Origin of the sequence: Coleofasciculus sp. A1-SPW-01 (assembly GCF_040217205.1) — a bacterium.
In the GTDB taxonomy this organism is placed as follows: domain Bacteria; phylum Cyanobacteriota; class Cyanobacteriia; order Cyanobacteriales; family Coleofasciculaceae; genus Coleofasciculus; species Coleofasciculus chthonoplastes_A.
In genome coordinates, this window is the sequence record NZ_JAVJNP010000006.1 from 57,672 (window position 1) to 107,551 (window position 49,880).

Consider the following 49,880-nt stretch of genomic DNA (forward strand, 5'->3'; position numbering starts at 1 on the left):
TACCTTAGCTCAAGTCAATCCTTGTCCGGGAATCTACTACGAAGAACCCTATAATAGTACACGCATGGTTCCACCCGGATGTCCGCAGAATGCAGCAGCACAGAGGGGTAGAGGCGGTCAAATGCTAAATAGACAAATGACGCCTGCAACGCCTACAAGTGTGTCTCAACCCCCTCTACCTGAAGTACGCAGTGATGCAGTTGCCCGAATTACACCCACAAACGGTACGGTTGATGTGCGACTGAAAAATAACACTAATGCTGTTGTTTCTTATCAAGCTATCGGACAGACGGATCGTCGATATTTGTCAGGTGGAGAAGAAATTCTCCTGCAAAACTTGCCCACGCCGATTACGATAACCGCCGTTCGTCAGGATGATGGCTTAATTCAGATGATTCCCATGTCTGCTGATGAAACTGGGCAGTTGGAGGTTACGTTTGAAGAAGAAACAACGTTAGATAGTAATCAAGGGGTACTGAGAATTCAAGAAGATGGTCAAGTCTTTGTGAATTAGAGAGAGTCAGAGGAATTTAAGGTAGAGTCAATGAAACACGAGGAAAGAACGGGTCTTCCGGACTTAGTGGGCTAAACTATCAGCTTTAATGAACCAGGAAGCTTGCCACACAAGGACTGCCGCTTTTCACCGCCTCAAAACTCTCTTGAAATCCGGGTAAAATTGGTTAAAGCTATTGCTGTCCCATATTCCGGCAAATCAAACTAACAATTTAGCACACTAACTACGGAAGACCCGTCATTTTCAAGGAAGTTTTAACTGGGCTTGGGCGTTGAAAAATTGACGATAAATACCCCGAGTCACCAAGATTGTCGTGGTGAGGTTAGTTGTCGCAATCATAAACATGATTAAAATTTGGTAAGATGCCGCATTTAATGGGTCAATACCACTCAAAAGTTGACCTGTAATGATTCCCGGTAATGTGACAATCCCCACCACCATCATTTGATTTAGGGTAGGAATCAATCCGGCGCGGATAGCATCTTTGCGGTATCCCGCCACGGCTTGTTGCGGGGTAGCACCTAAACTCAGGTGGGTTTCAATTTCTAAGCGACTACTGGTAATTGTACTCACCAACCGTTCACCTGCGATCGCCGATCCATTCATGGCATTACCCAAAACAATACCACCCAAGGGAATTAGATACTGGGGCTGATACCAGGTGTCCGGTTGAATAATCAGTAGATTGGTATAAATTAACGTTAAGGCACTACAGAAGAAAATCGAACCGAATACAACCCAGAATAGTCGGGGAATCTTTTTGCCAATCCGGTTACGGGCGGTAATTGCTGCAATGGTTAGCATTACCAGTAAAACGGCTAAAACTGCCAAGGGGTTATCCAAGGCAAAGACAACTCCCAGAAAAAACCCCACCACCAAAAGCTGTATCACCGTTCGCCCTGTCGCGATCGCTAACGATAACTCCAATCCTAAACCCTGCCAACTAGATAAACCAATGGCGATTGCCATCATGCCCAATCCCCAAACTAAATCAATGGGGTCAAGTTGAATAAATGAGTTCACACCGAGACTCTATCTCCTGTATCACCACCGCCATCATGCACGATAACTATACCACCGCTCAAAAAGCAACCATAAAGCAATAAGTATCTGAACATAAATTCTGTTTCCTGTTCCCTGTTTCCTGTTCCCTGACAAATGACGAATGACGATCTCTACGCTAGCATTTGCAGGAAGAGTAGGAAAACCAGCGTGGATAATCACATATTCGATTTAGTCATTGGCGGGTTCGCGATCGCGATATTAGCCGGGGGTCTACTGATGCTATTTAAGGGAATCTTCGCTTTTGGAGATCAAGACAAGCAGTAAACATCGCTTATACCAAAGAAAACCCCCGCTAGTTCCGTCATCTAGCGGGGGTCAAGCAGGGGGATTAGGGTGCATTCTGATTGGGTTCATCCCCCTTAAATAATAGTATGAACGCCTGATGTTGGTTTTCATGTTGGCGTTAATGTATAACTTTACAGGAAAATGTCTTTTTTTGGCTTCACTCGCCTTAAACGCTTGTCTGTGTTCAACGTTAGCGAGAACCATCGAACTCTTTATCAAATAGCGCTTCGATAAAGGCAAAACAGCCGACTAAGTAAGCCATCAAAATCAGTAGTTCTAACATAGCCACAATCTCCTTGATTCACTAACTATAGGTTTAGGTTTTTTCCTACACTCTCATTCTCCTCTAGGATTTGGATAAATACAGTGGTATCGATCTAGAAAATCGGTGATTTGTTTGGTGAAGAATGAGTGATAGTCAGCAATGATCTATGTGATCAAAGTCCGCCTCTACTATGAGTTTGGCTTCGGTATAGTTTTGAATCGGGCGCACGTCTGTGCGCCCCTACAATATCTATCTGGGTGTAATGGTAAACAGCTAAACGTAGCCGCAAAGAGAATACACCCCAAGGGTTTGGATGGCATCACCCAGGGGCGCGATCGCGAAGATGGAATATCTCAAGTATCCACCATCAGCTTCAGACGCACAATCTGTTCGCCTGTTTCATCGAGGGGAACTTCAATCACGTCATTGGTGAGACGATCCAGACAGTTGAGGAGCGATCGCAGATGAGGGGTACTGGCTCCAGTATCGACGTATAATCGGTCGGATAGGCTACTCAGCCGTTTCCAGGTGGTGTAAAGTTTACCCACGCTTTGTTCCAACACAGATGCCTGTTTAACTAAATCAGCCGCCGTATTTAAGCAATCTAGGCGCAGGGCTTCCTGCAGTGCCAATTCCATATCCAACGACGAGTGTTGAATCGCTTGCACTTGGGCGGCGGCGTCGAGGTATTTTGCCAAGAAACGGGCGTCTGATGTGGTTTGTTTCACCGTATCCACATCAGGATTTGCCGCCACTTCCTCTTGTAGCGGTTTCAGATGGAGTTCTGGCAACTTCTCCATTTCTTTAACTAACGGTGCCAGATAACGGGCGGGCATGGTTCCGGCTGAGGCTTTTTCCTTGACTTCATCAGGGAGTAACTCTGAGGACATGGCTGTCCATTCATCGGCTAGCTGCTTCACCTCACGCCGCGTGATCCGATCGCCCTGTTGCGCCTTATCGCTAACCAGTTGTTGAACTTCAGGGGCAGATTTGGCAGTTTCCACAAATGCCCGTTTACTGAAATTGCGGATCGCATCGGGGTTAAGTTTGCCTTCGGCGAGGAGGGTATCGGCACTATTTGCCAGTTCAATCAGGGAATATGCCTGACTTTTACTAATTTCGCGACTTTTCAGCCAGTTGAGAAAGCCCGTACCGCGCCCATCACCGCCTTTTTTCTCGCGATCGCGCACCACACGCAGAATCCGCCCGCGCCAGATCTCGGTTTGTAAGTCGAAGCGATCGCACACTCGCCAAGCATTATCGACAAGTTGCTGAAAATCGTACTCCTGAATATCCTCATCCTCTGGATCAGGAAGCTGGAAATTTAAATCAACGGGTTCTTCGAGGACAGCCGCGAGTTCGGCAGTGGATTCGGGGATTTCAACCATAGGGATGCTAATCGTCGAGCGATCAAACGGGGTGATTACAGCTTCTCAAATTATAGAGGGACGCCACCACTAGAGTAATAGGGGTGAGACAGGTGCGGGGAATGCACAAGATATGCCAATCGGCAAGGATTCAGCTCACTTTTTTGGCATCAATTATGCTATGCCTATTGATATCAAATCCGGGTTGACTACCCTCTTTATAATCCAGTCCGCGCAGGCGGACTTTGTTTGTGTAGCTGCGATTTTAATCGCCTTATGTCAAAAAATCATGACTCACGCCCTTACAACTTAAGGCGATCGCAAACCAATGACAGCGCTGCACTCGGATAGGAGGCTGGCGACTGAAGATAAATAGGGGTTGATTTTTCTAGGTTGCGGTAGTATCTCTAGGAAGAGAATCATCCTCACGCGATCGCGAATAGAGTCTTGTTGTTTCCCTAATGATAAAAGCTTCAGGTTATGACTACATTAAACCCTACAATTCCCGTTGATTCCGAATACCTAAAGACTATAAGTATCTTTGAACTCATCCCTCAAGAAGTTCTTAAATGGATTAATAATTTATCCTGGGAAGAGCGACGCTATGTTTTATCACTGTGCCATTTAATCTGTACGGTTCCCTTAGAGAAACAAGCAGAATTTTTAGATAACTATACGGCAGACAGCTTAGTCTTAAAACTCCTCCAAGAGCAAGCCCCTAAAGATTGGGTAACTCGCTCGTTCAAAAAACTACATATTAATCAAAAACTAACCAATACTGTCTTAAAAGGCTATATTAAACAGTATTACGTTCATTCTGCCCAAGACTTACGCACCAAACCTGATCGCGACATCGAGTATTTAGAGTCTGTTCTCCATCTCATTAATGATCCCGAAGAACGAAATAATCTGTTTCATTACATCTTAGGTAGTGAAATTATCAAAATGCTTTTCCAAATGAGCTGGCTGCAACATGAGCGATTTTATCGTTTACAGAAAAATCAGGAATATTTTATTAACCATTATATTAAGCCCATTCAACATACCCATCGCTTGAATGGTCTGGTTGTCCCTAAAGACGAAACCCTTTTCTTTGCGAAGCGGGATTACTTTATCAAAAAGCCGGATATTAGAAACAAACAATTAACTGAATTACTAATGTTTACTTTTACGACCGCTCAAGTCAGTAACCTTGGCTTTTTTATTAGCCATAATCTTGATTTTGTTATGTTTGACTATGACTCTATTTTTAACTCAGAACCAGAATGCATTTTTCTTTGCTGATCGGACTTTTTTAAGAATTGTAATCAAAGCGAAGACGGAACAGATACAGCACTTTCCGCTCTTATGAGATACGTTTGATCCCCCTAAATCCCCCCTGCAACAAAAGCTCTCGCATCCTCTCTCCTCCCCCCGGCAACAAAAGTGAAACATCCTCTGTCCTCCCCCATGCAAAAAAAGCTCTCGCATCCTCTGTCCTCCGGGAACGAGGGGGGTAGGGGGACTTTAACGGTAGCAGGGTGTGTTAATACAGCCGTTACCCCTGTAAGCGATTAGTTGGCAGATCCGCAAAGATGCTGTTAAATTGATTATTTCCCCGACCGTGACCGCTAAAACCGTTGTTTATGATAGTTTCAACGATGCTAACCAAGAACTCGAACAGTCTAGAAGAAACTCAAGGGATTGGCGTCCTAGAGAAGATTACATTAGCTGTGAAAAAATGGGCAAATACTCTTCCCTCAGATCAGCGAAAGCATATTATGTCCCTTTGTTATTTAATGTGCGCGACGTCACCAGAAATACAAGCTGAGTTGACGGGTTTTTTAGATGATTATGTAGCTGATAGTTTGGTGGAGGAGATTTTGCAAGATCGAATCCGCCTTCAGCTAGTCACCAAGTATTTGCGAAAATTCTGTATTGAAAAAGAACTCAATCCTTTGGTGTTAAACAGCTATATCGAACAATTTTGTATTCATTCAGCACAAACCTTACAAAAAGAGCCCGAACTCTATTTAGAGTTTGTGCTGCGACTGATTAACAGTCCAGAAGAACGTCATAATCTTTTCAATTATATTTTGGGCTGTGAAGTGATCAAAATGATGTTTCAGATGAGCTGGCTACAACATGAGCGATTGTATCAGCTTCAGAAAAATCAAGAAAGTTTTATCCGAAGTTATATTAAGCCTATCCAATATTCTCATCGAATTAATGGAATTGTTGTACCGAAAAATGAAAACGTATTTTTTGCTAAGCGTGATTACTATATTAAGCAGCCCAATATTGCTGACAAGAAACTTATTGAATTAGTTTTATCTACTTTTACCCATCAAATAATCCTAAATTTAGGATTTTCAATAAGCTGTAATCTGGATTTTTTGACGTTTGACTATGACTATATCTATAGTAATGAGGAACCGGAGTGTATATTTTATGCCACTGTTTAAAAGTTTATGACTGCCAAAAATCCTTTGATGACCAGCAAGCTAAGAGTAGCGATAATGGTTACGGCTATAAGTAACCCTAGCAAAAGGCAGACCAGAAAAAACCAATCCGTCTGTTTTTCAGGTTGAGGACTATCCCAATACGTTTCCAGCAATTCGATATTTTTAGCATTTGCTTTCCAGGTTGCATCAGCAATATCGCCCACGATGGGAACAGAACCGATGACTGTATCCAAAAGAATATTAATAACCATTTGTCCTAATAGCGATCGCGGGATGCCTATCCGTGCTGCTTCGAGTACAATATAGGCAGAGAACGCTGTGCCTAAAAAGTCACCTGCCCCGGGTAACAAACCTAACACAGGATCTAGACCGAAACGCCATGATGTTCCCGGAATGGGAATGGCATTGTCGAGCAGATGGCTTAACCGACGCAGACGCCGGAGAGTAGACGTTTTGGAATTATGAGTCATTGGATTTTGGATTCGGATATCTCAGATATTGCTTTTAACTCAGGTTTCTCAATTGAGCGCTCTTTAGCCGCTTGCATTGCCTCTCCTACTGTAAGATTAAGTTGATCTCCTAATAAAACTACCAGAGATGTCATGTATAACCAAAGCTGTAAAACAATCACTGCCCCCAAAGCACCATAAATTTTGTGATAATTGCTGAAATTCGACGCCACGTAATTCCGAAACACGCCAGATACAATCGCCCATAATACGGCAGCTAAAACGGCTCCAGGTAGAATCGGGGTTCCCTGACGCCAGTGGCTGATGCCAAAGCGGTAGATAATCGCAAAGACGATCGCAACCAAGCTTAAGGCAATCAACCAACTTAAAAGCCGTAAGAGGGTCAACAAGATGACGACAATACTTTTATATTCCACCAAGTTGACCACCCAGTTACTAATAAACAAGATAAATGAGGCGATGAAGAGGAGTAAAACGCTACCTAGGGTTAACCCCATAGCAATTAACTTAGCTTTCCAAAAAGGTCGAGTTTTTTCTGAGGAAATTTGATTAATTTGGTCAAGGGCATTCATCGCCGCATTCAGCGCCCCGGAAGACACCCAAATTGCCATAATAAAGCTTAAGGAAAATAAACCGCGATTGTCTGTGAGGTTAATTCCTTCGGCAAAATTACGCATCAGTTCCATCGCCTGCTCTGGCGCGACTTCACCGAGTTGATCGGCTGGATTCGTCCAAGGGAAAAATTGTTTGAATAACTCAATCACGGTGAAAATCACCAAAATTGCGGGAAACAGGGCTAACATGGCGTTATATGCCATCTGAGACGACAAACTCAAGAGCCGATGTTTTAAGGCACGACTGACGGTGATTCTCAGGGTTGCCAGATTCAGATAACGAAAAAAATGTAAGAAACGGAGTAGACGGGGACGTAGCATAAAGAATGGGTGGGCTAGCAGTATCATTCACCCTTACTGTGCCAAATTTTTTGATCCTTAAATATAAACAGGAGTCAGTATAGGGATCTACACAACTCCCTATTTGTCCAGAAACCCCTACAGGAGCAGTCTGCGATGAGCAACGATGTCAGACAATGGTTAGCCGAAATCAAGGAACTGAAACAGCAACTCGCTGATAGTATTCGCGATCGCGATGCTGCTAATGAATCTGCGGCTAACTGGCGTCGCCTCTACAATACTGAAGCCCAGCAACGCCGCACTGAAGCCCGACTCGCCCAACAACAGATCGACGCCCTCACACTTGAAGTTCAGCAACTGCAACAGGAGAAGGCTCAATTCAAAGCTCAAGATCCCGACGCTACCTCTGCTATTGAACAGGAGGTGGCAAAACTGCAAACTTTAGAACAGGTGCAACAAAAACTGATCGAGGCGATGATGGAGCGCGATCGCCTGATCAATGCCTTAAAAATTGAGCAAGCCAATCACGCCCAAACCCGCAACAGCTTAACCGCAGTCATTGGCGATACAATTGACCAGTTGACCAAACAACGGGGTACGGCAGAAAAATGAGGGATTCATCATTCAGAATTCTCGGCTGATTCATGAAAAAGGTAACAATTTTGTAATCAGATCCCCACCTCCAGGCAGAGGCATGATTAGGTCTCTGGATAGAATAGCAAGGACTATCGAGAGAATCCCTTTCATCCTTAAGGAGTATTTTTCACCGGAACTTGCTTCTGTGAAGAAACCTTGATTTTTTAGTATAGCTCCTTAGTATAATTTACATTTCGGCTCATTTAATGAGATAATAGAATTGTGAGGTAAAGAACGGAAAAAACTTGAAAATAAAGGGGGAACTTATGAAACATAAGATTCTAGCAATGATAACCTTACTGACTCCCCTAGTGTTCGCTAGCTCCGTCAAAGCTGAAAATCCACTTCATGTGCAACAGTTATTATCCACTGGAGCCTGTGCAAACTGCGATCTATCGGGAGCCAATCTCAGAGGAGCCCATCTGATTGGCGCTGACTTAAGAGAGGCAAATCTGCAAGGTGCTAACCTGAGCCACGCAAACCTTGAAGGTGCTGATCTACGCGAGGCAAATTTGGCAGGGGCGAATTTGACAGGCGCTTTTGTCACCAATGCGGATATGAAAGAAGCGAATTTAAACCGGGTTGATTTTACAGAAGCCACGATTTACGATGCCAACGTCTATGGCGCATCAATGCAGGATATGACCATCAGTAATGCTGACATATTCTACACAGGCATCGGTGTAGGGGGTGAAGGAGCAGAAGACGTCGTTCCAGATTGGTATTAGTCAACTGACTCCTTTCCTGCTCTGAAATAGCAGAGTAAGCAAAGGTAACCCCGCAATGGTTTACCTTTGCTTTCATTTTCTCCTTAGTCCGCGTAGGCGGACTTTGTTTGTGTAGCAGCGATTTCAATCGCCTCCTCTTACTTCTCGCTGATTATGCTAAAACCTCTCCCACAGCTACCCTCATACCATTGACAAAATCCCAAGCAGACTGAGCGCGTTTACCCGCTAGCTTAACTTCGCGCAGTAGCAACAATCCTTCACCTGTTTGAATAATCGGTCCCATTCCCTTAATAATACTCACCACTTCTCCGGGATGCCCAGAGGCTTCCTTTACAGACAACCACTGTTGCTCCGAAATCTTGAAATCTGTAGGTAACTGGGGAAAGTAAGCCTCTCCCAGAGGGGCAGTTGCCAGGATTTTCAGGGATTGATCCCGAAATGAGGCGACACAATTCGGTATAAATCCTCTGATTTGATTGTGTATTTCTATGGCAGATTGTGACCAATCGACAGCATAATCCGACTTTTGAATCAAAGGTGCATAAGTAGCTTGGGAATTATCCTGGGCGATGGGTTGAACATCCCCTTGGTTTAGCTTCAGCAGCGTTTCGATTAACAAATCCGCCCCCAAATCTGACAGTCTTACAGCTAACTGATGGGCATCGTCTAATAGCCCAATGGGTGTGTGAGCCTTCAGTAACATCGGTCCCGTGTCCATTCCAGCATCCATAAGCATGGTAGTGATGCCAGTTTCAGTTTCACCCTGATACAAACACCACTGGATTGGGGCGGCTCCCCGGTATTTCGGCAACAGTGAACCATGGACATTCACACAGCCGAGTCTGGGCATATCGAGAATTTCTTGAGACAGAATCTGTCCATAAGCAACAACGACAAATACATCTGCCTCAGCTTGTTTGAGTTGGCTGAGGGTTTCTGTATGCTTTTTCACCCGTTTGGGTTGCCAGACGTGCAGTTGATGAGTTAGCGCCAAGGTTTTTATGGGTGAAGGAGATAGTTTATTTCCCCGCCCTCGACGTTTATCGGGTTGAGTTACTACACCCAGAACATTAAATTCTGAATGGTTGATTAAGCGTTCTAAAGTAGGTACAGCGAATTGAGGCGTACCGAAGAAAATAACGTTCATTTTAACTTTCAGGCAAAAACTGACGAATGACAAATGACGTAGCTTGCTTCTCGCGATAGCGAGTATGACGAATAACAATTTTACTCAACAGAAATTTCAATTCGGCGATTGCGTTGCTGATTCGCATCGGTATCATTTGCCACAAGGGGACGAATTTCACCATAACCGACAACTAACCAGCGGTAGTCATCCCCCAAAGCACGAGCGAAATATTGCTCCACAGCTTTAGCACGACGAAATGACAGTTCGCGATTGTCCTCAGGTTCACCCTGGCTATCTGTATGAGCGGCGATGCGGATGGTACTTGACGGATAGTTACGTAAATCTGCAATAATTTTGTCTAAAATCAAGCCTGCTTCTGGACGCAGTAGGCTGTTGTTGCCCTCAAATAAAACATCACTCGGTAACGTCACCTTCAAGGTTTGGCTAGAACCGAATGAGTCCGATGAAGCTGCCATTACAGTGGCATTCGGATTATTCCCATTGGATGTTGCTTCTTCAGGGGGAGGTTGAACGCCTTCAAGTTGCAGCGCGATCGCTTGCAATCGGGCTTCTAAGGATTCATTGGGGCGACTACTGCCCAGTTGGACTTCTAAGGTGGCAACTCCCTCACTCAATGATCGCAGTTGACCTTGCAGTTGGGTAAGCTGGGCTTGCACCTGTTGTCTCTGTACAGGAGTAAGTTGAGGTGGCGAACCTGTCGGTTCTGGTATCGATGTTGGGGTAGTATGGGGAGAAACGACTGGCATCTGCTCTTCAAAATGGCTTGCCATTTTGAGGAAAAAGGGTTTTTCTGGGTTGGTTCTGGGATAGAACGTGGCAAGGACAATGCCCAAAATTAGGGCTAAGCCGCCACTGACGCCCAATAATAGCACTCGGAATATAAAAACGAGAAACCAAGGGCGTTGAGACCTCACAGAGGCAGAAGTCGTTTTGTCTGCTGAATTAGCGGATTGAATCACCGATTTTCCTGAATTTTATTCAGACCTTAGAAGAATAACACCAATACATCCATTAATTCGATCATGCCACTTGCCAGAAGTTTATCACCACCTCTAACTAGACAAGGGAGACGGGGAGACGAGGGAAATGAGGGAAATGAGGGAGATGAGGGAGATGGGGGAGTTAACTCAAAACTCAAAACTTTTCCCTAATCCCTAATCTCCAGGCATAAGTGAAAACTTTCGTAAAAAGGTTGAGTTGTAGGGTTCCTTAGCTTGATATACATAGACTAAAGCACACTGCCATAGTTCCCAAAACGTTGCTCCTCACACAAGACGCACCGTTTAGCAACCTCACCTATATCGATGTTCAAAATAATAGTCCGCTTATTCAGATGGTTTTATTCACAACCATACCTGTTACTGTTCGCTCCTTGGCTACTGATGACTTCTAACGTATCTACCCAAGCTCAACAGGCTCATACGCCTGAACCCACCCATGTCCCTCTAGGAATAGATCCATCGGTGTCTTCTTCTCTAGCGAATCCCGACGTGACTGAAGAAACTGCTCCCGATATGATTGAGACCGTAGAGCAGAGTGATCCTCTCGATAGTCCTCATCCCGTCCCGTGGAATTGGGTGTTGACGACTCAAGCGGAACTAGCGGCGAGTGATACCGTTGGTTTACGCTACTACCGTAGCCAATCATTGATTTCTCCAGACGGTCAATATGCTGCCTATAGCCGCATTTCCATGCAAGGGCAACCTGAATTCTATCGTAGCCGGGTTACCAGCGTGATGTTCCTAGAAGATTTGCAGACCGGAGATTTGCAAACGCTTACGGCATCATCTCCCTTATCTGATAATCCTTTAGTCAGTAATGAAGATGCGGATATGCCAGGAACATTCGCCATTTTGCTCCCCGTGTCTTGGTCTCCGTCTAGCGATCGCCTTTTAGCAAGACAGTTTGAAGGGCTGTTCAGTACATCCTTTGCTTCGGATTATGCGGTGATTTGGGATCGCCAGAAAAATCGCACGTATACCGTCGCCCCTGAACCCATTGACTATACCCATGCTGTGTTATTGGGGTGGAGTCAAACCCATCCCGATCAGGTTCTGTTTCGCGTCGGTGAACTAGGTGAAGAGCGTTGGCCCGTGTTGTCCGTTGATTTCCAAGGTGAAACCAACCTCGCCTTTGACGACGAACCGATTGTGTACGGTCAAGTGGTTAACCAAGTTTGGACGGGACCGCAAGCACGTTGGTAAAGAGAAAAGAACGTTGGCACAAGCCATCTTAGCTGTAGGGGCAATTCATAAATTGCCTCTACTATTCTATTCAAGCGAAAGTGTCAGGGGGGGTAACCTGGGGATTGTCTATATTAGCCGTGTTACACTATCCAACCCAGTTTGCCCCATCCTAGACCAGCACGGCAGGAATTTTCAATGATGCCCATCATGTCTGGACGGGTAAGAATCAGATTATGATAACAGTTTGTAGTCAGTCATTTACCTGTTCCATAACCATCTGAATCCATGGGTCGTATTTGGTATTTTGTCCAAACGGTATTGGGGATTATTTTCCGCCATCCAGTCCTCGGTACAAGTATTATCCCTGTTTTACCTGATGGACAAATTGTACTGATTCGGCGTCGTGATAACGGAAAATGGGGATTACCTGGAGGGATGGTGGATTGGGGTCAAGACATTCCCACAACCGTGCGGCGGGAGTTGGCAGAAGAAACGGGACTAGAGTTGCTGGCAATTCGCCGATTGGTGGGAATCTACTCAGCCGCCGATCGCGATCCTAGAGTTCATTCGGTTTGTGTTGTAGTCGAAGCGGAGGTTCAGGGAACGATGCAGATACACGATGAGTGGGAAATTACGGCAGTTCAAGCCTTTAAGCGTTCAGCGATCCCGATGGGCAACCTGAGTCATGATCATGGGCGACAGTTGCAGGACTATTTTGATGGTAAAACCACTGTTGCCTAATTTTAAGTTTTGAGAGCTATACAGAGCCTGCTACTTTAAGTGTTGAGTTTGGAAACACCTGGCAACTAGGATGAATTTAACCTTACGGAATTCCCGAATTAAGCTACCTTTGGGGCAAGTCTTTTGGCGTGAAGTGGGACAAGGACCCACTCTTATATTTTTACACGGGTCTTGGAGCGATAGTAGTCAGTGGCTACCCCTAATTGAGTACCTCCATCAAGATTATCATTGCTTTGCCCTTGACTTATTAGGATTTGGTGACTCCCAAACGCCGAAACTGCACTACTCAATTCAGGTTGAGGTTGAGTGTTTGTTCAACTTCATTGAGGCGTTACACCTTCCCCAAGTTTACCTGATTGGTCATTCTTTAGGCGCTTGGATTGCCGCTAGTTATGCGTTGCGTCACCCGGAACAGGTTCAGGGATTAGTGTTATTAGCGCCTGAAGGCATTCGAGACGATGGAGACTGGAAAACTTGGCAGTGGCGGAAGTGGTTAGTCGGACGTCCTCCCCTTGCCTATACTATCCTGCGATCGCTCTTACCTCTGGCGCGGTTATTTGGGCGTCACAAAGATATTGAGAGAGCGTTAAAACAGCGACAACAATTGCTGCAATCCCCAACAGCTTGTCAATTGTTGTTCCGGCGACGGCGGGTGGAAATTCAAGGGGAATTATTACACGAACATCTACCCAAGTTAGACATCCCTACGCTGATTCTTCAAGGAAAACAAGACTCACTTGAAGTGATTGATCACGCTCAAGCTTATGCCAACCATAGCCCTAATACTAAATTACAGATGATTGACCAAGCTGGAAATGACCTAGCGGAAACCGTACCGGGAATTGTCGCTCAGCATATTGATTATTTTGTTAAATATCAGTAGAAGGGTAGGAGAGTAGGAGGCTAATACTCCCTTCCCAATAACTATGGGTATGATAGACGCACTTGCCCAGCCGGATTTGGTATCATTCATCATTTCATACAATGTCAATTGCTCCTTGGCGAGTTCCCCTATCTCGCGCCCTTCATCGCAACCGCAGCTTACCTTATGCTCGGTACTTTCAACTGGCAACTATTTGTCCAGATGGGTATCCGGCTAATCGCACGGTTGTGTTTAGGGGCTTTTTCGATAACTACTTAAAAATTATCACCGATTCGCGCAGCCAGAAAGTTAATCAAATTAATCCTAATCCTGGGGCAGAAATTTGCTGGTATTTTCCCAATACTCGCGAACAATTTCGGTTAAAAGGTCGGCTTATCCTGATAGGAGAAGATTATCCCGAAGTGACTTTAAAAAATGAGCGTCAAACAACCTGGCAAGGGCTTTCTGATGCAGCGCGTGTGCAATTTGCTTGGTCGAATCCGGGTAAACCCAGAGTAGAAGGTGATCCGGCGTTTTCCCAACCGCCACCTGATTCCGAGCAACCGTTGCCCAATTTCTGCCTCCTATTGCTCGAACCTGTAGAGGTTGATCACCTGGAATTGCGCGGTGATCCGCAAAACCGATGGCGTTATACTCAAGAGTGCGATCGCCAATGGAGTCAGCAAGCGATCAATCCCTGAATCTTTAAGCATAACCAAACCGCTTCTAGCGTCCTAACCGCCCTGGCGGTTGCTATATTTTATGGCTCTTTCAGACTAACTATGAGAAATTACTAGCAAAAATGCCGGATCGATTGTCAGGGTCAACCATTTGCAATAATAAAATACCCGTTGCAGTGACTCCCATCGATTGTCCCAAATCACCTAGCCCCCGTTCAAACCAGTAGGAAGGAATCACGCGAGGGGCGAGATAACTGTGACCACACCGCCCAAATGGATTCAGGGAAGACGCCATTGGCTAGGGGTGAATTGGGATCGGATCGCACCCAGAACCTGGGGTCCCAATACCAGCGCCACCAAACCCGCGACAATGGATTCGGGGATGTACAGCTTCTGTATCCAACGGATTTTTTGGTGAATGAACCGCCCCACTAGAATGAGGAGTGCTACCAAGATGAAGGCGAAAAAAGCATCTTTAAGGTTAAGCATGGAAAAACAAAGTATGCGTAATGTTTGATTTTATCCTGCCTTTCAGCCAGCCAATCGTTGTACTAGGTAGAATGGCACTGAAAATTTGCATTATAAGATCGCCAAAACCCTTGATATACCGTAGGGTGGGCTGAGCGAAGCCGAAGCCCACCAGCTTTAAGTCAGTGACATTCGTCTTAGGTATTCATGAAATCAGCGATTTAGTATGGGTATTGAGTTGAGTTTGTCAATGATCGCTACTCTTGGCAGGACTACCGGATCTGGTAAAATCGTCATAAAATTGAGGATTAAAAATTAACCAGTTTTTCTGTCATCTTGACCTCCCTCGCTAAAAATGCCTAGCCAAAAAGAAACAATTAAATGGGTTCAAACAATTCTTGCTCCTAGAAACCTCAGCCAGGTTGAGACAATTGTGTTAGATAGGGCGTTGTCAGGAAAATTATATCGAGAAATTGCTAAAGAAACGGGATATGACGCGGGTTACATCAAAGACATTGGCTCTCACCTTTGGCTGGCACTCTCTCAAAAATTAAATTGTAACATTAACAAGCGAAATATTGCGTTTATGTTAACGCAGTTTTCTCAAGGAAACACCGAACTCTATCAGCGAAAAACTCAACCGAATACCACAATAGCAGAATTCGACTTTCCCGGTCGCCCTCTTCCGGCTACGTCACCTTTATATATTGAGCGTCCCCCGACGGAAACCTTAGCGATTACCACCCTTCATCAAACCGGGAGTCTGATGCGCCTGAGGGCGCCACAACGGATGGGCAAAACCTCTTTAATTCATCGTCTGTTTGACATTGCTCATCAGCAGGAAATGCAAACAGTTTTAGTCAATGTCCAACAGGCAGAACCCGCCAGTCTCAATGATTTAGAGCAATTTTTGCAATGGATTTGTTGGGCGACTAGCCAACAGTTGAACTTAGAGCCAAAATTTGATGACTATTGGTTTGAAGGGGCTGGGAGTAAAATGAGTTGCACGGTTTATATGCAAGAGTATTGCCTCAATGCGGTTGACACGCCTGTAGTCATTGCCTTTGACAAGGTGCATACCCTGTTTGACTATCCCGATTTAGCCAGTCAATTCTTCTCGATGTTGCGTTATTGGTATGAACAAGCCCGCACCCCAGGAAATTGGCAAAAATTACGGTTAATTCTTGCCTATTCCATCGAATTAACCTTAGGGATTCAGCCCCACCAATCTCCCTTTAATGTCGGAATTTCGTTAAACTTGCCCCCCTTAACCCGCCCTCAAATTAGCGAATTAGCGCAGCGTTATCAACTGGAGCAAGTCGGGATAGAAACCCTAGATCCTTTAGTCGCTCTAGTCGGGGGTCATCCTTACTTACTCCAATTAGCGTTTTACTGGTTACGTTCCGGCTATTTATCACTAGAACAACTCTTAGCAGAAGCTCCTACAGCTAAAGGTATCTATGGGGAATATTTAGAGCAACTGTGGATGATATTGGCACAGGATAAACAGTTAGAGCAAGCCTTTTATCAAGTCTTATCGAGTTCCCAGCCAATTCCCCTAGATGCTGAAACAGCTCATCGTTTAGAAGGACTGGGTTTGGTGCAACTGCAAGGGCTGATGGCAAGTCCCCCCTGTGAACTCTATCGCAACTATTTTTTGAGCCATTATTCCGAGTCAAAAACTTGCCAAAACCTTTGATATAGCGTAGTGGCGTGGCACACCTTAATTGGTGGATTAGACTTGTAGGGGCGCAAGGACCTGCGCCCGGTTTAACTGACTTTAAAGTTTGTAGTAAGCGCTTTAGCGCTTCTGGCACTAAAGTGCCGACTACGAACCCAAAGTCAGCGGCATTCAGATTAACCCGGTGGACAAAGTTGTTGTTCTTTATCCGTAACTTGGGAATTCGTGCGAAGATAATCCTTAACCCAATCGCAAGCATAGTTTAACGCTTGCAGGTTTAAAATGTTGGCAATATTCCAAAACACCACCGCCTTATCATCTCCGGCTGAAGCCAACACCTGTCCATCGGGACGAAAGGCGAGGCTGCGAACCCCTGACGTATGACCGTTGAGGGTAGCTAATAATGTCCCATCCATCCTCCAGAGTTTCACCGTTTCATCAATGCTAGCCGTCGCTGCTAAAGCACCATCGGGACTAAACGCCACCCCCCAAACCGCCGCCTGATGTCCCGTTAAGGTTGTGACTAAAGTTCCATCCTTGCGCCAAATTTTCGCCGTTTTATCCCCACTCCCAGAGATCAGATAGTCCCCATCGGCACTAAATGCCACGCGCCACACGGCTGAATCATGGTTGAGTGTGTGCAGTAACTTGCCCTCTCGACTCCAGAGTTTCACCGTACCATCATTCCCAGCGGTGGCAAACTGACTGCCATCGGGACTATAGCGAATATCCCAAATCGGGGCAGAATGACCTAACCAACCTGTCAGCTTTTTACCCTGGGTATTCCAGCGATAGATATAAGCCGAGGCGGTGGCTGAGACGATTTCCTCGCCACTGGGATGCCAATCAGCCCCCATGACCACCTCATCATGATCCTGAATCGTTTGCAAAATGGTTCCATCTAGCTGGCGAATTTCGATCGTCTGATCCATTCCCGTCGATAACACCAACTCTTGGGTTGGATGCAATGACAAATTCCTGACGACTGCCTGTTGAGAATCCAGAGATTTAATGGTTAAATCAGAGGTTGAAGTTAACACTAAATTATCTTGATCCCCAGTCGTCACTAAGCGTTGTCCATCATGGCTGTAAATCGCCTTTAATGCTTTTCCCCCCGCTCCGTGTACAGTTTGATGGAACGGATGGTGAATCTGCCACAGCAGAACTGTATTATCCGCGCCAGTTGACGCCAGCATCTTGCCATCGGGACTAAAGGCGACGCCCCAAATAGCGGATTGATGCCCTTTGAATGTGTTGAGTAACGTACCGTGACGAGTCCACAACGACAGGGTTTTGTCGTGGCTACCCGCCACAAAGGTTTGCCCATCGGGATTAAAATCCATATCCAAAATGCCCGCACTATGATGAGTCAAGGTTTTCAGCAATGTACCATCCTTGCGCCACAGTTTAATCGTTTGATCTTGGCTAGCTGTTACCAATCGTTCTCCATCAGGACTAAAGGCAAGCGCATTAATTTCCGCCTGATGAGCATTGATGATCTGTTGTCGTTGTTCATCTGGATGGAAAAGGGTTACGGTACCGTCATTTCCGCCGATAGCAATTAGATTCCCCTGGGGATTGTACTTCACCGATAATCCCCCGGATGGCGTAATCTTGAGGTGTTCGATAGGAGACCCATCAATTTGCCAAAATTCCATGATACTGGGACGCCCAACCGCCACCAAGGTTTGTCCATCGGGACTAAACGCTAAATCCCAGATTGCCTTTAAATGGGTTTTAATTGTGCGTTTTAATCTGCCAGAGGGAGTCCACAGGTGAATGTAGCCATCATCTGCCCCCGTCGCCAGTAGTTCACCATCCGGGGTAAATTTGACCACTCGAATCGTCGCTTCATGTGCCTTAAATGTCGAGAGCAGCTTTCCGTCTCGATTCCACAATTTAAGCATCGTATCGACTCCCGCCGTGGCGATGGTTTGTCCATCAGGACTAATATCAACGGTGAGAACGGCTGCTTCATGTCCATCCAAACGGTTGCGCTGATGAATATTTAACACCACTCGTTCTAAAATTGCATCGGCTTGAGATTGCACGACAGGATTCACCCGTTGCCAGCCCTTGAGTTGCTGTTTGCCACGAATGGCTTGTAATAAGGCTTCAAAGGGTTGATCTGAGGCAAATAAGGCTTCAGCCGTTTGGATAATGGCTTCGGCTTCCCGCACCGATGCCCGACGATATTGATACCAAGCAAAAATTCCTAATCCAGCCGCAATCACTAAGGCACCGCTCACCCCTGCTAATAACAGGCGCTGTCGTTTCAAACTGCGTTGCTGTTCTTGGTTGCGCTGATGTTCAATAGCTAGACGGGCTTCCACTTCTTGGAGACGGGCGGCTTCCGCTTTGGCTAGGCTTTCTTGACGTTCTAAGGCTTGACTGGCGGATAGAAAACGGTAGTCTAAATCGCTGAGGCTTTGATTTTTACCCCAGATTAACATCTCTTGTAAGGCTTGTCCCCGTAATAACCAAGAGTCATCGCTACAATTTGAGGCAACCCAGCCGTTTAAGGCTTGGGAGTAGGGACGTAATTGATTAAATTGGGCTTGAATCCAGTCCCGATTAAAGATGGTTTGATAAATTGGGTTTTTGACCTGTAATTTTCCGTTTCGTTTCGCCACTAATCCCGATAGTCGTAATTCCGTTTGTTCGGGACTGTCATCACTAATAATGCCGTCTTGGTCTAAAATCTGTTGATATAAGCCTAATAAGCGTCCGGCGCGTTGTTCGTCATAGAGTAGACGATTGCGAATGGTGCGGAGATGTTCGGGATTGTCTTGGGATTCCCAATGGTCAATAATCTGGGTTTTGACGATTTCTGCAATCCATTGGTTTTCTGTACCCGGAGGAAGACTCAGATTGGATTCGGTTGCCATTGTACTCAACTCAACCACCCGTTGACAGAGTTTTTGAGTTAATAACGGTTGACCGCCACTCCAATGGAGAATCGCGTTGAGAATCTCTTTGGGATTGGGTAGATAATCCGGGAAATATCGCAGCAGGGGATAGGCTTCTTCTAAGTGAAAGTCGTTTAAATCAATTGCCTGACCAATATTAAACGGGGTACGAGTGCGATCGCGAATTAAATCTGATGGGGTGGCGACACCAAATAATGCCCAGGTTAACCATTGATAGGTGGCGTGATTCTGGCGTAATTCGTGACAATACCGAATAAAGCCAAAGAAATCATTCACTGGAAAGGATAAGCTGAGAATTGTATCAATTTCATCGACAAAGATAAACAGTCGGGTTTGGGGGAGTTGGGCAAGTATCTCATCCATTAACAGCCCCAATTGTTGCACCATCGGCAAGGTTTCCCAGTCTTGCCAGCGTTTTTTGAGGGGAATTTTACCCAAAAGCTGAAGTTCACTAACAATTGCCAACATAATGCCCCGATACCACTGCTGATGACTCACCTGTTCACTACCCAGTTGAGTCATATCTAAATAGACACAGCGATAGCCTTGTTCGTGTAACTGTTGCTGGATTCTGACTCGGAGGCTGGATTTGCCCATTTGTCGGGCATTGAAGACATAGCAGAATTCTCCCTGGAAGAGGGCATCATAGAGAATGCGATCGGCTCGACGCTCAATATAAGTAGCGTTATCTACAGTGAGACTTCCCCCCACCTGATAGGGATTATGGCTCATATTCATGGATTTAGATATATTATTTTATTACTTTAGTTATTTTAAGCTGAAGGTAATAAAATAATAGTCAAAAACGGGAATAGGGAACACCTCGAATCTGAGCAAGTTGAGAAAAATAAAATAACTATGCCCTATGCCCTATGCCCTATTCCCTATCCTCAAAAATTTTAATCTGTTTTCATTATGAATCCCTCCAAAGAAAATTTACCTTTTATCTTTCTTCGCTTGTCGCCAGTAAACTCGGCTCTCCCTCAAAATTTTATAATAACTTTCTTTAGATTTAAAGACAACATTATAGTTATCCTTTAAATACCTTTTTAATGCCGATACATTACAGTTGATTGAGCGATTTATCCACCGATAAATTTCGGCTTTTTGTGTAGGCGTTAGATAACCTTTTGACCCCTTGTATTGAAGTTTAATCCCGTCGAGTCCTCTGGCAGTGTATTGTCTTTGAGATTTAGCGATAAAACCAATAGAGACTCCTAGTTTATTGACTATTTCTTGGTAGCTGATTCCTAATAATCTCAGTTTTACTGCTTCAGCCCTTTTGCATTCTCTCACATCTTGACTTTTAAAGATAAAGTCGTTCAATTGATTGATTCTTTCTGTTTTAGTAACGTGACTCGTATATTGAAATTTCTGTTGGTGTTTTACTGGAATAGAAAAATTAAGCTTCATGACAAATTGCAAGGCTAGGTGAAATTGTTCGATAGTATTTAGTAAGCCCCTTTGAGCGGTTAATTTTATTTAATTAATGCACACATTTCTGTATTTCTGTCCCAATCGGAACAGAAACATACCTTTAACCTTGATTCAAAGGGAATTAAACTGTGTTCACACAGACCCCATCCGACTACTTCATCCGAAAGGGGTATTCAATACAAAGCAAGCAATTGGAAGTGATAATGTAATAGTTAGTTACCCTTTCAGTATCCAGACAACGATCGAGCTAATTATTGGTGTCGTCTGGATAGTCAGCCTGAATTTTAAGGCTGATACTTTTAATCTGCTATACGTCTATCAATGTATCATGTTCGATTCCGATGAAAAAGTCAGAAAGGTAAGGTATTTATTTCAATGAAGGTCAGAAATGTCATATTTTGAGGTCATTATTTTTATTTTGACAACTTTGGCGAATTGCTATAAGCTAAATAAATTAGGTTATATTTATTATTCCCATAGTTGCCAGAGTTCTTTTCGTCGCAAGTCCATATTGTTTGGTATTCAGAAAAGCCAAATACAATCAAATGCAACAAACAGTTGGCGGCAAATACTCAAAACAGGTTCATGACTATCAATGCAACTAGCCAATATTTTCCGAGACAGGTAAAAATTTTGCTGATTGACGATAGGGTCGAAAATCTGAAACCGATTTCAGACTGTTTACAAAATACTGGCTATGAGGTGCGAATCGCCAAGAGTGGTATCAAAGGCTTGAAACTTTTAGAACAGCTAACTCCAGATCTGATAATACTGGATGTCATAATGCCAGAAATGGATGGATTTGAAACTTGCCGTCATCTCAAAACCTGGGAGAAAACCAAAGATATCCCGGTCATTTTTATGACCGCAGCAATGGATACATCGAATTCTGAGGCGAAAGTCAAAGGCTTATCGTTAGGGGCGGTTGATTACATCACTAAACCGATTCAAGTCGATGAGGTATTAGCCCGGATTAAGACTCACCTGCATCTCCGTTTCTTAACCTTGCAACTGCAACAACAGAATATCCGACTGCAACAAGAAATTCGCGATCGCCAACAAGCCGAAGCAGCGTTAGCGGCACAAACGCGACGGTTAGCCTTGCGTTCCGATATCGGATTAGCCTTAAGTCAGGAAACTGAGTTATCGGCGATGCTGTTTCGCTGTACTCAAGCCTTAGTTGAACATTTAGATATCAAATTTGCCCAAATTTGGACGCTAAACTCACAGGACAATATCCTGGAGTTGCAAGCTTCAGCAGGATTATACACCCATACTGACGGGACTCACGCTCAAGTCTCAGTGGGTGATTCAATCATTGGTTACATTGCCAGTCAACGCCAACCTTACCTGAGTAATGATATCGCTAATGATCCCAACATCAGTGATCCCGAATGGGCAAGACGGGAAGGAACAGTATCCTTTGCAGGTTATCCCCTGATTGTGGAAGCGGAACTTGTGGGCGTGATGGTACTGTTTTCCCGTCATCCTTTCAGTCAAACCACCCTGGATACCTTAGCCTCTATTACCAATGAAATCGCGGTGGGAATTGAACGCCAACAACTTGAACAAGCCTTGCAAGAGTCCCAGCGCTGGTTAAAGGCAATTAATGAGGCGAATCCGAATATTATCTATGTTCATGATTGGGTAGAAAGACGCAATGTCTATACCAATCGAGAAATCTATGAAATTTTAGGCTATACCCCCGCAGAAATTCAAGACATGGGGAACCAAGTTCTCTCGATGCTGATGCACCCGGATGATTTGGACATCATTTGGGATCATCAACGCCGGATTAAATATGCCCAGATCGGTGATGTGTTTGAGTTAGAGTATCGGATGCGCCACAAAAATGGGGAATGGCGTTGGTTATTTTCCCAAGAAACGGTGTTTAAACAGAATACAGACGGGACAACTCGACAAACCCTAGGTGCAGCGATTGATATTAGCGATCGCAAACAAATCGAACTTGCATTACGACAATCAGAAACCCGAGAACGACAAAAAGCCCAGGCGCTACAAGCAACCCTAAAAAAATTAAAACGCACCCAAGCCCAGCTAATCCAAACCGAGAAAATGTCTAGTTTAGGACGAATCGTTGGAGGGATCGCCCATGAAATTAACAACCCCGCTAATTTTATCTACGGCAATATTACCTATGCCCGCGCCTATTTCCAAGATCTATTAAAACTTGTACAACTGTACCAAAAAACCTATCCCGAACCCACGGCGGAGATTCATCAACTGAGTAAGGAAATTGATTTAGAGTTTCTGGTTGAAGATTGGCATAAGCTGATCCAATCTATGGAAATTGGCATTGTACGCATCGAGAAAATTGTGCGATCGCTTAAAAGCTTTGCCAAATTGGATGAAGCCCATTTAAAACCCGTTGATATTCATGAATGTATTGACAATACCCTATTTATCTTACAGTCTAGACTTAGATCTGAAGGCAATCGCCCAGAAATTAAGGTTATTAAGCATTATGGTCAACTTCCGCCAGTTACGTGTTATGCCAGTCTGCTAAACCAGGTCTTTTTCAATCTCTTCGATAATGCAATTGAAGCCTTAGACTATCAACCAGTCACTCGGTCAATTACTATCAAAACTGAACTCTCTACTCCTAACTCTACACTGCCTCAATCTATCATTATTCAGATTAAAGATAACGGAATTGGTATGAGTGACAAGGTACGTCAGCATATCTTTGAGCCGTTTTTCACCACAAAACCTGTAGGAAAAGGCACGGGGTTAGGATTAGCTGTAAGTCATCAGATTGTAGTTGAAAAACATAAGGGCGAAATTAGCTGTAGTTCGGCTTTAGGTCAAGGTAGTGAATTTATTATTAAAATCCCTAGAATACTAACAACAAAAAAAGACACGTTAGTGCAAAGCGTTAATCGGCATTTAATAAACACTTTTTAAACGGAAGTTTAATAATCATCTCCGTCCCGACATTCGGTTGAGACATACACTCCAATTCACCGCCATGTTGCTTCACCACGATTTGATGGGCAATGGATAGCCCTAATCCTCTGCCTTGACCGACAGGTTTTGTCGTAAAAAATGGATCAAATATTCGAGGTTTTACACTGTCGGCTATGCCAATTCCATTATCAATAATGCAAATAATTACTTGATAGTTGTTTTGTAAAGTTGTTTTAATTTTAATAGTTGGAATGGTTTGAGGTGAATAATTGCTTTCTATCTCTATCTCTTTGTTTATTTCTAAAGCATCAATAGCATTATTAATAATGTGAAGAAAAACCTGATTCAGTTGTCCTGGATGGCATTCAAATGGAGGAAGTTCGCCGTATTCTTTGATGATTTGAATCCCCGGCTGTCCGGCGGAAGTGGATAAGCGGTGTTGGACTAGAAAAAGAGCGCTTTCTATTCCTTCATGAAGATCTACGGGTTTCCGTTCAGCTTCATCGAGCCGAGAAAATTTCCGCAAGGATAACACCAGTTCTCGCAAGCGTTCAGTACCCACTTTCATCGAGGCTAATACATTGGGAAAATCTTGGCTCAAAAAGTCAAACTGCACCTCGGTTATTTTATTTTGCAGATAAGAGCTAGGATTAGGATATTCCTGTTGATAGCATTCAACTAGATCTAACAAGTCTTGGGTATAATCCTCAATGTGGGATAAGTTGCCATGAATGAAGGTAACGGGGTTATTAATTTCATGAGCAATTCCAGCGATCATCTGACCCAAGCTGGACATTTTTTCACTCTGAATTAATTGAGATTGAGTTTGCTTGAGATGGTGGAGGGCTTGTGAGAGTTGTTGGTTTAATTGACGCAGCCGCAATCCCGAACGAACCCTGGCTTGCAATTCACTGGGTTCAATGGGTTTTGAGAGAAAATCATCCGCCCCCGAATCTAACCCTTGGACGCGATCGGCAACTTGTTCACGGATCGTGATTAGAATTAAAAAAATGGTGGCTAATTGTGGATCTGCCTTGATCCGACGGCACAGTTCTAAGCCATCGAGTTTTGGCATCATCCAATCGCAGATGATTAAATCAGGTTGAAATTCTTGGGTTTTTTGGAGTGCCGCTTCTCCATCATCCGCTAGCAGAACGTCATGACCTTCACTCTCTAACAACTCTTGGAGAATGATTTGGACGGTTATATCATCATCAACAGCGAGGATTTTTGCCATGGTTATTTGTTAGGGAATGGGCAATGGGCAATGGGCAATAGGGAATAGGGAATAGGGAACAGGGAATTCATGATGAACCATTCATGTTACGGATGTATTCGCAAACTGTAGTCAGTTGTTGTTCTAACTCGCCAACGTTTTCTTTGATCGCGGCTAGAGAACCGGAACGTCCATGGTTTTCGACTTGGGCGGCTAATTCTGCGATCGCCTTCATGCCTAAATTGGCGCTTGATCCTCTCAACCGATGGGCTTTCGCATAGATTTGTTCATAGTCTTCAGCCGCAATTCCGGTTTGGATATCTTTTAGATCGGCTTCAGCATGTTCGATAAAAGCGTGCAAAAGTCGTTCTTGAGCCGATTTTTTACCGAGGGTGACACGCTGGAGGTGTTCCCAGTTAATTGGGGAAGTGTTGAGGGTTGAGTTAATGTCTTCCTTTCCCTCTGTTATCTGCCCTTTGTCCTCTGCCTTCTCGTTTCCTTCTTTCATCTGCCCTTTGTCCTCTGCCTTCATAGAGTCGTCTGCCATTTGCCCTTTGTCTTGATCCTGTCTAATCTGGGTTGCCCAATACTCCAATCGTTCGCTCAACATTTCCTCATCAACAGGTTTACTGATATAGTCATCCATACCAACTGCCGAACATCGTTCTCGGTCTTCAGGAAACGCATGAGCGGTTAGAGCAATAATAACCGGATGAGTGCTGCCATAACGCTCAATCAATTTAGTTGTAGTCGCATAGCCATCCAGAACAGGCATCTGACAGTCCATGAGAATGATATCGTAGGAATTTTGCTCGACTAATTCCAGGACAACTTGACCATTGGGGGCGCAGTCGGCTTCATAACCTAACATCTGTAACTGATTGAGAATAACTTGTTGATTGATGGGATGATCTTCAGCTAAGAGGATATTCAGAGGAGTCGCAGGTTGTTTATGAGGAAAATCTCCAGTCGTTGTATGTTGGGCTAGTTCTTCCTCCTGCTGTTCTTTAATCATTTCGGGTGCTACAGCCGCCATTAAACTATCAAATAGCCGTGAAGCTCTCACTGGCTTGAGCAAATAACTCGCCGCTCCCACAGATAGTAATTGTTCGACTTGATCCCGTTGATTCATCGGCGTCATTACCACAGCTTTGGTGTGGCTCAACGCTGAATCAGAGCGAATGGTTTTAATCAGGGACCCATCCTCGATTTGGGGCAGTTGCCAATCACAGATCACCACATCATAAGGCTGGTCAAGACTAGCCGCTTGGCGCAGGGCATCTAGGGACAGTTCTGCGGAGTTGGCTTCATCAATCCCAATTCCCCAGGTATTGACTAAGTAACGCACCGACTGGCGGGTGGTGCGACTTTCGGAAACAACCAACAGTTTCAGATGAGTGAGGGCAAAGGGAGTGGTGGGGGATTCAGCGTTCGTTTGGGTGTCAAATTTTGCCGTAAACCAGAACGTGGAACCTTTACCCACCTGACTTTCCACGCCGATTTCGCCGCCCATCAAATCGACCAACTGTTTGCAGATAGCTAGCCCTAAGCCTGTGCCACCATATTGACGAGTGGTGGAGTTATCAACTTGGGAAAAGGATTGGAAAAGTTTTTCTTGCCCTTCCGGGGAAATGCCCACTCCTGTATCGGACACGGCAAAGTGGAGGGTGGCATTTTTGGAGGTAGCAGTTTCTAACGTGACATGGATAACCACTTCCCCTTGGGGTGTAAATTTGATCGCATTGTTCGCCAGATTTAACAGAACCTGTCGCAGTCTAGCCGGATCACCTTTGAGTTGTCGGGGGACTTTGCGGTCAACTAAGGTTGCCAATTCTAGGTTCTTCGCTTCGGCTTGAGTAGCTAGCACATCAAGAACCGATTCGATGCAGCCATCTAGGTCAAACTCAATGGTTTCAAGTTCCATTTCTCCAGCTTCTAGTTTGGAGAAATCCAGGATATCGTTGATGATGGTCAGTAAATGGTCAGCACTACGGCGAATCGTTTGGCCATAGTCTCGCTGTCGGGGCGTGAGTTGAGTCTGTAATAGGAGTCCCACCATGCCCAAAACACCATTCATTGGAGTGCGAATTTCATGACTCATGTTCGCCAGAAACTTGGACTTGAACCGTACCGCTTCCAGTGCCGCTTCTCTGGCTTCGACTAATTCGTTAATCTGGTCGGTGGCAATGACAATCCCACCAACTTGACCATTGGGAGTATACCAGGGGTTAATTGCCCAGCGCATGTAAACGATAGAACCATCGCTACGTTCCCAGATATCTTCTGGGTTGGTGATCACTTGCCCGGTGAGTGCCCGTTGATGAATCTGTTTCCAGTGTTCCGGTACATCTGGGATGACGTCGTAATGGCAGCGACCAATGATGGATTCTCCCTCAAGCCCTTGCACCGTGAGCCACTTTTGGGAATGAGCCATATAGTGCATTTCCTTGTCAAACATTGCCATTGCCATGGGCGCACTGGCGATCACTTGTTGCAGTTGTCGGCGCTCTCGCTCTAATGAGTTTAAGGTATTGTCGAGGAGTTGGATTTGCTCTTGGGTTTGAGCGTAGAGATGGGATTGGGTGCAAGCACTGGCAATTTGTTTAGAAATCGCTTCTAAGAGTTCGATGTCGCTGGGACTCCACGACCAACTGGTGGTGTGGATACAGATTAAATAGCCCAAGGATCGGGTTTGAGGACGGATGGGAATCGCTGAATAGTGACCATTTTCCAGGATATAGGTTTCCTCTGAAGAGGTAGCAGGATGGGACGAGAAAGGGTTATCTGGGGTGTTTTCTAAACCAGCATTATCAGATTGACCATTGATCGTGGATACTTTGAAATTAACGGTCTCACCCTTGCGTAACTGAGTTTCTAAGTTACCGGACGTCGCTATCTTTAACTGTCTACATTCGCTCGATAAACCCTCCTCCGTGTACATATATGCAATTCTTAACGTCTGATTGTCGAGCAACCAGCCGAAAATGACTCGTTCTAAGCCCAGCAGAGATGTCAATTCTTCTAAAGTAGCGGGTAAGGTGCGATCTAGGTCGAGTGAGGAATGAATGCGATTAGTCAAACGGTTGAGCAATGCTTCTTTGGCGGCTTTAGCCCGTGTCATCTCAAAGAGTTTCACCTGTCGCCTGATGAAAAATATGGCAACGAACAAGAGGGCAACCAGAACGATAGCTAGCAAGTTGAGTGACCAGATCGGACTTTCTATTTTCTCATCGTTCATGACTAAGGCAATCGACCAGTTTGCCTCTTCTAGGTGGACATACGCCACGTAAACGGATTCCCCGAACAGGTTTGCCTGTTGAATTCCTTGTTCTTGGTTCACCATCTGGCTAGCGATCGCGGCTAGATCCGGTTCGGTTGACTCCAGTAAACTGGAATCAGGTTTTCTTTCAGTTCCTAAGGGTTTTTCCTCTGGATAAACAATCGGCACGCCTCTAGAGTTGAGGGCAAAGGCGTAGCTATCCTTGCCATAGGATATCTTTTCAACAACTTCTTCCACGCGCTCAATATCGATCGCACCCGCCGTTGTACCAACGGTTAGGGGAGGCTGAGGGGGCATTGCCACAATCGGGGCGGCAATGGCAATAATCGGTAATTCGGTCGCCCGACTGATTAGGGGATCAGAGACATACACTTTTCCCGCCATCGCCTGTTGGAAATGTTGGCGATCTTGAACATTCCCCTGACCTTCATTGCTGCTTTGAAAGGTTCCATCCGCCCTGATCACAGAAAACGAGGTAAAATCCCGGCTGCGTTGGACTTCTCGTTGCAAGTACGGTTTAATCTGCGACCAGTCCATCGATCGCAGAATTGGGGTACTGGCTATCGTTTCGACTTCCGCCTTGCGCGTGGCTAGCCAGCGATCGATTTCACTGGCTTCTGCTTGCACTGAATTGAGCGCGTTTTGTTTGATGTTTTCTAGGATTAGCTGGCGCACTCCAAAATAGCTGACTGTGGCGACAGCGCCAATCGCCACCGTGGTTAGACCCACTACCACCCAAACTAGAAAATGACGGGGACGCCAAGACTTATGAGGTTGTGCCAACGGTTGCTGGTCATTATCTTGGGAGGTCGTTTCTAGAAAGGGTGGTTTGTTCATCATTGGTCAAACGTCAAAACTATTGACTGGGTTTAGCTTGGGGGAAGGGTTGGTCAAGTTACACCCTGCTGAAGGAGGTGTTTTCATCGTCAGCAATTGACTAGAGTTCTCAGCAAGTTGAGGATAGTCTAGGTAAAGGTGTTTGAGCCTCGGTTGTTCTCGATGATCCTTTAGTTCTAGTTTTCTTGTATCACATCCGTGTTAGACCTTGAGCGCTAGCCATTGAGCTAGGCGCTGTTTGTCGTCGGCGCTTGATTTGCCACGATAAGCTTTGATGCTAATTGTCGGTTATAGGTGCAGTCCTTGCCCTTGGGCTACTAATTTGATAGTCAGACTCGTTCGGAAATTTATCTGGATTAACGCAAAAACGACAGGAGTGCAGGCTTTATGTCAGGATCTTAGCTTTGTAAAAGTTCTCGCTAGATAGATAGTAGAGTTAAACCAAACATCTAAAGGAACTCGATCACTTCTCTCATTGTACCTAGTTTTTTATCCTTATCAGCAACTGATTTAAGCCTCCCTTTATCTGGATTATTTATCTCATTTTTAATTGTATAAGGTATAATATTAGCTTGGTGCTGAGTATTTATACTCTTTAACGCTTAAAAGCCAGAATAGGCAACAGCTTAAGACAGGTTTAAGAGTTGAGAGTCTAGAGCGTAGAATCCTTTCTGATGGCTGATTTTCATTCTTTCCTTGTCCAATCAATCAAGCCAAATGTCATAAGATAAACTTAAGTTATTGGTAACAAAACCTTTGATATCAAGTTTCCACCACAATTCACCGTAAGTGTAATGATTTGAGCCTCCATCAAGGACATTGCAGCAGACGATACGCCTGTTCCCGGATTCACGGGATACGCTGGAAAACAAGCAGCGCTTAGACTCAGACGCAATCTATTTCCGTTGGCAATTTTAATACAAGTCGGCTGGAGTTCAATCCTAACAGGTTTTGTTTCTTGACCCAGACTTACAGTCGCATACCCCTGAGTGAAATTATAAACGATCTCATTCGGAAAGACTTCCGATAACACGGCACAGAGATCAAAACTCAATTGCTCAGCATGGCAGAAAACCTCTACCGCGACATCCCCCATTAGAGATAAATCGTCAGCAAACGGGGCTGAAGTATACGTTAAAACATCAGTGCGGCTATCAAGAGTAGAACGATCAAAGGAACCCGCAGGTATTGCTGCATGACCCCCTAAGGCAGGAACCGGACGCCAGGGATCATGAACAAAAACATCAGTTGCAGCCGATAAGACAGACAATGGATCAGATGATTCCGATTGAGGGATGAGAGTCCCAGAATCGTTTCGCACACTAGCTAAACCCGTGCTGGAAAGACAATAGGATTTCTGATTATCTGACAACCACGTATCAAAATAACGCCATTGATTACTGCCCATTTCAAATAAATAGACAGGCGGTTGATGCAACAATTCGCTATCAATTCCCTTAAGAAACTGATCAAACCAACGCACTTGTAACCTATCCACAGAACTTACCGCCTCTGTGCCAAAATCTCTTGCGCCGACTTTCTGTCCCCAAGGCAGATGCGCCCAGGGTCCGACAATCAAATGCTGGGGAAATTTACTCCGATTTGCCATGTCTTTATAGAGGCGCAGATTACCCCGCAGATAGGGATCAAACCAACCGCCAATATGCAGCATCGGCAAATCCACACCGTCGAGGTTAGGTGAGAATTTTTGCCAATAATCTCCGGGTTCAGGATGATTTAGCCATTCATAGTAAAACGAATTTGGCGCGTATTTGTTTAAACTCTCAATAAATTTGGAGGATGGATTATAAAAAGGCAAATCGCGAGAGGCAGTATAGAGAATTTGATAGGCAATAGCATCACCCTTTAATCGGGCAGTTTCGGCAGCTAATTGCACCGCCCAGCCTAAATTGGCTTGTAAACAAAATGCCCCATTTTCATACGCCCAATCTGCATATAAATCATACGCCATCATCGCCGGACAAATGGTTTTCAACGCGGGCAGATTTGCCGATGCTGCATACAGTTGAGTCATCCCCTGATAGGAAAAGCCATACATACCCACTTGTCCATTGCTACCGGGTAACTGTGACACCCAGTTAACGGTATCAATACCATCAGCAACTTCGTGGACAAATAGCTGAAACTCGCCCCCAGAGGTTCCCCGTCCTCGCACATCCTGAATCACGACGATATACCCCTGGGCGGCATACCAAGTGGGATGAGCATAGACTACTGTAGAAGCGATCGCCCTTCCGTAAGGTTGTCGCATCAGGAGTACGGGCAAGTCTGTATTAGTATCAGGATAGTAAATATCAGCATCTAGACGAATTCCATCGCGGGTTAACATGGATGCTGTTTGTTTATTAATTTTGGTCATTGGTCATTTGTTATTTGTTATTTGTTATTTGTTATTGGCATAATTAAAACAAAGAATGGTTTATTTATAATATGACAGACAATCCTCGCGTTACGGTTTGGAATGAGTATCAAGTGGAAAAACAACAACCTGAGGTTGCCAAGATTTATCCTGATGGAATTCATTACGCGATCGCGCAACATTTGCAATCCTCAGGATTAACGGTTAAAACTGCCACATTAGACCAACCTGATCATGGATTAACTGATGCTATCCTCAACCAAACCGATGTTTTAATCTGGTGGGGACACATTGCCCATGACCAAGTACAAGACGCTATTGTGAATAAAGTCCATCAGCGCGTTTTGTCTGGCATGGGTCTAATTGTATTGCATTCGGGTCACTTTTCCAAAATTTTTAAACGACTGATGGGTACGTCATGTAGTCTCAAATGGCGCAACAATGGCGAAAAAGAACGACTTTGGGTTCTTGATCCATCCCATCCTATTGCAGCAGGTTTAGACGACTCGTTTGAACTGGCGGCTGAGGAAATGTATGGCGAGTTTTTTGATATCCCTAACCCCGATAGTTTAGTCTTTATCAGTTGGTTTGAGGGGGGTGAAGTCTTTCGCAGTGGCTGTTGTTTTCACCGAGGTCGAGGTAAAGTTTTTTACTTTCGTCCTGGTGACGAAGCTTATCCCACCTATTATCAGCCTAATGTATTGCGCGTTATTACCAATTCCATTTACTGGGCAAGTCCTTTAAATTAGTTGATTGTTGATTGTTGAACTCGTCACTTTGTTCGAGGACAGGTTTTTCTGTAGGGGCGGGTTTAGGACATTTCGTTTCGCCATTGATGATAACCTTTATTAAAAACCCGCCCTGATTCTGGATTTCAATCTCTTAAACTGTCATGCATTTAAATTGGGTATTAGTAGCGAGCAAGATGCTCGCACTACAAGGCTTTCGCCATTACTGATATTAAGGTTTAAATGCCGAACAGCTTACAAGTACAAAATGACGAACGAATGATAATCTCCGTCGTTCACGTTTTTATTTATTTAACACGGAACCACCGCATCAGTACGTCCCAAGACGCGAAAATCTTCCTCATCCAAATTAACAGGTGTACCGCTGCGAATCAGTTCAACAAAATCCTCATTAGGAACCATAAAACATAACGCATATAAACGACCATTACCCGTATTTATAATTTCATGAATACCCGTTGGTGGCACTAATAAACTATCTCCTGCCCGAAATGGCACATTTTTGCCATCACACCGGGCAATTCCTTCCCCTTTGAGGATAAAAAACATTTCTACAGCAATCTGATGACGATTCGGGGGAGTTTTGCCGCCTTGATCAAAAATCTCCACACAAACAGTTAATGATGAATCCGCGATCGCGGGATCGAAGATAATAGCTAAACGGTTGCTATCCTGGGGACTAATGCGATAGGCTTGGTAGTCCTTAGGGGATTTCATAACGGGAATCATACACCGGGATTCCATAGGTTGTTTCTCCTGAAATTCATCATTTGTCATTTGTCATTCGTTTTTGATGCAAACCGTTGATAGCGGCTAACTTTCCCCATTTTCCTTGTCTACCCTGCCTCTGTGTCCTCTGCATTCTGATTTTTTTACGCTTTTAAAGCTTTAATAAGTAATTGGGAATCGCTAGTAAACCCAAAACACTGATTAACATTATAAATCGTGGCTTTAAAGCAGTAATCAGGAGACGTTGTTGCCGCACAATCTTTGAGTAGCACGCAATCATATCCCAGGAAGTTAGCATCTTGTAATGTTGCCATGACACATTGATCAATGTTGACACCCGCAAAGAAAAGAGTGGTTTTGCCCATATTGCGTAAAATACTGTCTAAGGCAGTGTCCCAGAAACCACTCATGCGATATTTGTCAATATAAATATCTTCGGGTTCGTGGTTTAATCCATCTACAATTGCCGCTGCCCAACTGTCTTTGGTTAGCACTTTTGCCCCATTTTTAGGCAAGGGATCACCGAGTCCAATTCCTGCACCTGTAGGATCATAAACATGACGCAATCCAGCACTAATATTGAGTAAGTCGGGACGGTTTCCCCAGTTCACCCAAATCACAGGAACGTTGACATCTCGTAGCTGGGGAAGCAAGCTTGTCAGGGATGCAATTGGGCTGCGGGCGGGGGTTACGTCTACGCCAATATGGGCTAACCAGCCATCGGGATGACAGAAGTCATTTTGCATGTCGATGATCAGGATGGCAGATTTGACTAAATCCAGGCGCAGGCTTTTGGTTTCAGTGGTAAGGGTAATTGGGTGAGGGGTTAGGGAGGGGCGAGTCAAATCCGCGATCGCATCATTCACTCCCCAAGCATTGGGGGCTACACCTAATGTCCGTAACGGTTGATTCATGGCAGTAATGATAGACATGCCAATAATTGTACTCAGGATTGCGCGGCTGACCAGACATAAGCCAAAATAGAAGAATGCGATCAGTAAGGCATTTCTAATGCGATCGCGCTTCGCCAGGGGACATACCATTAAAGTGAATAGCACTGACTTTAGAGTTTATAGTAAGCGCTAAAGTGCTTCTGGCACGCTTCGTGCCTACTACGAACAAAGTATTGATTTATCAAGTTTTATCCGTGAGTTTTACTAGGTTTAATCGGGTTTCAGATCAATTTGAGCGATATTTATGAAAACGTCAATTTTGCCGATAGTGAGGAATAGAAGTATCGTGGCGAAATGTCATGCTGAACGGAGCGACAGCGGAGTGAAGCATCTCGACCTAAGTAGTAGAACGGTCAACAACCCCACCCACAAGGGGATGGGGCTTGTAACTAGGCGAAGTGACCTTCGCCCATTGTGCTTTGAGTCGGGTCGCCCTCTACTCAACCGGAAAGAGGGCGGGTTTAATTAAGTTATTAGTTTTTGCTGGCATGTTATCGGTGAAACCCGCCCCGGAAAGACGTGCCATGATACGTCTCGACATCTGTATAATAAGCTGTTCGGCATTTCTTTTTACTCTAGAACATAACGTTTGGCACTTATTCCACCGTGACTGATTTTGCTAAATTCCGAGGCTGATCCACATCTAAACCCCGTCGCGCCGCAATATGATATGCCAAAAGTTGTAAAGGCATCACGGCTAAAATTGGAGACAGTAATTCTTCAACAACGGGTACCGATAATAAAATATCAAATGTTTGAGCCGCTTCTGGATCATGCATCGGTGTCACGCCAATTAATCGCGCATCTCGCGCCTTGGCTTCTTGGGCATTAGATAACACCTTTTCATACACAGTACCCGGCATCGCGATCGCCACCACGGGAACTTTAGAATCTAATAGGGCAATGGGTCCGTGTTTCATCTCCCCCGCTGGATACCCTTCGGCGTGAATATAGCTGACTTCCTTAAGCTTCAACGCCCCTTCTAAGGCAATGGGGAAATTAATCCCACGCCCCAAAAAGATGAAATCTTGGGTTTCGTCAAACTCATGGGCTAATTCTTCCAGATAATGTTCCTGACGCGATAACACCAACTCAATCTGGGAGGGAAGTTGACGCAACCCGGCAATAATTTCGGCAATCCGTGACGGGGATAGGGTTTGACGTTGATAGGCTAAATCCAGGGCTAAACAGTAAAATACCACCAATTGAGTAACAAAGGTTTTCGTTGCCGCAACACCAATTTCCATTCCCGCAAACGTCTCAATAATATGCGGGACTAAATGTGCCAGAGAACTCTCGGAACGATTGGTAATCCCCACCAGTCGCGGCTGATACTCTTGTCCTAAACCGATACGCCGTCGTTTTTCCATCTCCAACGCCGCTAAGGTATCAGCAGTTTCTCCCGATTGAGTGACGCCAATGGTGAGGGTATTGCGCGTCAAGGGTGAGGGGGCATAGCGGAATTCTGAGGCATATTGTACCATCGTGGGAATTCCAGCGAGTTGTTCGATCAGGTATTTCCCGACAAGACTGGCGTGCCAACTGGTACCACATGCCAATATCTGGACGTGTTCTAAGTTTTCATACAACGACTCAGGAAGTCCCAATTGTATTGGCGTGGTTATGGATGGGGTGTCTCCGGCGACTGGGTTTTGATCAGGTATCGCGCTACTGCTATCATTTTCTCCCGCAGACCAATCACTGCTAATATAAGCTTCTAAACAGGTTCGCACTACACCCGGTTGCTCAAAAATTTCTTTGAGCATGAAATGACGGAATCCCTGTTTCTCGACTTGTACGGGATTCCAGTTGAGGGTGCGGGGGAATTTGCGAAGACGTTCCCCGTTAAAGTTATAGACTTCTGCCCCTAGGGGGGTTAACCGTGCCAGTTCCCCATTCTCTAGGTTCAATACCGCATGGGTGTGGGGGACGAGGGCGGGAGTATCGGAGGCGCAGAAGAATTCCCCTTGACCAAATCCCAGGATCAAAGGAGCCTGTTGTCGTGCGACAATCAGTTCATCGGGATAGTCGGCACAAATAATCGCGATCGCAAACGCACCATGGAGTTGATTCACCGCTTGGCGCACGGCGTCTAAAAAGGCATTCGGGTGTTGAAAATCTGGGGTTGAGGGTTCGGGGAGACACTCGGCAATTAGGTGGGGAATCACTTCAGTATCGGTATCAGAACGGAATTCATGTCCCCGTTTTTTCAAGTCTTCCCGTAATTCCCGATAGTTTTCCACGATGCCATTTTGCACCACCGCCACGCGCTGATGGGTGTCGGTATGGGGATGGGCATTATATTCTTCAGGTTTCCCGTGAGTTGCCCAACGGGTATGTCCAATACCGAGTCGGGCTTGGTTATCGGTACGTTCCAGTTTTTCTCGTAAATTGTAGAGTTTGCCTTTAGCGCGAACGCACTGAATTTCCCCTTCCCAAACGGTGGCAATTCCGGCAGAATCATAGCCTCGATATTCGAGTCGTTCTAACCCTGCCATTAAAATATCTGTTGCTGGTTGCGTGCCGATATAACCAACGATTCCACACATTGAACCGCTCCCTCCTCAAACATGATGCCTTCAACATCTTATGCGATATAGGCTAGAGAGCAACCCATGGGAACGTCAAGAATCATTACCATGACTTAAGCCAGGTTTAGCCGTGATCAGCTTTTCATCATTAAAACGTTATTTATTCAGAGGGACACCATGTCGTGTCCCTACTAAATTTGCCTTTTTGTATTCAAATTTACTGAAAAATTGGCAATTTCTGAGTAAGGACACAGCAGCATTACCATGCAAGCCACAGCTCGAATACCAATGCCCCTGTATCCCTACAATGGTATAGATTGGTTTCAAGACACCGTTAGTAGGCAAGACCCATACTGCGGGTGGTTTCAGCGCCAAGATAAACCCGAACGCTCAAGAAATCGGTCGGACAAGCGGTTTCGCAGCGCTTGCAACCGATACAATCTTCAGTACGTGGAGACGAGGCAATCTGACTAGCTTTACAGCCATCCCAGGGTACCATCTCCAACACATCGAGGGGACAAGCCCGTACACATTGGGTGCAACCGATGCAAGTGTCGTAAATTTTGACGCTATGAGACATAGAATAACGACTCCAAACGAGAATTATCGGTGATTGATTTAGATATCCTCCCCACGCTAACCCTAATTAGGGATAGTCAGGGATTCTAATGGCATACTGTTTACCTGATGACTCAGGTAAGGTGGTCACAGTCCCAACTTTTGACAAGCCCCCGTTATCCCTTATTCAAGTTAACGGTAGGTTCTGTGACAGTACGCAATCTATTATTGCAGATGGATCTGCTCACACACGGGCGATCGCTCTCGCCGTCTAATCAACGATTATGACAGGAGTATTCTCGCCGATCGCAGTAAGACAGACGATGGATTAAGGCTTAGTGTACCGCAGCGATCTCATCTGTTTGAGCATTAAGTTACAGAACTTCAAACTCTGTAACATTTGCGGGTAATTTAAAGCGGACATATAAAGAATAACGGCAAAAAAGTCAAGTACAATTATGTCATCAATCTTAGAAAACAAAGACCAACAACATCCCCAAGAAAAGAGCGATCGCGCCCTAGTGGATCGTCTCTTGGAAATCAAAGCAGATCCGACGGATTATCAGTTGACGGAATTGGCGCGATTACGGATTCGCTATTCTCGATTTCCTGGCGCTAGAGAGATTCAACAGGGGCTTGAACGGATTCTCCAGCAGTGGAGTTTGACCGAAGACAGGTTATTTGAGTTAACCCGTCAAATCCACAGCCAGGGTCACGTTTACAAGCAACCTAAATCAGTCGAGACTCCAGATGACTGGAGTTAAGTCGGTGGAGAGAATAAACGTTATAGCAACCGCCATAGTGGTTAGGACACATCATTTATGTTCCAGACGTTGCATGCAAAGTCTCTACTGGTTTAGCCTTTAATCTTGTGGCAAGCTAACCTCTACCCTCTTCCTAAACCTGCGAATTTCCCTCAGGGTTTATGTTTGCTTCTCGCAATAATTGTTCTAATCGATTGGCACGTTCAATTGCATTTGCCTTAGCCTGACGTTCTTGTTGCAGTTGTTCTTGTGCCGTTAACAGTCTCTCCTCTGGATTCAAATATCGCTCTCCTTGGTCATCATACCAATATAACCATTCTCGAGTAATTCCTTGGTAGGTTCCTTCCTCTCGACCAATGCCTAAATTCAGTTCAGATAACCAAACGGGTTCACCTTCTAATAATTGATAGTCTCCAGCTTCTAGCTTGTACACTTCTAAACGAGGTTTTCGTTTTCGGAATGGATTATAGATAATATAGTACCGAACACCTAGTTTAATATAATCTTTTTTCTTCTGCGTATATTCTCCGCGTCTCGTTTGCGATACAACTTCTAACACCATAATGGGAATTTTTTGTTCTTCCCATATTACGTAAGATAAACGCAAATCTGAATCAATAATTCGTGGAACTCCTAGACTCAGAAAAGCATCAGGAACAATGGCTGCTTCATCGGGAGCATAATAAATTCCCATGTCAATTCCCAAAAACCAATCCATCTTTTCTGACCAAATTAATGCTAAAATCGCTTTGAGTAGGCTAGGTACTAAATTTTGTAATTCGTTGTCCACTGCTTTATCATCAGAATCAGGTAAGTCTTCAGCAGAAGGTAAACATTGTTGAGGATTGTAGTTAACTAACATATTGTCTCAAATAATTTAGCGTTGTCCTAACTAAAGCTGGTAAATATCCTGGATTACCCTGGGTTATCCTCACCCTACTGGCTATCAGTATCCGCCACTGACTTTTTAGGAATTGGCGGCATTTTTTTCAGGATATGGTGATGGTGATTCAGTCGATGTTTAGACTTAGTTAACTCCTCATCAATAGATTGTGGATTAAGCTCACGGGATTTATCCACGACCTGAACCGCCGCCGTTGTAATTTCAGCACTGGCGGCTTCGACAACTTGTGCCACCTCAATTTGCTGTTCCAATTGTTCCGTGGAAGAAACAAGTTCACTAAGTCCATTGACTAACTCTTTGAGATTTTGACGGAACGCCGGATCACCCGTTAAATCTTCCAAATCCGATGTAATCTTTTGCGTATTTTCAAAGGTTACCCGTGCTGAATCTAATAGCTGTTGCAATACGATAGCAGTGCTGGGACTGTCCAGGGAATTGGATATATCGCGTAAGTCAGCAGATAACTCAGCCGCATTAGCGGAAAGGGCAACTAAATTTTCGGAGGCGGTTTCGACGTTTTCAATGATGGTGCTGACATCCGCTTGATCAACTTGAGTATTCACTAAATCAATCGTCGTGTTGACATTTTCTAGGGTTGGTCTCAAATCGCTTAACAGAACGCCCAACTGCTCGCTGGTTTGACCCACACTGGTTAACGTTCCGACTAAAACTGCTCGATTTCTGGTGACTAAATCATTTGTTGAGGCAATTAATCGATTGAGTTGCACAGCTGTCTGACTAAATTGATCCGCTGTATCGCCAATGCGTTGAGTTGTCTGGGTAGCCGCTGTGGTGATCGCATCAGACGCCTGAGAAAATCCGCCAACTTCTTGACGCACGGAACGCGATAATAAGGATAATTCACCCGCAAGTTGAGCGATACCACTGGCGGCGAGGGAGGCATTTTGGGCGAGAGAGTTGATGTTATTAAAAAATAGCGGATCGGTATAGATGGTGGTCAAGCGCTCAGTATTGCGGAGAAGTTCAATAAAGCTAACCCCAATCTCACCCTCAATCTGCTCACCACTACAAATAATCACATCCGAATTGCATTCAGACTTCAGAGGGTTCATCGACTGAATATTCGAGGACACTTCCCGAAGTGGGGTAATATCTACCGAGGTTTCGCCAATTAAACCCGATTGATTGGCTTCAATGGCAACATCTTCTGGGATCACTAAGTCTTCTGATGCAATTTCGATGGTGACATCAACACCGTTGGTTGTGGCTTCAATATCAGTAATGTTGCCCACATCAACCCCCCGATAGCGCACGGTGGCTCCTTCTTTCATCCCAGCGACGTTAGGAAAGTTGACGACAAAGCTGTAACTGCGATTGCCAAACTTCAAACCCCGAATCCAAATCGCCAAGCCAGCAAACACGGCGAGTCCAACTAGAATTAATAAGCCAACGGAGCCTTCTCGAATGGTTCGCGATCGCATGGTTTCTCCTCACTGTACCCTTAAGTGGTGAATTGACGGGCATTTGCCTGGATAGACGACAATGACAAAAGACCGATCAAGCCCTTTCTCCCATCCTAACCAACCACCTGAATTGGTCCGCTGGTACTGGCACTGAAAAATTGTCGCACCAGAGGATTATCGGTTGTATCAATCTCGCCGATAGGACCTTGCCACTGTACCTTGCCTTTGTAGAGAAACACAACTCGGTCAGCAGTACGGCGAATTGTACTATCTTGGTGAGTGACCATTACATAAGTCTTACATCCGCCTTCAACACATTGAAGCTGACGGACTAAATCCTCAATTACAGTAGAGGCGATCGGGTCAAGTCCAGCCGTGGGTTCGTCGTAAAGTAAAATTTCCGGGTTATCTTGGGGATTATCCGGGTTCGTCATAATCGCCCGGGCAAAACTCACTCGCCGACGCATCCCGCCTGAGAGTTCCGCCGGATACTGATCAGCAATTCCAGGTAACCCCACCATCTCTAGCTTTTCATCTACTAATTCCCGAATGCGCTCCTCAGACAGTTTAGAATGCTGGTAAAGAAAAAATCCCACATTTTCACGGATGCTGAGGGAGTCAAACAGAGCAGACTGCTGGAACACCATACCGATGCCAATGGGGTCTTTGGCATCTTCAATTAAACCCGAACGCTTTTGTCCTTGCACATAGATTTCACCCCCATCCAGTGGCATTAGACCCGCCATCATGCGTAGAATCGTAGACTTACCCGTCCCAGAGGGTCCAATGATACCTAAGGCTTCGCCCTGATAAATCGTCAGATCAACATTATCCAGGATGACGTTACCCCCAAAGGACTTGGAGACTCCCTTTAGTTCAATCAGTGGTTCTTTCATATTGGTTAAGGGGAGTTGGGGAAGCAATGTTCCAGTGGTCTCCCCCTTTTGAAGGGGGACGGAAGGGGGATCTGAAGGGAAGAGGGGGATCTATAAGCGAAAAAGGGAATTCAAAGCAGGGCAAGGGGGGATAGAGAAAGGGTGAAGGGATCAGAGTGAAGCTGTCCCCGGAGTGGGGGAATACACCCCCAACCCACCTTAACGAGAAGCACTCGCTGCCATGGCTGAATCCGCTTCTGATTCTGCCTCCACCCCAAATACACGACAGAAGGATTTTTGCACCTTATAGCCTGAGTCAATCGACTCCAAGGGGTCTTTCCGCAAGCGGTGACGTAAGCACAACGTAATCACCCGACGAATATCATCGACTGTGACTTCCGTGCGCCCTTCAAAAGCAGCCAGGGCTTTGGCAGCACGGTTAGTGACAATATCCCCTCGCAATCCATCAACATCCAATTCTGAGCAAACCTCAGAAATATTCACCCGCATGTCATAGTCCATTTCAACTTGGGGTAGTTGCGCCTGGGCGGTGACGATTTGCTGCTGCAATGTCTCTTGGACTTCTTGGTGTTCTTTGATGTAATCCAAGGGATTTTTGTCAAACGCGGCGCGTTCCTCCACAATTTTTACCCGCAGCGTTGGCTCTTTGACAGTGCGGATTTCCGCGTGCATGCCGAAACGATCCAGGAGTTGCGGACGCAGTTCTCCTTCTTCCGGGTTGCCAGAACCCACCAACACAAAACGAGCCGGATGGCGAATGGAAATGCCTTCTCGTTCGACGGTATTCCAACCACTAGCTGCCGAGTCTAATAGCACATCAACGAGGTGATCGTCAAGTAGATTCACTTCATCGACATAGAGGATACCGCGATTAGCTTTAGCTAACAGTCCCGGTTCAAAGGCTTTCACCCCTTCGGCTAATGCCTTTTCAATATCAATCGTGCCGCACACTCGGTCTTCGGTTGCGCCCAAGGGCAGATCAACCATCGGCACTTTTTTCTTTACGGTTGAAGCAGATTGTACTCCTCCATCACTATTCATCCAGTCGGGTTCGTTGGGATCGCTATTGAAGGGATCGTCGGCAACCACCTCAATTTCCGGCAACAAGTCAGCCAACGCCCGAATGGTGGTGGACTTACCCGTACCGCGATCGCCCATAATCATTACTCCACCAATTTTGGGGTCAATGACATTCAGCAGCAGAGCCAGCTTCATTTCTTCTTGACCTACGATGGCGGTAAACGGAAAAACGACGCGACGAGCAGTCTTAGGGGCTTGGGCAGTCAGACTCACTTTGATTACCTGATAACCGATAAATCACGCCTTTTATTGTGCCACAACGATGGAACCTTCTGGGAGCTGGGGGAGCTGGGGGAGCTGGGGAAGCCATGTAGAGACGTGCCATGGCGCGTCTGGGAGCTGGGGGAGCTGGGGAAGCTGGGAGACAAAATTTCTATAACCCATTACCCTATTGCCTAAGACACACCGAGCGAAGTCGAGGTGTTGCCTATTGCCTATTGCCTGACCAATGACAAATGACAAATGACAAAATCTGTCCCTATTCCAATAAAGATGCGGTTAACAATGAATAGACCTGACCATCAATCAAAAGGCGGGTAATGCCTTTAGCTTGTAAATAAGAACAGGTTTTCTGCAACATTTTCCCATCAGGCACTTTAATCACGCGCTGGGAACGGTTAGAAAAGCGTCGTGCAACCCTATGATTATCAAAAACTGGCAAAGTTTGTTGCTGGACTTCCTCAGCCGGAATACCTCCCAAGTCACTAAATTCTCGCAGAGGTCGCGCAATTAACTCGGCTGCTCGGTCTATCACTAAATAGCAGGGTTTCGGAAAAGAAGCTTCCGACAGGGGTAAGACTTGAATATTTGCCCCCCTGGGAACATGAGTCGTCGTCAAAGGTTTTGGAATAGCACTATCTTCCTCGTCCTCGTCCTCGTCCTCGTCCCAATCCTCCTCAAAATCCTCATCTAAATCCTCATCTAAATCCTCATCCAAATCTTCATCCAAATCCTCGTCCAAATCCTCGTCCAAATCCATTAAATCTTCATCCAACAAATCCTTTAGGTGGCTGGTTTCTGCCTGATCCATTTCTTCAAGCAGATCTTCTGAGTCTTCTGTATCCCTTTGAGTTTCTGTTCGATTAAACTCCAGAGGCAACTCACCTTGTTTTGCCTGGGATTCTGCATCAGATTGATCAGTTACAGAAGAACGTTTGCGCCGCCGACGTTGATTGGGATACTCAAATCCTGATTCTTCGTCTTCTGATTCTTCCTCTTCCGATTCTATCGAAAGTTGGGGAGAGGGAGAAACCGACAACGATTTAGGTTCAATCCGCTCCACCAGCTTGGGTTTTGGCTTCGTCGCTGACGTCCCTGACCCTGGCGTGCGATTAGCTCGCTTTTGCTGGATGAGGGCTTCATAGTCCGACTCCAACAACGTGCTTTTGAGCAGGCGGCTAATCGTTGAATTACTGACACCATAACGATCAGCCAGGGTTGAGGTTGTCTCTTCTGGCTGTCGATACAAGTTCAAAATATTTTTTTTATCGGTTTCAGTTAGTTTTCTTGGACTCATAGCTAATTTTAAGTTCGCCGACGTGAACCGCGACGAGAACGACTGGAGACGTCATATTCTAGGGCAGCGCCTATGGCAAAAAGTAAGGCACTAAATATAAAGAAGACATCTAGGAGACCCCCACTTTCATAGTCCTGACCACGAGCCTGAGCCAGAGTGCCATAAGCTTTAAACCCCATATCCGCAATGTATAGGGAAAATGTTGCTGCGGCAATCATGCGCCATGATTGGGCAAAGCGCCCCCCCCAAAATGCTAACAAAAGTGTTGAGGCAATGATGAGTAGGAAAACATCAAAAACGATGTATACAAAATTCAACGTTTTTGATAAAGGACTCAGGGCTTGATCCAGGGAAATAACCCAACCGGGCAACTTGCCAGTTTCAGGAACCTCAGCTTCAGTTGTTGCAGCAGCTTCAGGTGGGCTAACTGCCACCCGTAGTGAAAGAGAAGCCACCAAGCGGGGCGATACTGTCGCTGTTGCTGACTCAGTTGTTGGCAATACAGAATTGTCAGCCTCTGACTCTACGGCTACAGGAGGAGCTAATAAAACCCAAACCGCTAAAGCAATCCCCAAAGCAGCGATTAATCCCACCGTTACCCACTGCTTCCACTCTAAATTTAATCGCCTCGGCAGAACGGCTAAAATCATGCCCCAACCAATACAGATATAAGAAATCACGTAAAAGAAATCGGCAGGGGATACATCGGGGTCAAGACCAAAGTATAGCTCCCATACGCCAAATATCAAGTTGGCGATAAAGTAAAAAAGCATACCTAAACCAATTCCCAGCCAGACATTGCGTCCACTGGCAATCTGAGGGCTACGCCAATTTCTATAGCAGAGTAAAGCAGCTCCCAAAAAGGGCAAACACTCTAGGACATAAGTGCTAAAGGAGTACCAAAAGGGATACTCTTCTCCCGGTGGTTTGACGCTAAACAGTAGAAAAAACAGCATAGACACTACTGCCCACCCAATTCCTAGATAGACGATATTCTGACCTGTGAGTAGGGATTGAGTTCCAGATGACTTATCTACAGAGCTGCTCATAATGCTTTCTTTATTTTGAAATCTCTAACAATGGCAATTACGTAAGCAATACTTATTTATAAACTTAGCGGCTGATGTCCTAAAATTCCATCTTGGCAACCATCCATGATACATTTATTTATCCTTGACGTTCTATTATTGCCACAACTTTCCTAGGGGAGAGGATTTGAGCCACTCCATAAACTGACTTTGCTCATTAGCTGGCATATCCTGCAAGATATCGCCCACTCCTTCGGCAAAATTCGCATTGCCAAAGTATTCCTTCCCCAAGCGATAGAGTTCCTGCAATAGAGTAATCAGATGGTGTTCTTCCCATGGAGGAACTTGTAGGGTGTTGAGCGGATCGACAGTCAGTAAGTGATTCACGGCTTCCGGCGAATCGGCTTGGGGAAAATGCCACTGTTGAAAGACATCCGTGATATCCTTCTGAAACAATCCCGCTTGCCTATTTCCAAGTAAATCTTCAACATCCAGGTAAACTGTTTGCAGCAGTAGGAGACAGGCTTGGGTATAGGGAGCAATTTTGGTATCCGGACCGCCTTCTGTACCTAATTGCTCTAGACGAATCTTTCCCCACACACTAAAGCGGTCAGGTTCTTCTAGTAAAACACAAGCTTTTCCCTGATTATCTGTCAAATCTCGCCAGAAGGAGCGGGCTTCTTCTTCCTGATGAGCGCGAAACACGCTGATCAAGCGAAAGGTTTGCCCTTGATAACTGAGAATCGGGATTTGCTGCTCTCGCTTCGGGTGCTGAATGCTAGAAATTTCAACATCCTGCCTTTTCAGAATAAACATAACACTGGCAAATGACTCCTGACCGGGCTAGGGTGGTGCTACAGGACGAGCTGTAATCTAATTAACCATCTATCTTGTCTATTTTGTCTGGGACTTGGGCGAGTCACACAGAAGCCTATCCAGTTTGTGAGCCAATCTCCTAAACTGACAACTTATATGTTTGTCGTGGCTGGATAACTCATCCATGCCCCAAGGTATGAGTGCGATAGTTGACACAAGTTTTGCTCCATTATCTATGTTGGTCTATAGTAGTTTACCTTGACCTCAAGCTACTTGAGTCTTTAGTTTCCTCAAATATTGGGGCAAACACCTCGCACACGCAACAACCAATGTCGGCTACAATGTTACAATCATCAACGATATCCTAGATTTCTGCTACCCTAAACGATAATGAATCTTGCCAGTTAGGGGTTTAATTTTTGTATTATAAATCTATGCCCTCGTAGCTCAGGTGGATAGAGCAAGGGATTTCTAATCCTTTGGCCGTGGGTTCGAGTCCTACCGAGGGCGCTCTAAAATTGGGGAAAAGGTGATGGGACACAGGTGGATGTTAGCGTTAGCGAAACCCAGCCGGACGCCGTCCGGGAGTTGGGTATTAATCCAAACCGCTCCCACTCAAAACTGCTCCATCTTCATTACTCTAGATGCTGTTGACCAATAACCAATGACGAATGACACCTTAATTTTGTACAGCAAACCGGGTTGCCACCTGTGCGAAGGGTTACAAGAAAAGCTTGAACAGACTCAAACGTTAGATTTTCAGCTAGAGGTGCGGGACATTACCCAGCGGGACGATTGGTTCCAAGCTTATCAATATCAAGTACCAGTGTTGTGTTATCACAAAGATGGCAAAGAAATACCGCTTCCTCGCCCTTCACCCCGTTTGAGTGTGCCGCAGTTAGAGAAAATGTTACAGAAATATTTGTAAGCCGCAAAGAACAGCAGCCGACTGGGTATACGAATCGGCTGGAGGTTGGAGTTGGGGTGTTTGTCCTAATACACTGTAAATTAGCGTCTTTTGGTTTCGACCTCGCAGTTTAAAGGATTTAATCGGTTTAGCCTGATAGCGATCGCGTCTGTGTAATCATACCAAGCAACAGGAGTGCTAATCTGAAGTTCTCCGTTGCCCCTATCCCTCTCGTCGTGAGGAGTTGATTGACATGAAGCTACATGACTTACTAAGGGCAATTCCTAACGTGGTGGAAATGCCGAATCATCCAGCACTTGATGCCCAAATCACAGGAATCTGTACAAATTCCCACGCCTGTCAACCTGGCAATTTGTTTATTGGTATGCCCGGAACCCGTGTCGATGGTGGAGACTTTTGGCAAAGTGCGATCGCCTCTGGTGCTGTCGCGGCGTTAATTTCTCCCCAAGCGGCACAAAAACACCCGCCTCAGCCAAAACCTGATGCTGAACCGCCCTGCATTATCTGTGCCACTGACATGACAGTCGCCTGCGCCCAAGCAGCGGCGGCGTTCTATAACTACCCCACCCGCCAGCTTCAGTTAGTTGGCGTTACGGGTACGAATGGCAAAACTACCACCACCCATCTAATTGAATTTATCCTCACCCAAGCCCAGCGTCCCACTGCCCTTTTTGGTACCCTTTATGCCCGATGGCAAGGATTTTCCCAAACGGCGGTTCACACCACACCGTTTCCCGTAGAATTGCAACAGCAGTTACATTCAGCCGTAGCATCAGGCTGTGAGTTAGGGGTAATGGAAGTCAGTTCCCATGCCTTGGCACAAGGTCGGGTGTTAGGCTGTGAGTTTGATGTCGCTGTATTTACCAATCTCACCCAAGACCATTTGGATTTCCACCGCGATATGGAGGATTATTTCGCGGCAAAGGCATTATTGTTTAATTCCGATTATCTCCACGGCAAAGCGATTATTAATGCCGATGATCCGTATGGTAAGCGCTTAATCGAAAAAGTTGGACGCGATCGCACCTGGAGTTACAGTGTTCAAAATCCCTCGGCAGATTTGTATACGAGTGACTTGACTTATACACTGATTGGTGTTAAAGGAACGCTACACACGCCAGTCGGTGATGTTACCTTCAATTCTCCCCTGGTAGGTCAGTACAATTTGTCCAATGTGTTAGCTGCTGTTGGTGCAGTGTTAAATTTAGGGTTAGATCTAAAAACAGTAGTCACCACCTTAAACCAATTTCCGGGAGTACCGGGGCGGATGGAACGGGTGCAACTTAAACCGGATCAGGATATTAGCGTAATTGTCGATTATGCCCATACACCAGATAGTTTGGAGAACTTGCTCAAAGCCGCCCGACCGTTTATTCAGGGGAGAATGATTTGCGTATTTGGATGTGGAGGCGATCGCGATCGCACCAAACGTCCGAAGATGGGGAAAATTGGCGCAGAATTAGCCGATGTCGCGGTTGTGACCTCCGATAATCCTCGTACTGAAGACCCAGAACGGATTATTCAAGATATCTTAGAAGGGATTCCGGCGACTGTAGAGCCAATCGTAATGAGCGATCGCGCCACAGCGATTCGCACGGCTATCTTAGACGCCAAACCGGGTGATGGGGTGCTAATTGCCGGAAAAGGTCACGAAGACTATCAAATACTAGGAACCGAAAAAATTCACTTCGATGACCGTGAACAAGCGCGAGAGGCTCTAGAGCGCCGATTTAGTTGATTGGTCATTGGTCATTGGTCATTGGTCATTGGTCATTGGTCATTGGTCATTGGTCATTGGTCATTGGTCATTGGTCATTGGTCATTGGTCATTACGTGAAGTCGGGGCGGGTTTAGTTACATCTGGGTGTAACCAAAAAGATAGTAGTAAAACCCGCCCCTACACAATCTCCCCCATCTTCTCCACAACCTAATGAACTCACCACCGACACCGGATTTGTCCCTTTACCAGCTAGCGCTGGATAATTTGACAACACCTCAGTCTCTCTCAATCAGTCCAGTGGGACTCAAAACCTTGATTGGAGCTATGGTTGATGTCCTGATTGAAGAAAAAATCCCCGCCACAATCTGGGTGAAGTCCCCATCTGTCGCCGGGTGGCGGGAGGAACTGTGGCGGTATCGACAACAGAGGGGTATTCCGCAAACCCTCTATTGGTGTAACTGTGTTGGTGAAGTCTCTGATGCGATCGCGTCCCAGGATGACCTAGCCGCGAACCCTGATGCTCAACTCTTTCCCATTCAGCTAGCCGCCGGAAGCCAGCTTAAACGCGAATCGTTTTTATTAGTTCTGTCTGAGCAATTGACCACTCTGATTGTGGCATATCAGCTACCTGAGGGAGAAACTTCTCATCAGTCTCAGTCATGGCTGGCTATTTGTACATTTGAACGACGAGTGATCTATCGGGTGTTGCAGAGACTCAGAGGAAGTATTGCGATCGCGGATAGTACGCCTGATGAGCTACTTGCTGGAGGGAACAACCGATTTTCCTTGGTTCAATCAACAGATGAGAAGACGTTAATCACCCAGGTATTAGTTAAACAATTACAACGAACGGCGGAAATTCTCCAGTCAGGAACAATGGCTGAATCGGGACAGGATAGCGCCATTACCCAATTAACCCATCACCTCAGCCATAAAGACGAACTCCTACGGCGAGTGGCGCAGGAACTGAAAACTCCATTAACGAATATGAAAACAGCGCTGAGTCTCTTGGAATCGCCTCAACTCAAACTCGCCCAGCGTCAACGTTACCTACAGCTTCTCAATAGTGAATGCGATCGGCAAAATTCATTAATTGTGGGATTGTTGGATTTAGTTGCAGCCGACGAACCCCAAGCGGGAGTCAAATCTGTCGTGGAATTGGCAGAAATTATTCCCGGTGTGGTGAGTACCTATCAACCATTGGCTCAAGAGAAAGGAATTCAAGTCGGTTATACGATTCCCGCAGATCTACCGAGGGTTTCCTGTTTAGAAACCTGGTTACGGCAAATCGCCATTAATTTACTGCACAATAGTCTCAAATTTACTCCCGCCGGAGGTCAGGTGAGGGTACTGGGAAGTCTTCAGGGGGAATATGTTCAGTTGGCATTTACTGATACAGGAAACGGAATTGCAGCCAGTGAAATTCCCAAGATTTTTGATAGTTTTTATCGAGGACGCCCCATTCCTGGTGAAGAAATGGGAGCGGGTTTGGGATTGACCATTGTGCAGCAATTATTATTACGTTGTGGAGGTTCGATTTCGGTAACCAGTCAAGTAGGGAAAGGATCGACATTTAAAGTATTATTGCCTGTTGTTGGTGATGCTCAATGAGACAGGTTGTAAAAATACTGGCAAGTTTTACCTCACTTTTGGTCAATTCCTGAACTATCGCTGTTACGCTAAGCTGTCATGCATTTAAATTGGGTATTAGTAGCGAGCAAGATGCAAAGCCTGCGGCATGGCTTCGCTAAAGCCTGCGGCATGGCTTCGCTAAACGCACTACAAGGCTTTCGCCATTATTGACATTAAGGTTTAAATGC

40 protein-coding genes, 1 tRNA gene and 1 pseudogene (1 of these 42 only partly in view) are annotated in these 49,880 nt (G+C 45.4%); 18 read left to right on the top strand and 24 right to left on the bottom strand.

The features are described 5' to 3' along the window. On the top strand, window positions 1-514 hold the 3' portion of the coding sequence (locus tag RH949_RS00650) for a hypothetical protein (protein ID WP_006099798.1). It extends 125 nt beyond the left edge of the window; 514 of the gene's 639 nt are visible here — the last part of the coding sequence; its start codon lies beyond the left edge, outside the window; its stop codon occupies window positions 512-514. Window positions 515-757: 243 nt separating this feature from the next. Here RH949_RS00650 and RH949_RS00655 read toward each other — a convergent pair whose 3' ends face one another. Together RH949_RS00655 and RH949_RS00660 are read right to left on the bottom strand one after the other, a co-directional pair. Next, entirely contained in the window at window positions 758-1,537 is a 780-nt protein-coding gene (locus RH949_RS00655; protein ID WP_006099771.1) for an ABC transporter permease, read from the bottom strand. A 945-nt stretch (window positions 1,538-2,482) separates the two neighbouring features. Then, window positions 2,483-3,517 carry a hypothetical protein gene (locus RH949_RS00660; RefSeq protein WP_006099671.1) on the bottom strand — a complete coding sequence of 345 codons (1,035 nt, stop codon included), beginning with the start codon at window positions 3,515-3,517 and terminating at the stop codon, window positions 2,483-2,485. A gap of 459 nt (window positions 3,518-3,976) precedes the next feature. On the opposite strand from RH949_RS00660, the gene RH949_RS00665 reads away from it, so the two are divergent. Both RH949_RS00665 and RH949_RS00670 read left to right on the top strand, forming a co-directional pair. Next, window positions 3,977-4,780 (top strand): hypothetical protein, encoded by an 804-nt coding sequence (locus tag RH949_RS00665; protein ID WP_006099863.1) that lies wholly within the window; start codon window positions 3,977-3,979, stop codon window positions 4,778-4,780. Between the two features lie 356 nt (window positions 4,781-5,136). Beyond that, a complete protein-coding gene (locus RH949_RS00670; RefSeq protein ID WP_044205812.1) occupies window positions 5,137-5,940 on the top strand; it encodes a hypothetical protein in 804 nt (267 codons plus the stop codon). On the opposite strand, the gene RH949_RS00675 is transcribed toward RH949_RS00670, so the two are convergent. Both RH949_RS00675 and RH949_RS00680 read right to left on the bottom strand, forming a co-directional pair. Then, on the bottom strand, window positions 5,937-6,410 hold the full coding sequence (locus tag RH949_RS00675) for a DUF4112 domain-containing protein (protein ID WP_006099891.1): 474 nt from the start codon (window positions 6,408-6,410) through the stop codon (window positions 5,937-5,939). The two genes, RH949_RS00670 and RH949_RS00675, sit on opposite strands and share 4 nt — an antisense overlap. Further along, complete coding sequence (locus RH949_RS00680) at window positions 6,407-7,372, bottom strand: YihY/virulence factor BrkB family protein (RefSeq protein WP_446351618.1); 966 nt, start codon at window positions 7,370-7,372, stop codon at window positions 6,407-6,409. The genes RH949_RS00675 and RH949_RS00680 overlap by 4 nt, the downstream gene beginning before the upstream one ends. 108 nt (window positions 7,373-7,480) lie before the next feature. Here RH949_RS00680 and RH949_RS00685 point away from each other — a divergent pair, with 108 nt between their 5' ends. Both RH949_RS00685 and RH949_RS00690 read left to right on the top strand, forming a co-directional pair. Beyond that, window positions 7,481-7,936, top strand: coding sequence for a hypothetical protein (locus tag RH949_RS00685; protein ID WP_006099866.1), 456 nt, complete (start codon window positions 7,481-7,483; stop codon window positions 7,934-7,936). A 290-nt stretch (window positions 7,937-8,226) separates the two neighbouring features. Continuing rightward, window positions 8,227-8,688 carry a pentapeptide repeat-containing protein gene (locus RH949_RS00690; RefSeq protein WP_446351619.1) on the top strand — a complete coding sequence of 154 codons (462 nt, stop codon included), beginning with the start codon at window positions 8,227-8,229 and terminating at the stop codon, window positions 8,686-8,688. A gap of 151 nt (window positions 8,689-8,839) precedes the next feature. Here the strand turns inward: RH949_RS00690 and fmt are convergent, their stop codons facing one another. Together fmt and RH949_RS00700 are read right to left on the bottom strand one after the other, a co-directional pair. Further along, the gene (gene fmt / locus RH949_RS00695; RefSeq protein ID WP_446351620.1) at window positions 8,840-9,835 is read right to left on the bottom strand and encodes a methionyl-tRNA formyltransferase; all 996 of its coding nucleotides are present in this window, start codon (window positions 9,833-9,835) and stop codon (window positions 8,840-8,842) included. Window positions 9,836-9,915: 80 nt separating this feature from the next. Next, window positions 9,916-10,797 carry an OmpA family protein gene (locus RH949_RS00700; protein WP_006099766.1) on the bottom strand — a complete coding sequence of 294 codons (882 nt, stop codon included), beginning with the start codon at window positions 10,795-10,797 and terminating at the stop codon, window positions 9,916-9,918. 423 nt (window positions 10,798-11,220) lie between these two features. Here RH949_RS00700 and RH949_RS00705 point away from each other — a divergent pair, with 423 nt between their 5' ends. The 4 genes from RH949_RS00705 to RH949_RS00720 all read left to right on the top strand — a co-directional run bounded on the left by RH949_RS00705 (window position 11,221) and on the right by RH949_RS00720 (window position 14,328). Continuing rightward, the gene (locus RH949_RS00705; protein WP_446351621.1) at window positions 11,221-12,042 is read left to right on the top strand and encodes a hypothetical protein; all 822 of its coding nucleotides are present in this window, start codon (window positions 11,221-11,223) and stop codon (window positions 12,040-12,042) included. A 267-nt stretch (window positions 12,043-12,309) separates the two neighbouring features. Next, window positions 12,310-12,765 carry an NUDIX hydrolase gene (locus RH949_RS00710; protein ID WP_006099885.1) on the top strand — a complete coding sequence of 152 codons (456 nt, stop codon included), beginning with the start codon at window positions 12,310-12,312 and terminating at the stop codon, window positions 12,763-12,765. Window positions 12,766-12,835: 70 nt separating this feature from the next. Further along, entirely contained in the window at window positions 12,836-13,648 is an 813-nt protein-coding gene (locus tag RH949_RS00715) for an alpha/beta fold hydrolase (RefSeq protein ID WP_006099797.1), read from the top strand. 101 nt (window positions 13,649-13,749) lie between these two features. After that, window positions 13,750-14,328 carry an Npun_F5749 family FMN-dependent PPOX-type flavoprotein gene (locus RH949_RS00720; RefSeq protein ID WP_006099769.1) on the top strand — a complete coding sequence of 193 codons (579 nt, stop codon included), beginning with the start codon at window positions 13,750-13,752 and terminating at the stop codon, window positions 14,326-14,328. Between the two features lie 91 nt (window positions 14,329-14,419). On the opposite strand, the pseudogene RH949_RS00725 reads toward RH949_RS00720, so the two are convergent. After that, a pseudogene (locus RH949_RS00725) lies at window positions 14,420-14,560 on the bottom strand (sodium:glutamate symporter); the annotation flags it as partial. 26 nt (window positions 14,561-14,586) lie between these two features. Then, window positions 14,587-14,796 carry a sodium/glutamate symporter gene (locus RH949_RS00730; RefSeq protein WP_044205817.1) on the bottom strand — a complete coding sequence of 70 codons (210 nt, stop codon included), beginning with the start codon at window positions 14,794-14,796 and terminating at the stop codon, window positions 14,587-14,589. Window positions 14,797-15,130: 334 nt separating this feature from the next. Between RH949_RS00730 and RH949_RS00735 the strand changes: the two genes are divergently transcribed. After that, complete coding sequence (locus tag RH949_RS00735; RefSeq protein WP_446351622.1) at window positions 15,131-16,474, top strand: AAA-like domain-containing protein; 1,344 nt, start codon at window positions 15,131-15,133, stop codon at window positions 16,472-16,474. Between the two features lie 158 nt (window positions 16,475-16,632). Here RH949_RS00735 and RH949_RS00740 read toward each other — a convergent pair whose 3' ends face one another. After that, a complete protein-coding gene (locus tag RH949_RS00740) occupies window positions 16,633-20,118 on the bottom strand; it encodes a WD40 domain-containing protein (protein WP_446351623.1) in 3,486 nt (1,161 codons plus the stop codon). 204 nt (window positions 20,119-20,322) lie between these two features. After that, complete coding sequence (locus RH949_RS00745; RefSeq protein ID WP_157453087.1) at window positions 20,323-20,799, bottom strand: helix-turn-helix domain-containing protein; 477 nt, start codon at window positions 20,797-20,799, stop codon at window positions 20,323-20,325. A 609-nt stretch (window positions 20,800-21,408) separates the two neighbouring features. Between RH949_RS00745 and RH949_RS00750 the strand changes: the two genes are divergently transcribed. Continuing rightward, window positions 21,409-23,748, top strand: a complete 2,340-nt coding sequence (locus tag RH949_RS00750) for a response regulator (RefSeq protein ID WP_006099821.1) — start codon at window positions 21,409-21,411, stop codon at window positions 23,746-23,748. On the opposite strand, the gene RH949_RS00755 is transcribed toward RH949_RS00750, so the two are convergent. The 3 genes from RH949_RS00755 to RH949_RS00765 all read right to left on the bottom strand — a co-directional run bounded on the left by RH949_RS00755 (window position 23,720) and on the right by RH949_RS00765 (window position 31,464). Continuing rightward, window positions 23,720-24,988 carry a sensor histidine kinase gene (locus RH949_RS00755; RefSeq protein ID WP_446351624.1) on the bottom strand — a complete coding sequence of 423 codons (1,269 nt, stop codon included), beginning with the start codon at window positions 24,986-24,988 and terminating at the stop codon, window positions 23,720-23,722. The genes RH949_RS00750 and RH949_RS00755 overlap by 29 nt on opposite strands. 67 nt (window positions 24,989-25,055) lie before the next feature. Continuing rightward, window positions 25,056-29,087 (bottom strand): response regulator, encoded by a 4,032-nt coding sequence (locus RH949_RS00760; protein WP_446351625.1) that lies wholly within the window; start codon window positions 29,085-29,087, stop codon window positions 25,056-25,058. A 730-nt stretch (window positions 29,088-29,817) separates the two neighbouring features. Next, on the bottom strand, window positions 29,818-31,464 hold the full coding sequence (locus RH949_RS00765; RefSeq protein ID WP_446351626.1) for a CocE/NonD family hydrolase: 1,647 nt from the start codon (window positions 31,462-31,464) through the stop codon (window positions 29,818-29,820). Between the two features lie 71 nt (window positions 31,465-31,535). On the opposite strand from RH949_RS00765, the gene RH949_RS00770 reads away from it, so the two are divergent. Further along, window positions 31,536-32,213: a ThuA domain-containing protein gene (locus RH949_RS00770; protein WP_446351627.1), complete on the top strand. Its 678-nt coding sequence runs from the start codon at window positions 31,536-31,538 to the stop codon at window positions 32,211-32,213. A 291-nt stretch (window positions 32,214-32,504) separates the two neighbouring features. Here RH949_RS00770 and RH949_RS00775 read toward each other — a convergent pair whose 3' ends face one another. The 4 genes from RH949_RS00775 to psaC all read right to left on the bottom strand — a co-directional run bounded on the left by RH949_RS00775 (window position 32,505) and on the right by psaC (window position 37,006). Continuing rightward, complete coding sequence (locus RH949_RS00775) at window positions 32,505-32,957, bottom strand: cupin domain-containing protein (RefSeq protein ID WP_446351637.1); 453 nt, start codon at window positions 32,955-32,957, stop codon at window positions 32,505-32,507. Between the two features lie 128 nt (window positions 32,958-33,085). Further along, window positions 33,086-33,856: a cysteine hydrolase family protein gene (locus RH949_RS00780; protein ID WP_044205982.1), complete on the bottom strand. Its 771-nt coding sequence runs from the start codon at window positions 33,854-33,856 to the stop codon at window positions 33,086-33,088. A gap of 635 nt (window positions 33,857-34,491) precedes the next feature. Beyond that, on the bottom strand, window positions 34,492-36,444 hold the full coding sequence (glmS, locus tag RH949_RS00785) for a glutamine--fructose-6-phosphate transaminase (isomerizing) (protein WP_446351628.1): 1,953 nt from the start codon (window positions 36,442-36,444) through the stop codon (window positions 34,492-34,494). A 316-nt stretch (window positions 36,445-36,760) separates the two neighbouring features. Next, complete coding sequence (psaC, locus tag RH949_RS00790) at window positions 36,761-37,006, bottom strand: photosystem I iron-sulfur center protein PsaC (RefSeq protein ID WP_071777200.1); 246 nt, start codon at window positions 37,004-37,006, stop codon at window positions 36,761-36,763. Between the two features lie 436 nt (window positions 37,007-37,442). Between psaC and RH949_RS00795 the strand changes: the two genes are divergently transcribed. After that, the gene (locus RH949_RS00795) at window positions 37,443-37,748 is read left to right on the top strand and encodes a DUF3288 family protein (RefSeq protein ID WP_006099781.1); all 306 of its coding nucleotides are present in this window, start codon (window positions 37,443-37,445) and stop codon (window positions 37,746-37,748) included. A gap of 133 nt (window positions 37,749-37,881) precedes the next feature. Here the strand turns inward: RH949_RS00795 and RH949_RS00800 are convergent, their stop codons facing one another. The 4 genes from RH949_RS00800 to bchI form a co-directional block, all read right to left on the bottom strand. Continuing rightward, complete coding sequence (locus tag RH949_RS00800) at window positions 37,882-38,610, bottom strand: Uma2 family endonuclease (protein ID WP_446351629.1); 729 nt, start codon at window positions 38,608-38,610, stop codon at window positions 37,882-37,884. Window positions 38,611-38,684: 74 nt separating this feature from the next. Next, window positions 38,685-40,094 carry an MlaD family protein gene (locus tag RH949_RS00805; RefSeq protein WP_006099851.1) on the bottom strand — a complete coding sequence of 470 codons (1,410 nt, stop codon included), beginning with the start codon at window positions 40,092-40,094 and terminating at the stop codon, window positions 38,685-38,687. A gap of 95 nt (window positions 40,095-40,189) precedes the next feature. Beyond that, window positions 40,190-40,972: an ABC transporter ATP-binding protein gene (locus RH949_RS00810; protein WP_044205984.1), complete on the bottom strand. Its 783-nt coding sequence runs from the start codon at window positions 40,970-40,972 to the stop codon at window positions 40,190-40,192. Window positions 40,973-41,170: 198 nt separating this feature from the next. Continuing rightward, on the bottom strand, window positions 41,171-42,265 hold the full coding sequence (bchI, locus tag RH949_RS00815; protein ID WP_044205827.1) for a magnesium chelatase ATPase subunit I: 1,095 nt from the start codon (window positions 42,263-42,265) through the stop codon (window positions 41,171-41,173). 110 nt (window positions 42,266-42,375) lie between these two features. Here bchI and RH949_RS00820 point away from each other — a divergent pair, with 110 nt between their 5' ends. Next, window positions 42,376-42,504 carry a hypothetical protein gene (locus RH949_RS00820; protein WP_446351630.1) on the top strand — a complete coding sequence of 43 codons (129 nt, stop codon included), beginning with the start codon at window positions 42,376-42,378 and terminating at the stop codon, window positions 42,502-42,504. 26 nt (window positions 42,505-42,530) lie between these two features. On the opposite strand, the gene RH949_RS00825 is transcribed toward RH949_RS00820, so the two are convergent. The 3 genes from RH949_RS00825 to RH949_RS00835 all read right to left on the bottom strand — a co-directional run bounded on the left by RH949_RS00825 (window position 42,531) and on the right by RH949_RS00835 (window position 45,412). Continuing rightward, window positions 42,531-43,568 (bottom strand): hypothetical protein, encoded by a 1,038-nt coding sequence (locus RH949_RS00825; protein WP_006099892.1) that lies wholly within the window; start codon window positions 43,566-43,568, stop codon window positions 42,531-42,533. Window positions 43,569-43,576: 8 nt separating this feature from the next. Further along, window positions 43,577-44,617 (bottom strand): hypothetical protein, encoded by a 1,041-nt coding sequence (locus tag RH949_RS00830; RefSeq protein ID WP_446351631.1) that lies wholly within the window; start codon window positions 44,615-44,617, stop codon window positions 43,577-43,579. 135 nt (window positions 44,618-44,752) lie between these two features. Next, window positions 44,753-45,412 carry an Npun_F0813 family protein gene (locus RH949_RS00835; protein ID WP_006099605.1) on the bottom strand — a complete coding sequence of 220 codons (660 nt, stop codon included), beginning with the start codon at window positions 45,410-45,412 and terminating at the stop codon, window positions 44,753-44,755. A 436-nt stretch (window positions 45,413-45,848) separates the two neighbouring features. Here RH949_RS00835 and RH949_RS00840 point away from each other — a divergent pair. From RH949_RS00840 to RH949_RS00855, 4 genes are all read left to right on the top strand, one after another. After that, window positions 45,849-45,922: transfer RNA gene (locus RH949_RS00840), tRNA-Arg, on the top strand. Between the two features lie 154 nt (window positions 45,923-46,076). Then, the gene (locus tag RH949_RS00845) at window positions 46,077-46,340 is read left to right on the top strand and encodes a glutaredoxin family protein (RefSeq protein WP_006099907.1); all 264 of its coding nucleotides are present in this window, start codon (window positions 46,077-46,079) and stop codon (window positions 46,338-46,340) included. Between the two features lie 232 nt (window positions 46,341-46,572). Beyond that, the gene (locus RH949_RS00850) at window positions 46,573-48,078 is read left to right on the top strand and encodes a UDP-N-acetylmuramoyl-L-alanyl-D-glutamate--2,6-diaminopimelate ligase (protein ID WP_446351632.1); all 1,506 of its coding nucleotides are present in this window, start codon (window positions 46,573-46,575) and stop codon (window positions 48,076-48,078) included. 192 nt (window positions 48,079-48,270) lie between these two features. Next, window positions 48,271-49,671 carry a DICT sensory domain-containing protein gene (locus RH949_RS00855; RefSeq protein WP_446351633.1) on the top strand — a complete coding sequence of 467 codons (1,401 nt, stop codon included), beginning with the start codon at window positions 48,271-48,273 and terminating at the stop codon, window positions 49,669-49,671. The last annotated feature ends 209 nt before the right edge of the window (window positions 49,672-49,880 follow it).

Excerpts from the sequence above, each read along its gene's own strand:
- RH949_RS00665 (WP_006099863.1), top strand. The coding sequence starts at position 3,977 with ATGACTACATTAAACCCTACAATTCCCGTTGATTCCGAATACCTAAAG.
- RH949_RS00835 (WP_006099605.1), bottom strand. The coding sequence starts at position 45,412 with ATGTTTATTCTGAAAAGGCAGGATGTTGAAATTTCTAGCATTCAGCAC.
- RH949_RS00780 (WP_044205982.1), bottom strand. The coding sequence starts at position 33,856 with ATGAATCAACCGTTACGGACATTAGGTGTAGCCCCCAATGCTTGGGGA.
- RH949_RS00745 (WP_157453087.1), bottom strand. The coding sequence starts at position 20,799 with ATGAAGCTTAATTTTTCTATTCCAGTAAAACACCAACAGAAATTTCAA.
- RH949_RS00845 (WP_006099907.1), top strand. The coding sequence starts at position 46,077 with ATGACGAATGACACCTTAATTTTGTACAGCAAACCGGGTTGCCACCTG.
- RH949_RS00720 (WP_006099769.1), top strand. The coding sequence starts at position 13,750 with ATGTCAATTGCTCCTTGGCGAGTTCCCCTATCTCGCGCCCTTCATCGC.
- RH949_RS00820 (WP_446351630.1), top strand. The coding sequence starts at position 42,376 with ATGGCGCGTCTGGGAGCTGGGGGAGCTGGGGAAGCTGGGAGACAAAAT.
- RH949_RS00810 (WP_044205984.1), bottom strand. The coding sequence starts at position 40,972 with ATGAAAGAACCACTGATTGAACTAAAGGGAGTCTCCAAGTCCTTTGGG.
- RH949_RS00775 (WP_446351637.1), bottom strand. The coding sequence starts at position 32,957 with ATGGAATCCCGGTGTATGATTCCCGTTATGAAATCCCCTAAGGACTAC.
- psaC (WP_071777200.1), bottom strand. The coding sequence starts at position 37,006 with ATGTCTCATAGCGTCAAAATTTACGACACTTGCATCGGTTGCACCCAA.
- RH949_RS00795 (WP_006099781.1), top strand. The coding sequence starts at position 37,443 with ATGTCATCAATCTTAGAAAACAAAGACCAACAACATCCCCAAGAAAAG.
- RH949_RS00855 (WP_446351633.1), top strand. The coding sequence starts at position 48,271 with ATGAACTCACCACCGACACCGGATTTGTCCCTTTACCAGCTAGCGCTG.
- RH949_RS00675 (WP_006099891.1), bottom strand. The coding sequence starts at position 6,410 with ATGACTCATAATTCCAAAACGTCTACTCTCCGGCGTCTGCGTCGGTTA.
- RH949_RS00800 (WP_446351629.1), bottom strand. The coding sequence starts at position 38,610 with ATGTTAGTTAACTACAATCCTCAACAATGTTTACCTTCTGCTGAAGAC.
- RH949_RS00685 (WP_006099866.1), top strand. The coding sequence starts at position 7,481 with ATGAGCAACGATGTCAGACAATGGTTAGCCGAAATCAAGGAACTGAAA.
- RH949_RS00735 (WP_446351622.1), top strand. The coding sequence starts at position 15,131 with ATGCCTAGCCAAAAAGAAACAATTAAATGGGTTCAAACAATTCTTGCT.
- glmS (WP_446351628.1), bottom strand. The coding sequence starts at position 36,444 with ATGTGTGGAATCGTTGGTTATATCGGCACGCAACCAGCAACAGATATT.
- RH949_RS00715 (WP_006099797.1), top strand. The coding sequence starts at position 12,836 with ATGAATTTAACCTTACGGAATTCCCGAATTAAGCTACCTTTGGGGCAA.
- RH949_RS00850 (WP_446351632.1), top strand. The coding sequence starts at position 46,573 with ATGAAGCTACATGACTTACTAAGGGCAATTCCTAACGTGGTGGAAATG.
- RH949_RS00830 (WP_446351631.1), bottom strand. The coding sequence starts at position 44,617 with ATGAGCAGCTCTGTAGATAAGTCATCTGGAACTCAATCCCTACTCACA.
- RH949_RS00760 (WP_446351625.1), bottom strand. The coding sequence starts at position 29,087 with ATGATGAACAAACCACCCTTTCTAGAAACGACCTCCCAAGATAATGAC.
- RH949_RS00750 (WP_006099821.1), top strand. The coding sequence starts at position 21,409 with ATGACTATCAATGCAACTAGCCAATATTTTCCGAGACAGGTAAAAATT.
- RH949_RS00730 (WP_044205817.1), bottom strand. The coding sequence starts at position 14,796 with ATGCTTAACCTTAAAGATGCTTTTTTCGCCTTCATCTTGGTAGCACTC.
- RH949_RS00740 (WP_446351623.1), bottom strand. The coding sequence starts at position 20,118 with ATGAGCCATAATCCCTATCAGGTGGGGGGAAGTCTCACTGTAGATAAC.
- RH949_RS00755 (WP_446351624.1), bottom strand. The coding sequence starts at position 24,988 with ATGGCAAAAATCCTCGCTGTTGATGATGATATAACCGTCCAAATCATT.
- RH949_RS00660 (WP_006099671.1), bottom strand. The coding sequence starts at position 3,517 with ATGGTTGAAATCCCCGAATCCACTGCCGAACTCGCGGCTGTCCTCGAA.
- RH949_RS00710 (WP_006099885.1), top strand. The coding sequence starts at position 12,310 with ATGGGTCGTATTTGGTATTTTGTCCAAACGGTATTGGGGATTATTTTC.
- RH949_RS00705 (WP_446351621.1), top strand. The coding sequence starts at position 11,221 with ATGACTTCTAACGTATCTACCCAAGCTCAACAGGCTCATACGCCTGAA.
- RH949_RS00680 (WP_446351618.1), bottom strand. The coding sequence starts at position 7,372 with ATGATACTGCTAGCCCACCCATTCTTTATGCTACGTCCCCGTCTACTC.
- fmt (WP_446351620.1), bottom strand. The coding sequence starts at position 9,835 with ATGAACGTTATTTTCTTCGGTACGCCTCAATTCGCTGTACCTACTTTA.
- RH949_RS00690 (WP_446351619.1), top strand. The coding sequence starts at position 8,227 with ATGAAACATAAGATTCTAGCAATGATAACCTTACTGACTCCCCTAGTG.
- RH949_RS00825 (WP_006099892.1), bottom strand. The coding sequence starts at position 43,568 with ATGAGTCCAAGAAAACTAACTGAAACCGATAAAAAAAATATTTTGAAC.
- RH949_RS00805 (WP_006099851.1), bottom strand. The coding sequence starts at position 40,094 with ATGCGATCGCGAACCATTCGAGAAGGCTCCGTTGGCTTATTAATTCTA.
- RH949_RS00765 (WP_446351626.1), bottom strand. The coding sequence starts at position 31,464 with ATGACCAAAATTAATAAACAAACAGCATCCATGTTAACCCGCGATGGA.
- RH949_RS00670 (WP_044205812.1), top strand. The coding sequence starts at position 5,137 with ATGCTAACCAAGAACTCGAACAGTCTAGAAGAAACTCAAGGGATTGGC.
- RH949_RS00770 (WP_446351627.1), top strand. The coding sequence starts at position 31,536 with ATGACAGACAATCCTCGCGTTACGGTTTGGAATGAGTATCAAGTGGAA.